Origin of the sequence: Candidatus Kaistella beijingensis, assembly GCF_020084865.1 — a bacterium.
GTDB lineage: Bacteria > Bacteroidota > Bacteroidia > Flavobacteriales > Weeksellaceae > Kaistella > Kaistella beijingensis.
Genome location: NZ_CP071953.1, coordinates 865,072 through 922,742, shown reverse-complemented (window position 1 = coordinate 922,742; position 57,671 = coordinate 865,072). Strand labels below are relative to the sequence as shown.

The following is a 57,671-nucleotide window of genomic DNA, read 5'->3' as shown; positions in this document are numbered from 1 at the left end:
ATAGAATTTATGGCGAACCAAAAAATATTATATGTTACCACAGAGATGTTTCCTTACCAAGAAGACAGCAATATGGCAACATTGGTGAGCAATATGGCGCTCAAAATGCACCAGCAAGGAAATGATGTGCGGGTTTTTATGCCAAGATTTGGGCAAATAAGCGAAAGAAAATTCCAGCTCCACGAGGTGATTAGACTTTCTGGAATGAACATTATTATTAATGATCTGGATCAGCCTTTAATAATCAAAGTAGCATCTTTGCCTGGTGAAAGACTTCAGGTTTATTTCATCGATAACGAAGAGTACTTCAAGAGAAAGCAGTATTACTTTGATGAGGATGGAAAACCTTTTGAGGATAATGATGAAAGAGCGATTTTCTTTGCTAGAGGGGTCATAGAAACCATTAAGAAATTAAACTGGGTTCCTGATGTGATTCACTTGAACGGATGGATGGCCTCATTCATTCCGATTTACCTTAAATCTTTCTACAAAAACGATTCGTACTTCAAAGATTCTAAATTGGTTCTTTCTGTTTATAACGAGGAAGAGGGCGATTTGCCTGCGACAACCGAAGAAAAAATGAAGTTCGACAATATCAATTCACTTAATGCGTTTAAAAAACCTAGCTTCCAAGGCTTTGTAATAGAAAGTATGGATCTGGTTGATATCGTTGTTAAAGGTGACGAATTCTTGGAGGAGCCGCTTGAAAATGCTTTCAATAAAACCAAGACCTCAAAAAGCGAGTATCTGGACGCAGATTCAATCAATCAATTGTATTAATCAATTTAAATTTTAATGATAAAAAATATAACGAAAGTATTTAATATTACTGCAGTTTTAGTATTAGGTAGTTTAGCGGTGTTAAGTTGTGAATCGGATGCTGATCAGTTGGGTTCACAGTTTTTTCAGAATGGTGCGCAAGGAAATGAAACTACATTCCCTGTTATTGCCTACAATGCTAATAATAACGACTCTATAAGAATTAGAACAGATAATTTACAGACCGATAGTGCCACTTTAGGCGCATTTGCGGAACCACAATTTGGTATGCAGAAATCTGCTTATGTAACTCAGGTTCGTCTTTCTTCTTATGCACCTGACTTTGGTACAAATCCCGTGTTGGATTCTGCGGTGATGTTGATTAAGCCTAGCTATAGTGCTGATTCAATAACTACCATTACAAAGGAAGATTATATTTATCCTGAAGGTGCAGTTGCTGCAAAAAGTGTAGTTAATAGATACCCAGTGAAAAAATATGGCAAAGCCAAAATCAACGGGAAAACGATTTTCAATATCAAAGTTCATGAAGTGAACGAATTCCTTTTCAGCCGTGCAGAGAAATTTTACTCCAATAAAAACGTTGCGACAAGCAACTTACTGGGTTCGAAAGTGTTTGATGGCAATATTTCTTCAGTAAAGCTTACAAAAGACTCCGATAATTCGGTGCTGTATGAATCAGATCCGTCCATCAGGATTCATTTGGACAGCCTATTCTTCCAGAATAATATCATGAAAAAGGCTTCTTCTGCCGAATTGGCTGATGCAGCAACTTTTATAAGATATTTCAAAGGGATGAAAATTTCTATTGAAGAAAATGACGGTTACATTTTTAAGTTTGCTCCAGGTGCACTAGCTTTGAGGCTTTACTACAAGAAAGATAAAACGGTTAGTGGAACCACAACTCGTGAAACTGCTACATTTGACCTTGATTTGGGGGCGAACAACGTGCATTTTAACCAAATTACTTTCGACCGTTCAGGTACGCCATCACAATTAGCACTTGCCAATGTGGACAAAATTAACGGGGATCCTAAAATTTTTGCGCAGGGAATGGGTGGACCAGGTATTGGTTTGAGAGTTCCTAAAGCAACTGTTGATTTAATCAAGAATATGTACAAAAATGAGAAGATAGGGATTACCACTGCCAAATTGCGTATTTATACCGACAAATCAACTTGGGACAATACTTACAAGAAACCAGGAAGCTTTGTGGTGAATGAAAGAATTATCAATACGGATAACTCCTACACCAATTTGTACACCTTCCTAACGGATATGAATACGTTGGCAAATTCCGGAAATTATTATCTCGTGAAACCTTATAACCTGAACAGCAATCCGGCTTATTATGATATCGGAATCACACAGACATTTAAAAATATCATAGAAGCTGATGCGGCGAACAATGACATTATATTAAATGTGGGCAGCTATTCTGTGGATGCTAAAGGAACGCTCATCGGATTACAGTATCCCGATTTTGGTGCCCAAAACTTTAACAATCGTTATTATACGCCAAATAGGGCAGTATTCGTGGGATCGGATCCAACTAATGAGCAGCAGCGAGCAAAATTAATTTTAACTTACGGAAAAAAATAAAGATTTAATAAAAACGAATATATATGTGTGGAATTGTCGGATATACAGGATTTCAAGACGCTTACGAAGTTGTAATCAATGGTCTTCGCAGGTTAGAATATAGAGGTTATGACAGTGCAGGAATTGTGCTGGAGCAGCCTTCACATTTCGATGTTGCCAAAACAAAGGGCAAAGTGGATGATTTGGTTAGAATCTCCAAAAATTTGCAAGGAAAATCCCATGTCGGTATGGGGCATACTAGATGGGCAACTCACGGTGTTCCAAGTGATAAAAATTCGCACCCACATATTTCAAATAATGGTAAAATTGCCTTGGTACATAACGGGATTATTGAGAATTACGATACCATCAAGATCATGCTTACTGAAAAGGGATTTACCTTCCATTCGGAAACAGATACTGAAGTTCTGGTCAATCTTATCCAGTTTTTTATGGACACTAATCCAGACATTGATTTTCCAACGGCTGTACGATACTCGCTAAATGAGGTTTATGGCGCTTATGCAATTACAGTACTGCATGATGATTATCCGGGTGTTTTGGTGGTTGCAAGGCTTGGTTCCCCTTTAGCTATTGGATTGGGTAACAATGAATATTTCATCGCTTCCGATGCATCACCTTTTGTTGAATTTACAAAGGAGGCAGTTTATCTGGAAGAAGGTCATATGGCAACCATCTCTCTTGAAAAAGGGGTTGACATCAGAAATATTAAGGATAACGAAAAAATAACTCCTCAAGTACAGGAACTTAAATTAAGTCTTGAGCAGATCGAAAAGGGCGGTTATGAGCACTTCATGCTCAAAGAAATTTTCGAACAGCCCAAATCAATTCACGATACATTAAGAGGAAGATTGCTGGTCGAAGAAGGCATTATTAAAATGGCCGGAATCTGGGATCACCTGGAAAGAATCAATCAGGCGCAAAAAATCACCATTATTGCTTGCGGAACTTCTTGGCACGCAGGTCTGATTGGTGAATATCTAATAGAAGAATTTGCAAGAATTCCGGTAGAAGTTGAATATGCCTCAGAATTCAGATACAGAAATCCCATTATTACTGAAAAAGACATCGTGATTGCAATTTCGCAATCAGGCGAAACTGCAGATACCATGGCTGCGATTAAAATGGCCAAAGAAAAAGGTGCTTTCATCTACGGAATTTGTAACGTAGTAGATTCATCAATTGCGAGAATTACCGACGCAGGTTCTTACACGCACGCAGGTCCGGAAATCGGAGTTGCTTCTACAAAAGCATTTACAGCACAGTTGACCATCCTTTCATTGATTGCCTTGAAATTAGGTAAACATAATGGTAATTTGAGCAATCAGGAATTCATGAGATTGATTTCAGAACTTGATGCCATTCCTAAAAAAGTAGAAGAGGTGTTGGAAAGTACCCACGAAATCACAAAAGAGATTGCAAAAAATTTCGTTGATTCCCAAAATTTCCTTTATTTGGGAAGAGGTTACAATTTCCCAGCTGCTTTGGAAGGAGCTCTTAAATTGAAAGAAATTTCCTATATCCATGCAGAAGGTTATCCAGCTGCTGAAATGAAGCATGGCCCTATTGCTTTGATTGACGAAAATATGCCTATTGTAATCATTGCTCCAAAACAAGGGCATTACGATAAGATTGTCAGCAATGTTCAGGAGATTAAAGCAAGAAAAGGAAAAGTAATTGCCGTAGTGAACAAAGGGGATACACAGGTTTCACAAATGGCAGATTACGTAATTGAATTTCCGGAAACGTCCGAATGTTTTTCCCCAATTATAGCATCGGTTCCCCTGCAGCTACTCGCATATTACATCGCTGTTTACAGAGGTGCAAATGTGGATCAGCCGAGAAACCTTGCAAAATCAGTTACCGTAGAATAAAATAAATGTTAAATCAGATAAAATAATCTAAACATTTTCACGTTTTGCAAAAAAAATCGTAATTGTTTTTTTAAAAAATTATATATTTACCGCTTAATTTCAAAAAATAGCATGAAAAGAATATTTCTTGTATTATTATCAGCATCTGTAGTAGCCTCATGTTCCAAGCGTGGAAGCTCTTCTGCGGGTAAACCAGGTATGAAGGGAGAGCTAGTTCCTAAAGGAAAAGCGAAATCATTTGTCGCCGAAAGACCTTATGGAATGGTTGCTATTCCTGCAGGCTCTTATGTAATGGGTATGGCTGATCAGGATTTCACCAATACACCAGAAAAAGCAAACCTGAAAACAGTAACTGTTTCTTCATTTTTTATGGACGAAACCGAAATTACCAATGCAGAATACAGGGTGTTTATTAATTATGTAAGAGATTCTATCGCTCGCACATTGCTTGCAGAAGCAGCTGGTGAAGGTGGTTCAACCGGAAATGGGACTGGAATTGGCGATTATGCTTATGCCTCAAAAAAAGCAGGCGATACCAAAACTGCTTACCAGGAGTTCATGGACTCACAAGGAGGTAGAGATGGTTACGATGAATCAAAAAAATTGGATTGGAATGTACCTTTAAGGTGGAAAACTTCCGATTATCCAGATGTGCAATATGCTGAAGTTTTGGAATCAATGTATATTCCGCCTGCCGAAAGAATTAATAACGAGAGAATTGTTGACAGCAGAAAACTAAAATATGCTTACAATTGGGAAGATATTGAGTCTGCAGTTAAAGATAAATCGAGAGGAACAAAATATTTGAAAAAGGAAAGTATTGCTGTTTATCCCGATACCACCGTTTGGATTAAGGATTTTAATTATGCTTATAACGAACCGCTTTATGATGGATATTTTTGGCACAGTGCTTATAAAAATTATCCAGTTGTAGGGGTAACCTGGGATCAGGCAAGAGCTTACTGTAATTTTAAATCAAAATTGAAGTCAGACTATAATGAATCTTTGAAGAAGAAGAAACAAAAACCAATGGCCTTCAGACTTCCGACAGAAGCAGAATGGGAATATGCAGCAAGAGGTGGTAGAGAAAATGCTACCTATCCTTGGGGAGGACCATATTTACAGGATGATCGAGGATGTTATTTAGCCAACTTCAAACCGAAAAGAGGTAACTATATCGAAGACGAGAAAAAAGGAACTTATACCTATACTGCGCCGGTGAAGCAGTTTCAAAAAAATGGATATGGACTTTACGATATGGCAGGAAATGTCGCTGAGTGGACAGAATCTCCGTACAACAACTCAACTTATCAGTTCGCATCAACTTTAAATCCATACTTGTCAAACCAAGCATACAGAGAGCCTAGAAAAACGGTACGTGGCGGTTCTTGGAAAGATGTTGGTTACCTATTAATGACAGGAGCAAGAGATTATGAAAGAAAAGACTCTGCAAGAAGTTATATTGGTTTCCGAACGGTACAAGATATTCCTGAAGGTACAGCTAAATTCAGAAAAAGAACCAACTAATTAAGGACAAACAAAAACAAATAATAATTTTTAACTATTAAAAAAATTCAAAAACATGTTCAAAACTAAAGAAGCAACGTACAATTTTATCTACTCAATTGGAGCAGCCATCGTAATCTTAGGAGCTCTTTTCAAGTTGACTCACTGGAGTTTGGGTCCAATTTCTGGTAATATGGTTTTAGCAATTGGATTGATTACAGAAGCAATTATCTTCACCATTTTTGCATTTGATGCACCAAAAACAGAAGAATCTTATGCATGGGAAAATGTATATCCAGAATTATTAGATAAAGATGCTAAACCAAATCCTAAACATTCTACTTTAGGTTTCCAATCAGCTGAAGTAAAAGAATTAGAAACTTCACTATCAGATAAGTTAGACAAAATGCTTGCAGACGCTAAATTGGATGTGGATTTATTCGAAAGATTAAGAACAGGAATTGACAAATTCTCTAGCTCAGTTGACCAAATTAACCAAACAGTTGATGTATCTTCTGCTACAAGCAAATACAACGATCAGTTGATGTTGGCTGCGAGTCATTTGGAAAGTATGAATGCTCTTTACGCTTTACAATTGGCACACGGAAAAGAACAAACCGAGTACAGTAAAAAATATGTGGAAGATATGCAGAAGTCTGCAGCTCACTCAGAAAAATTCAACGAGGAATTATCAGGATTAACTTCTAACTTAAATAATCTTAACAGAGTTTACGGCGGAATGCTTAGTGCAATGAAATCATAGTTTTCTAACCATTTATATTTAAAATTTAAAATTATTAACAAAATTTACTAGAAATGGCACAAGGAAAACAGACCCCTCGTCAGAAGATGATTAACCTGATGTATCTGGTCTTCATCGCGATGCTTGCAATGCAGATCGACCAGGAAATCATCAGATCATATAACGATACCAATCAAACTCTTACCGATACAAGAGGTTTGGTAGAACAAAAAAATGATAAAATTTTTGAAAAAACATTAGAAGCAAAAGCAGCTAATACTCCCGATACCTATGCGCAACCTCTCGAACAGTATAGAGGATTAAAAGCAAAAACAAACGACCTGGTTTCGTTTATTGAGGGAATTAAAGCAGATTTGAAAAAAGACGCCGGTTTTACAGAAGGTGTAGATGTTACGGATAACTTCGCAACTTTGAATAATACTGAACCTTCATCTAAAAAGTTTTTTGATGGTGCAGATGAAACCAAACCTTCAAAAACTTCTGCAGATCTTAAAGCAAAAATGGCAGATTTAAAGGATTTTATTAGTGCTACTTTCGGTTCGAACGCTGAAATGAGTAAGACACTGGTTCCTAGAGCTACAAAAAACTTAGCAACAGAATTTGAAAAAGGAAAAACCATCAAAAACAAAAATTGGCTTCAATACAAATTCTATGGTCAACCATTGATCGCTGCACTATCTAATCTAGAAGTTATACAGTCCGAAGCAAGAAATTTGCAATCTGATGCTTTAATGGCGATGCTTCAAGAAAAAGTTGATGCAGATATTAAGTTCGATTCATACAAAGCTATTGTCTCCGCTCCTTCAACCATTATACAAGGTGAAGCTGCTCCTGCAACTGTTGCTATTGGGAACTACTCAAGCAATGTTCCGGGATTATCCATGCCTGGATTGAGTGTTCAGAATGGTTTAGGTTCTACTAATTTAAACACAAGTGCTTTAGGAGACCATAAATTTAGTGGAACAATTTCGTTCACAGATGTTAATGGAAAATCAATATCTCTTCCGTACGACCACACGTACAAAGTTATCGCAGGAGCTCAAGAGTTGAAAGCTCAAAAGGGAGCAATTGTAACAGCAGACAAGATGAACGTACTTTACCGTGGTTTACCGAATCCAGTTTCAGGTTCAATACTTGGTGCAGATATGGCAGGGATTTCTCTGTCAGCTTCGGGAGCTTCAGTTAGCGGAAGCGGTGGAAAATGGATCGTTTCTCCAGGAGCTGGAAATGTAGTAAAACTTACAATTTCTGGTCGTGATCCCAAGGGAGGTACCATTTCACAATCTTTCGATTTCAGAGTTAAAAATGTTCCACCACCACAAGGTCAAGTTCAGGGTAAAAATGTTGTTTCAATGCCTGCAAGCTCAATACCTAATCAAAAAGTGGCTGTAGCAATGCCGGATTTCGATTTCCCGGTTAGCTTTACAGTTAACAGCTTTATGTTTAAAGTTCCAGGTAGGGCTGCAATGATGGTTACAGGAAATTCTATGGCTTCTGTAGCTGCTTTAACTAAAAACTTAAGGTCTGGTGATATTGCTGCCGTATTTAATATTTCCGCAACTGCAACAGGTCTAGGTGGACAAGCTCTGAAACAAATTCCGCCGGTGATAATAAACGTACAATAATTACGTTATTGATTTGATATTTTATCTGTCATTAGTATAAAAAAATTGCAATGAAAAAATTCATATTATTAATTATGGCTTTGAGCTTTTTTTCAGCACAAGCTCAAACCAAAAGGAAACCGAAAAGAAAAGCAAAAGCAAAAACAACTGCTGTAGCTCCAAAACCTGAAGCTCCTGTTGTTGAAGCTCCCGTGGTTGAAACTCCTGCACAAGGTGCGGCAGTAGATGACACCCCAATTACCTCTATGTCGATTTTGAATGCGAAATCACCAGAATCCTTTAGAAAATATAGAGAAATGGGAATGATGAAACAGGGCGATTCGATGGTTTCTACCAAAGTTACTCCGCTTAAATATGGTTTCATCGAAGATCATGATATCTTAAAAAGTACAGTGGTTTGGGAGATTATTGATATGAATGATAAAATTAATCAACCTTTTTATCATAACGAGGATGGTTTAGTTTCTCAAAATAAATCTTTATATCAAATTCTTTTCGATGCAATTAACGATGGAAGAATTAAGGAAGTTTATGATGATGAACTTTTTACTACAAGATTAAGTCCAGACGCAATTCAGGCAAGAATCAAGAATGAAGTAATGAGCGACGCCGGAATCGATCGGTTGAATGAAGCGGGAAAATTGACAGATGAAGAAAAGAAAGAATTTACCAACGTGTACGAAACCAAAACTGAAAACGTAAAGGTTTTGAAAATCAAAGGAATGTGGTATATCGATAGAAGAGACAGCCAAATGAAATACAGACTTTTGGGAATTGCAGCAATGGGGCAAGATCCTTCTACAATGGGACAATACGGACCAGATGGACAACCTTTGGCAGCTAAAGATGAATTAATCGATTTGTTCTGGGTGTATTATCCAGATGCTCGTGAAGTTCTTGCAAACTCTGTAGCTTTCAACAATAAAAACTTGTCCTCTGATATTACTTTTGATGATTTATTGAATGCAAGAAGATTTTCTACTGTCATCTACAAAACAGATAATGGTTTAGGAAACGGGGTAATAAAGGATTATATTCCTCGTGACGCAGATTCACAGTTGGAGGAAAGCGAAAGGCTGAAAGCGCAAATCCTGCAAATGGAAAACGATATGTGGAATTACTAAAATTTCATTTGAAAATTATAGAAAACCTGAGTACCTTTACTCAGGTTTTTTTTGATTAAATTATGCGATGAGAAATGTAGATTACATTATTGTTGGTGGCGGTTATGCGGGGTTTTTCTTTGCACACCAACTTATTATGAATAATAAATCATTTGTGATTTTTTCCGATGATAGAAAAAGTGCTTCTCAAGTTTCGGCAGGAATCATTAATCCAGTCGTTTTGAAGAAGTTCACTACTTTTTGGTTGGCAGAAGAGCAAATAGATCTATTAAAAAAAACATTGAGTGAAATTGAAAACTACACTGGTCAAAACTATTTAATCCAAGAAAATATCCATCGCATATTTCATGACGAAAAAGAGAAAGAACTTTGGTTAAAGAAAGCCGAACACCAGGACTTAAAGTTGTTTCTAAATAAGTATTTTAAAGATTTAGATACCGTAAAAAACAGGTTTCAAAGTGGTGTCGTCAATGAATCTGCACGTTTAAATGTAGCTGATTTTTTTAGCGACTTTAATGAATATTTGACAGAAAATAAGCTTCTTATTCAAGAAAGGTTCCATTATTCAAAACTTCAGGAACATTTATACAAAGATTTTCAGTTTAAAAACATTGTATTCTGTGAAGGAATGGGTGTGAAGGAAAATCCTTATTTTTCCGAAATTCCAGTTGTTCCCAATAAAGGGCATCATCTGAAAGTTAAACTTTCAAGACCACTTCCGTTTCAATTAACACTAAAGAAAAAGCACTTTTTATTTCCACTAAAAAATAATTCTTACTATTACGGCGGAACTTACGACCGTGACCAACTTCACCATAAGATTGACGATTCTGCAAAAGAGCAGCTCATTAACGGACTGTGCGAATTCTATCCCCACGATTTTGAAGTGGAAGAAATAGAATTTGGCTTTCGGCCAACCGTAAAAGATCGAAGACCAATTATAGGAAGACATCCAAAGCATGAAAATTTCTACGTTTTCAACGGTTTGGGCGCAAGAGGGATTTTGAATGGATGCTATTTTTCTCGCGAACTTTATGAGCATATTGAAAATGGAAAACCGCTGCATCCGGAAGTGGACTTGAAAAGGTTTCAGAAATACAAAAAGATTTCAAATAAAGTTATTATATTTGCGATGTCATCAAGACGAATCAAATGATTCACCAACCGAGATTTAACATTCCACGGTGGTTTACGATGGGCTTATTAAACTTAAAATAAGAAAATTATGTTATCCAAACTTTATCAAAAATTCTTTTGCACATTACCGTTAAATAACACTTCTGACAAAATTTTTAAGATTTTGTATCATCCTCATTTGGATTATTGCAGGATTGATTACAAAGAATTTACTGTTTGTGAAGTTGAAGATTTGAAAAACCTATTGGAAGTTGACAAAGTTGAAGTTCCAGCATTTCTGAGATTTACATTTACAACCAGGCAAAACAGCCATTACTTATCAGAGTTTCCCTACCAAAAGTTGAAACACAATCAACTTTATGCAGATATAATAATCAAAAGTTATCGCAGCGAATTCTTAACAGAAGCGGAAGAATCTAAATTTCTTTCCTATTATCATGTTGAGAGAATTATCATCAATAAGTATAATTGGTTTCTAAAAATAGGAATTCCACAAGACATTATCACATCAAAGAACAAAGAAAATTTTTATAACAAAATAAAAGATTCGGAAGTTCAAAAATCCATTTATTCCACACCTGCTTTAGCACAAATAAACAAACACATGAAACACGTATACACGCAAAGACAAGGCGACAAAGCCGAAATCATAAATTATATTGAAAGATTTGAAAATTACACGAATTTGGAGCTTGTGAATGCCTATAACAGCCAAAAAGCAATCTACGGGGTGCATCGTCAAGGATTATATTTATATGCCCTTGATATAGTGTTTAAAAAGCGGTTTAACAAGTCTCCAATAAGTAATGAGGAAAATATAATTTTCGGTTTAACTGGGCGAATTACATATGTAAATGAATTAAAAACCTTTGTAAGAATTGATGAAAATTAGAGAAATAGGCATAAAATTTTTCAATTTTGATTTTTATTAAAAGGCTTGAAATGAGTCTAAAGAATTTGTCTCAAAACAATTAACATGTAGAAACACAATTATCAGAGATTAAAAGTATTTTTAAGATTGTTAATGATTACTTATGGGAAAAAATGGGAATTGGTGGGGTAAGCGAACCTGTTTAAATAAATAATCCACTGAAAAACAGTGGATTACAGTCAATAATAGCAGAGAGGAAGGGATTCGAACCCTCGATACAGTTACCCGTATACCAACTTTCCAGGCTGGCTCCTTCAACCACTCGGACACCTCTCTAATTGAAGACTGCAAAAATAGTCTTTTTTGGTGAATAACAAAAGTGTTTTCTTGGAGTTATGTACGTTTATATATTTTTAACGACAATTATTTTAAATCAAGATTTTCAGGATTATATTCCCACCCTCAAAACCTCAAACAAAAGTTCTCATTCTGTTACTTCCCCGCAAAGACTTTTAGAAAAATTCTCTGAAAAACTTCCTTCGTAATTAGGATTTTCCAAAAGATGCATCGCTTTGGTTATCGCACTTTCAGCCGTGATATCATGTCCGCTAATTGCACCGATTGTGTTGAAAATATTGGAATTGGAGTATTTTCCAAAAGAGATTCCACCCGAAACACATTGCGAAACCACCACTATTTCAGTACCTCTTTCACGCAGAAACTTTAAAATTTGCTGTGTCTTTTCAGTATTAAAAATAGTTCCAGAACCAAAAACCTGCAAAATCAAAACCTTCATATTCGGAATTTCTGAAAAATGATCCAAATGCATTCCCGGGAAAATTCGCCAAAACAAAACATCCCGCGAAATATGGTCGTCTACCGTAAATTCAGCGTCAGTTTTCGGTCTTAACAACAAATCCTTTTCCACTTTCAGATGAACTCCCGATTGTCCTAAAACCGGATAATTTGGCGATCGATATGCATCAAAATATTCCGCGGAATACTTCAAAGTTCTATTCCCACGCAACAATTTATATTCAAAATAAACCGCAACTTCTTGAATGACCGCTTCATCATTTTCGTACAAACTTGCATAATAAAGACTTGTCAAAAGATTTTCCTTTGCATCCGTCCTCAAATCTCCAATCGGCAATTGCGAACCTGTAAGAATCACGGGTTTTCTCAAATTTTTTAACATGAAACTCAATGCAGATGCGGTGTAAGACATCGTATCAGTTCCGTGAAGAATCAGGAATCCGTCATATTTCTCATAATTTTTGCCGATGTAGTTGGCGATAATTTTCCACTCATTTGGACCCATATCCGAAGAATCGAGCGGCTTTTTGAAGGGATGAACCGAAACTTCACACTCAATCAATTTCATTTCCGGAATTTTCTTGAAGATATTCGAGAAATCAAAAGGAACCAAACTTCCTGATTCATAATCTTTTTCCATCCCGATTGTTCCGCCGGTGTAGATGAGGAGTACTTTTCGTTTCATTTGAAGATTTTCATTTTACTTTTTGGTCCAATGCAATTGCTTGATTAGGAATATTCGAGTTCTGGTTGGCAATTTCATGCCTTAAAATTAAACTTTTTAATAGAAACTTGAAAATCATAATTATTGGGCGATTTTTTTAAATTTCCCCACGCTTTTGCCACAGCAAAAAATTTAAAAAAGCGGGCTTTCCGCTGCAATTCCTCGTGCAGCCGCTTACTACCAACACTCAAAATTTTCCGACGCTTACTGTGGGATTTCCGCTGCAATCCCTATCGCGGGTTTCGTTATGAAACTGAAGTTATTGTCTTCTAAACACAAAAATTTTACACTTTTCGGCGCTCGCTTCGCTCGCGCCACCAAAAATCTTTAATTGTTCCTTTGTTTACTTCTCAAGTTTTTTTAAAAAAAAATTATGGAAAAACACACAGAACTTTTGTGACTTTTGCGGTTTTAGAGTTTGATTTTTGCAGCAGCTTAATTTCCCTTATTTTTGGGCCATGAAAAATCGCGAAACCTTCGAATACCTCAAACAGTTCCTAACCGACGAACGTTTGCGAAAAATTGAACATTTCGCGGCAGAAAGTTCCGATTTCGTTTTACCGGTGATGGAAGATGTGTATCAGTTCCGGAATGCGGCTGCAATTGTGCGTTCCGTTGAAGCATGCGGTTTCCACAAAATTGTGGCGATGGAAAGCGATAATGTTTTCAACCCAAATTTGCGCGTGACAAAAGGTGCAGAAAATTGGGTGGAAGTAGAAAAACTTCCCCATCATTTAGATTCTTTGAAGGAAATCAAAAACCGAGGCTACAAGATTCTAGCAGTTTCACCTGAAAACAACGCAACGATGCTTCCCGATTATCAAATGAATGAACCCGTCGCTTTGGTTTTCGGAACCGAACTGGAAGGAGTTACCGATGAAATTTTAGATTTTGCGGATGAAACTTTAGCCATTCCGATGTATGGATTTACAAAAAGTTTTAATGTTTCGGTTGCAGCTGCGATTTGTGTTTATGAACTCAAACAGAAACTTATCAAATCTAATATCGACTACAAACTTTCGGAAGAAAAATTGTGGAAAATGAAGGTTCGATGGGCGGTAAATTCCATCAGAAGCGGGGAAGAGATTTTGGAAAAATATCTGCGGGAACGGAAAAAATTTGACTAGAATTTGTAGTGCCGCGAATGCACGAATAAATACATTGGTGTATTCGTGGCAAAAAAATTAGCTAATTGTTTGAAAGTAATTCCAAGCCGCCACAAAAATTCCCGCAGTTTCCGTTCGCAATCGCTGGTTCCCAAGCGAGACTGCTTTAATTCCTTTATCCGCCAAAAGTTGGATTTCTTTATCCGAAAAATCTCCTTCAGGACCGATTAAAAATGTGATTTCGTTTGGATTTTTAGTTTTGTCATGCTGAGGTTCTCGAAGCATCATTACAGCATCATTTCCAAAACCTTTTTCTTGATTTAAAATTTTATTGGGAAAGTTTCGAAGCGTTTTTAAATCAATCCTTTCCAAATTTTCATTGCAATGTGCCACAAAACTCGTTTCAGGATCTAAAGTTTTAATGAAATCTGAAAACTTCGTCAAGTCATGAATAATGGGAAAATAAAAACGCAAACTCTGTTTAGAAGCTGCAACACTCTGTTTCCGAAGTTTTTCAATATTAAGATTTTTTCTTTCTGTTTTTTCGGTTTGAATTAAAGTGATTTCCGAAATGCCCATTTCTGTAGCTTTTTCTACAAAAAATTCAATTCGGTCGATGTTTTTTGTCGGAGCGATTGCAATATGAAGTTTGGTCGGAAAATCAGGAAGATTTTCTTGGATTTCCGAAACATCTAAAGAAACTTTTTTCCCTTCAAAAACGAGATTTCCTTTTGTCAGATTTCCCTTACCATCAGTGACGAAAATTTCTTCACCTTCACGCATACGAAGCACTTTCACGATGTGTTGCTGTTCTTCATCGTTGATTTCAACTTTCCCGTTTTCAATATTTCCAAAAAATAATTTCATGCAAAGAATTCAATATTCAACATTCAAAATTCAAAATCTTATCAAAAACCCCTGATCAATCCAGTTCATATCTCGCCGTTGCAGAAATCGATAATTCTGCAAATTCTCCCCGTTCATATTTCAGTTGTGCAACCATTGCAATCATTGCGGCGTTATCTGTCGTGTATTCAAATTTCGGGATGTAGATATTCCAACCTAATTTTTCTTCATTTTTCTTCATCGCCTCCCTCAAACCTGAATTGGCAGAAACTCCACCTGCAATGGCAACGTCTTTAATTTCAAAATCTTTGGCTGCTTTTTCTAACTTTTCCATTAAAATTTCAACAATGGATTTCTGAACGGAAGCACAAAGATTTTCAAGATTTTCTTTAATGAAATCAGGATTTTTTTTCAATTCCTTTTGAATGAAATAAAGCACCGAAGTTTTAATTCCACTGAAAGAATAATCGTAATTTTCTAATCGCGGTTTATTAAATTTAAATGAATTTTCGTCGCCGTTTTTTGCTAATCTGTCAACAATTGGACCTGCAGGATAATCGAGCTCGAAAATTTTTCCAATCTTGTCGAACGCTTCTCCTGCCGCATCATCAGTAGTTTTTCCGATGATTTCCATATCGAAATAATCCTTAACCAGGACAATCATCGTATGTCCGCCGGAAACGGTTAAACACAAAAAAGGGAATTTTGGGGGCATAATATTTGCATCCTCGATGAAGTGTGCTAAAATGTGTGCTTGCAGGTGGTTTACTTCAATTAAAGGGACATTCAGACTCATCGATAAAGATTTTGCGAAGGAAGTTCCCACAAGTAACGAACCCAAAAGTCCCGGACCACGCGTAAATCCAATGGCAGAAATATCTTTTTGTTGTATATTTGCTTTATTGACTGCTTTTTCTACAACAGGAATAATATTTTGCTGATGCGCTCTTGAAGCCAACTCTGGAACAACTCCACCATATTCGTTGTGGATTTCTTGATTGGCTGCAATGTTGGAGAGGATTTTGTTCCCGCGGATGACCGCTGCAGAAGTATCGTCGCACGAGGATTCGATCCCTAAAATTATTGACTCGTTCATAAATGGCAAATTTAAAGAATAATAACGATAACGAAAACAAAAAATCTGTTGCAGAAAACATCGGCGATTCCGTGCAGAAAGGCGTAGAGAATGTGCAGCAAACGGTGAAAGAAACCGTGAAGGATGCTGCAAATCTTGCTTCTGATGCCATTACACATCCCGTAGAAACTGCAGGTGAATTTGTAGAACAGGCTGCAAAAGACGTCACCAACTACAAATGGTGGGCAAAACTTCTATTGGTGGTTTTTTGGACAGGGTTGGTTCTTTTTCTTGCATTTGTAGTTATCATTAATCTTCCTGCGACCAAAAATTGGGCTGCACAAAAAGTCATCACTAAACTGAACGAGAACTTAAAATCACAGATGTCTTTTGATCGCGTAGATGTGAATTATTTCGGTGACGTATATATTCACAATGTATCTATTAAGGATTATAAAGGTTTAAAGTTTATTAAGGCACGACAGTTATACGCAGATTCAGATTGGTTTTCTATTATCAGTGATTCCCGAAATATGCAGTTTCAGTCCTTGGCGCTCAAAAATTTGGATTTAAAAGTGGTCACTTATAAAGGAGATTCCATTTCAAATTTTGTCCGTTTTATCGAGTTGTTTGAAGGTGGTCCTTCCGATCCAAAGAAGCCGCCGTTTGAATTGAAATCAAGAATTTTCATCAACGACTCCAAAGTTTCCATTATCAACCAAAACCATGAAGGTGACGAGGGAAAATGGTTAATGGCAAATAACGTAAATCTTATCGTTCCTGAGTTGAAAGTGAACGGTTCCAACGTTTTTGCACAAATCAACAATTTTAGATTTACCACCGAAAGATGGGGCAAAAAACACAATGTCGATACATTTTCGGGAGATCTGGCTTTAACAAAAGAATTTCTATCATTAAAAGATTTGACGTTTAATACCGACCATTCTTTACTTCAAGGCGATATCAAATTTAATCTCAACAATGGTTCTTGGGCGGAATTCGAAGACAAAGTTCGATGGGATCTAAAAATGTTGCAGGGAAGCCAAATTAGCGGGTACGACATCAGTTATTTTGTAACCAATTGGGATAATTACAAGCCAATCAATATTTCGGGAAAAATGACGGGGCCGCTGAATAAATTTTATTTGGACGATTTCCTCATTAGAAATCCAAACCTCAATATCAGAACCAATACGATGAAAGTTTCCAACATTTTGAAAGGAAATTTTCAGATTGAATCCAATACCATTTCCACCGATTTTACCTATAAAGATTTAAAGGCGATGATGCCGACTTTCATCTCCTCGAAAATGAAAAATTTTGCTGATGATTTTGGCAGAATGAAATTTAACGGTGCAGCAAGAGTAAATCCTGAACAGGTTTATGTACCGAATGCAAGATTGATTACAGGAATTGGTCAGGCAAAAATTTCGCAGTTTTATTTGGATGACTACAGTTCGAATCTACCAAAATATCGTGGTTATGCAGAAGTGAACGATTTGAATACTTCTGTGATTACCAAAAGCAAAGCGGTGGGTTTAATATCGGGTAAATTCAATTTACAGGGCGAAAGTTTTGATGTGAATACGATGCGTTTAAGAACCAAATCTCAAATCGCAAAAATTGAGATTATGGATAAAGTCATCAACAATCTTTATCTCGACGGATTTTTGGACCATAAAAAATACAACGGAATCATCAACGTAAATGATGAACAGGCGAAAGCCAATGTAAAAGGCCTCATCGATTTCAGTAAGCCGAGGATTCTTGCAGATGTAATTGCGGACGTAAAACATTTAAACATCAATTATTTCACGGGTGGAAAAGGAACTCAAATTGTTTCCGGTTTGGTGGATGGAAAAATTTCGATGACCAATATCAATGACCTGAATTTGGATGCTGATTTACGAAATGTAAACTTCACTAATGCAACCAACAAATACATCATTCCAAACGCAAAAGTGAAAGCTTTCTTTGAAAACGGAAACCGAATCGTTTCTGTGGACGCGCCAGGAGCGGTTAACGGAAAAATTGCAGGGAAATTTAATCTTGGTGATTTGGGCGGAATGATTCAGAACGGAATCGGGAAAATTTTAGTGGGACCACCTCCAAGAAAAGTGTATCGCGGACAAAGTTTTACGATGGATTTTGATGTGAAACAGGGATTGGTAAGCTATTTTGAGCCGAATCTGCATCTTCCGAAAGGTGCAACTGTAAACGGATCTTATGATGGTAATTCCAACAATTTGATTTTAAATATTGATGCAGAAACTTTGAAATATGTGATGACCAAAAAAGAGGAAATCACAGAAGCCGACAAAGCTTTGGCAAAAGCAAATCCTGCCTACAAAATCACCGAACGCGACAAAATCACCAAAGACAGCGCGATGGTGGATCAATTGATGGTTCGGATTAATACGGCGAATCTGCAAGAGCAAATCTTCGCAAAAGTTGATCGGGTAGAGTACAACAAAAATATTCTGAAAGATATTACTTTAAGAGGTCATAACGAAAACAACCGAATTCTGCATATTGCAGCAAATTTCAAACATGGGACTCCTGAAGAAGAAATAAAGCAGGAACTGAAAGAATATGCGGTAAATCTTAATCAAACCACCAATTCTGCGGGTGATTACGTATTCCGATTTGAGCCTACTTCCGTGAAATTTAACGATGTGGAATGGACGGTTGATACCAATCCGGAACTCAATCATTCGATAACCTATCTTAAAAAAACGGGCGATTTCTTTATTCAAAACCTGCGGCTTTATTCGGATGAGAGTGAACTTCTCGTGAAAGAATCTGTTTTTAAATCGGCAAAAGATTTCTCTGTTGAAGGCGAGGTGAAAAATCTTGCTCTTGCGAAAGTTTTAGCGTTAACTAAAACCGAAAACAGCATGGATATTAAAGGAACTGCAAACGGAACCTTCAATATCAAAATGGACAAAAATAATTTGGAACCACTCGTTGATTTAGATATTACCGATATTTTCATGAACGGAAAAGATATGGGAAATGTCGTGATCAATGTTCAGAAAAGCGCTGTACCAAATGTTTTTGATGTGGATGCAAAAGTAACTTCTTCCGGAATTATTGGTGATAACAATCTTCATTTAACGGGAACAATCAACAACAATACTTCTTCACCAACTTTGAATTTGGTTGCGGAAATGAAAGATTTCGACCTCGCTTTTGCACAAGAATTTGTGAAAGGTGTTTTCGGGAATCTGCGTGGAAAAGCGTCGGGTGATTTGAAAATTTCGGGACCGTTGAGCGACATCGATTACAGTGGAGACATTGCGATGAAACAGCTTGGTTTGAAATTGAATTTCACGGGAGTTGATTATTCTTTTGACGATACCGTCATTTCACTTTCCAAAGGTTTGGCGATTTTAAACGACATCGGTGTGAAAGATGGTAGAACCAATTCCAAAGGTTCCATTTCGGGTGCGATTCAGTTTGAGACGATTTCTTCAATGGGTGTCAACTTGGTAATGAGAGCAGATAACTTAATGTTGCTGAATACCACTCAAAAAGATTTCGACTTATTTTGGGGAAGAATCTACGGAAACGGAACTTTGTATGTAGATGGACCTGTTTCTGCACTTAATATTTCCACTCCGGAAATGAAGGCATTGAATAATTCAGTTTTCACTTTTAATTCGAATTCAACTTCCAATGTGGAAGAATTTAAAATGTTGAGATTCCTGAAAAGAGATGATGCAGGAATTATCACCGTGGAAGACAAGAAAAAATCGAGCGCAAATATGAACATCGATTTCACGCTTTCTGTGGATAAAGGAACCACCGTAAACGTTTTGGTAGGCGACGATATCGGAGATATTACCGTTCGTGGTAACGCAGATCGGTTGCGTTTTGTGATGAGCAGAAGCGGCGCAATTTCAATGAACGGAAATTATTTTGTGGACAACGGAACTTTCGTTTCTAAGGCGATTTTGAACAGAACTTTCCAAATTACGAAAGGCAGCTCGATTCGCTGGGATGGCGATGCGATGTCGCCCGATTTGGATATTAATGCAACTTATTTAAGGACAGTAACCAACGCCGGACAATATCTAAACATGGGAAGTCTGCAGCCAATTAATGTTCTACTTTCAACCAGAATTACGCAAACTTTAACCAATCCAAAAATTGAATTAGGTGTTTCTGCACAAGATGTTTCGAGTAGTTTACGGGAAACTTTAGATCAGAAAATGTCAAATGAAGACGAAAAAGTGATTCAGTTTGGTTCAGTTTTGGTGATGAACAGTTTTAATGTAGGTAATTCGGCATTTGATATTAACCTTGGAAATACGCTTGAAACTTCAGGATACAACATGCTTTTCAAACAGCTTGGTTCGGTTTTAAATACGATTAGTAATGAATTTCAGGTCGATTTAAATTATCTGAAAGGAGATACCGGTTCCAATTCTGGAGACCGTGCAAATGCAAGTGTAAGTTTTGCGCTTTCGCCAAGAGTGAAGGTGAAAACCGGACTTGGTGTACCGATTTCTAAAACAGAAAATACCGATGCAAATTATCTTTCGGGTGAAGGAATTATTGAATACGACTGGTCTAAAAAGAATGACGGGACTCGTTTGTTAAGAGCCTATTCAAAACCATCAAATATTGGAATTACCGGTGCGACCGGGGGAAATGTAGCAGCAAATCAAAGCTACGGAGTCGGTGTTGTGTACACTAAAAGTTTTAATACCATCTTTAAAAGAAAGAAAAAAGATAAAACTACGCAAACCGCTGATTCTGAAATTAAAAGAGATTCCATCAAAAAATAATCAATAAAATAACGATTTTAATGCAAAACATAAAGTTTGCGTTAAAAGTTGTTAATATTTAACTAAAATTTTTAATTTTAATATTTTTTCGTAAATTTGCAAAAATTTGTGAATATCAATATTAAAATTGTAAAATATATAAAATGAACTATCAACTTGATGAAATAGACAAAAAAATCCTAGATTTTTTAGTAGAAAATACAAGAATGCCTTTCACGGAAATCGCTAAACAGATGGACGTTTCCGCTGGTACAATCCACGTGAGAGTAAAGAAAATGGAAGATGCAGGAATTATTCTGGGTTCATCTCTAAATATCGATTATGGTAAACTGGATTACCATTTCACTGCTTTCATCGGAATTCTTTTGACTAAATCAAACAGAACCCAGGAAGTTTTGAAGGAGTTAACTACCATTCCAAACGTAATCGAAGCAAGCGTGATTTCTGGTAAATACAATATCTTCTGCAAAGTAAGAGCGAAAAATACCGAAGACGCAAAAAGAATCATCTACCAAATTGATGATATCCAGGATGTTATGAGAACGGAAAGTATGATTTCTATGGAAGAATTCCTTTCTGACAAAAACAGGTTGATCAACGCGGTTTCTATCTAAAAACCTACTTTTATCAACAATAATTAAAACTTTTGAATTTTGTTCAAAAGTTTTTTTACTTTTACCATTATGAATGAATTTGCCAACGAAAGTCCGAAAAAAGATCTAGGATTTATTCTCTCGCTTTGTGCGCTGTTGTTTTTTACTTTAATGGGAATCGGCATTGATGCGGATGAATTCGCCCAACATGCAGAACTCGAAATTCCGGTATGGTATTTCTATCTGATTTTTGCAGTTGATTTTCTAATGGTTTTAGGAATTGTGCTGATTTTTTTCTACCGAAAAATTGGAGTCTATTTATTTCCAATCGCTTTAATAATGCACTTTTTGTTTCATAATTATTACCTTTCAACATTTCTGTACACCGATGTAACCAATATGTTCCTGTACATTGGATTGGGTTTACTTGCCATCATTCCTAAATTTCAGTTTTTTAAGTAAGATGTTTTCCAAAGCTTGTGAATATGCGATTAAAGCCACTATTTATATCGCAAAACAAAGTCAGCACGACCAACGTGTGAATGTAAAAGAAGTTGCAGAAGCAGTAAATGCTCCAGTTGCATTCACAGCGAAAATTTTGCAGCAGCTTTGTCGGGCAAATATTTTAGAATCTGTTCGTGGAAAGCAGGGCGGATTTATATTTACCGAAAGTCACCAAAAGAAGGTGAAGATTTTTGACGTGGTTCATTTAATCGATGGAAACGGTATTTTCACCAATTGCGGATTGGGTTTACATCAATGTTCTTCCGAAAATCCTTGTCCCGTGCACGACGATTTTAAACTTGTGCGCGAAAACTTGGCGATGATGACGCAGAAATATTCATTTTTCGACCTTGCTCAAAGAACGGAACACGGCTTAGCTTGGCTGAAATAATTTTTTTTATTTTTAATTAAGATAAATTTGTCCGAATTAAAAATTAAACCTAACTTTGGGGTATAATTTTAAAACAAGTATTAAATGTTGACTCAAGAAAAAACAATCGGAGATTTTGTAGCAGAAGATTTTAGAACTGCAGAAGTTTTTAAAAAATACCATATCGATTTCTGTTGTAAAGGCGGCAGAACCATTGAAGAAGCCTGCGAAAAGAAAAACATCAATCCTGAAGATTTATATAAAGATTTGGAAACTGTGGCAAATCGTTCCACAAATTCCGACATAGATTTCAATTCTTGGCCTTTAGATTTATTGGCGGATTATGTGGAGAAAACGCATCACCGTTATGTGGAAGAAAAAACGCAGATGATTATTCCGTACTTGAATAAACTTTGCAAAGTTCACGGCGACAGACATCCTGAATTATTTGAAATCAACACTCTTTTCATCGAAAGCGCGCGAGATTTGGCAGCGCACATGAAGAAAGAAGAACTGATTCTTTTCCCGTTCATCAAAAGAATGGTTGAAGCTGAAAGAAAAGGGGAGAAGCTTGAAACTCCACGTTTCGGAACCGTTGAGAATCCTGTAGATTCCATGAAACACGAACATACGGTGGAAGGTGAACGCTTTGAAAAAATGGCGAAATTAACCAACAGTTATCAATTTCCTGCCGATGCTTGCGGAACTTACCAAGTCACTTATAAAATGTTGGAAGATTTTGAAAGTAATCTGCATAAACACATTCATTTAGAGAATAATATTCTTTTCCCGAAAGCAATCGCCTTGGAGAAAACCCTGAACTAAATTTTTCACTGTTTTTTTTCAGAATCCGTTTCAGAATTTTTGAGGCGGATTTTGTTTTTTGCCTATTTTTGGGGAAAATTTATAAATCATGAGCAAAGCCATATTCACGATTTTATTTCTCGTGATTTCCAACGTTTTCATGACACTCGCTTGGTACGGACATTTAAAATTCGAGGAGATGGGTTGGCTGAAAAAGGCAGGAATTTTTTCCATCATCTTTTTAAGTTGGGGACTGGCTTTATTTGAGTACATGTTCCAAGTTCCCGCAAACAGAATTGGTTTTGAGGGGAATGGCGGTCCTTTCAGTTTGTTTCAGCTGAAAGTGATCCAGGAAGTGATAACGTTGGTCGTTTTCATGATTTTTGCAGTGGTTGCGTTTAAGAATATCAAACTTAGTATGAATCATCTTTATGCCTGTATTTGTTTGGTTTTGGCGGTGTATTTTGTTTTTAAAAAATAATTGATGAAGAAATCTCAAGGCATTTTTACGTTATTGGTTTTGATTTTCGGGTGGAGTATTTGTAAAAATTATGAAAACCGAAACTACGATTGGGATTTACCGGGCTATGTCGGAAGTGTTTTGGCGGCTGAATTTCCCGGGAATTTCGATAAAGTTCATCAACTCACGTTCCAGTCAATAAAACAGGAAGCTCCAGAAAGTGAATTCACCAATATCATCAAAGGAAATAATGCGAGGCAATCCTATTATGAAAATGCGCAGTCATTCTCTGAACAGTTGCCGTATTATCGGGTTAAAGTTTTATTTGTTGCCGCAATTGATTTCTTCTACAAGTTGGGATTTTCTTTGCCAAAATCGGTTTTGATAACCAATTTACTAAGCTGTTTTCTTGCAGGAATTTTTGTTTTCTTAATTCTGGGACATATTTTTCCGCAGAGAGTTTGGTTGGTTTTTTCGCTTTCGCTCGTCATCTTTTTACTTCCACTCTTTTCAGATTTAGCCATCGCACCAAATCCCGATATGTTTGGTTTTATGGTTTTGCTGGCTTTTTTCTATGCTTATTTAAAGAAGTATCCGTTATTGTTGAGGTTTCTTTTGATGGTCTGTCTAGTTTTAATCAGAACAGATTATTTGATTTTCGGGTTAAGTTATCTCTTCTTTGAATTGTTAGTTAATTATTCAAAATCTAAGAAAGTTGATTTGAAAATTATTGGGTATTCATTGATATTGTTCGCGATGTATTTTTCCCTCATCAAATTTTACCATTATCCAGGTTGGAAAGATTTGTTTTACGATTCCTTCATCAGCAGAAGGAATTTTATTTCTAAACAGAACCCCGACTTTACTTGGAGAGACTACATCAATGTTGCTTTCGGAAACTTGCTGAACATGAAAAAAGTAATTCTGTCCTCATCAATTTTAATGATTGCTTCGCTTTATCTAGGAAAAAAGAAAGAAGAAAAGCTGTTTGCCATTCTCCTTTTTGTGAATATTTATATGAAGTTCTTTTTATTTCCTGCGGCGGGACAGTTCCGTTTTTTCTTTCCGTTCATTATTTTGCAACTGTTTTGGATGTTTATTTTGATGCAAAAAAATCTTAATAACAAATCCCTGAAAACAGTTTTTGGTTAATAATTATGGTCTTAAAATCTTTTCCATCACTTTTCCTTTTGCCAATTCATCCACCAATTTATCCAAATATCTAATTTTCTGCATTAAAGGATTTTCAATTTCCTCCACACGGCAACCACAGATGACGCCCGTAATTTTGGAAACATTAGGATGGAGTTGCGGAGCATTCTTAAAGAAATCCTCAAAATTGGTTTTGTCTGCAATGATTTTATGTAAAGTCGCTTCATCATATCCCGTTAACCAAACAATAACTTCGTGAAGTTCGGCAATGGTTCGTCCTTTTTTCTCCACTTTTGTCACGTAATGCGGATAAACTGAGGCGAAGGACATTTTGAAAATGCGGTTATAATTTTTCTCATTCATAAACCAAATTTAACAAAAAAAAAACACGCCTTAAAAAAAGCGTGTTTTAAAATTTAGGAGACCTAAAAAGTTTTTAAAAGCTTGTTAGGTCTTATTTTTTACGATTATCTTTCCAAAATCCTCATCACCGCCTCTTTTACAGCAGCAGCATCGATTTTATATTTCTTCATTAATTCGGCCGGAGTTGCAGATTCCCCGAAAGTGTCGTTCACCGCAACAAATTCCTGGATTGTAGGTCTTTTTCTGGCAAGCATACCTGCAACAGATTCGCCTAAACCTCCGATGTAATTGTGTTCTTCGGCAGTAACAATTCTTCCTGTTTTTTCCACAGATTTAAGAATAATTTCTTCGTCCAAAGGTTTAATGGTGTGAATATTAATTACTTCGCAAGAAATTCCTTCTTTTTCCAGTTCATCTGCAGCAACCAAAGATTCCCAAACCAAATGTCCGGTTGCAACGATGGTTACGTCTTTTCCTTCTTGAAGTAAAATTCCTTTCCCAATTTCGAACTTCATATCTTCCGGAATAAAAACCGGAACGACGGGACGACCAAATCTCAAATAAACAGGACCTTCAAAATCGGCAATCGCCAAAGTTGCGGCTTTTGTTTGGTTGTAGTCGCAAGTGTTGATAACCGTCATTCCCGGAAGCATTTTCATCATTCCGATGTCTTCCAAAACTTGGTGAGTTGCACCGTCTTCTCCCAAAGTCAAACCGGCGTGAGAAGCGCAAATCTTTACATTTTTATTTGAATACGCAATCGACTGACGAATTTGGTCATAAACTCTTGACGTAGAAAAATTGGCAAAAGTTCCCGTGAAAGGAATTTTTCCGTTAATCGTTAAACCGGCTGCAATTCCCATCATGTTGGCTTCTGCAATTCCGATTTGGAAAAAGCGTTCCGGTGCTTTTTCGATGAATTTTTCCATCTTCAAAGAACCGATTAAGTCGGCGCAAAGTGCGACCACGTTTGGATTTTTATCGGCAAGTTCCGCCAATCCTGCTCCGAAACCGCTTCTTGTATCTTTTTTTTCTGTGTATGTATATTTCATTTTTATTTTTTTGATGTTTGTGAATTAATTTAAACTTCACAAATTTTAGTAATCAGCCGGAGCTTCTAAATATAATTGTTTGAAGGCGGTATCAAGCTGCTCATCGTTAGGCGCTTTTCCGTGCCATGCGTGAGTTCCGGTCATGAAATCAACCCCGTAACCCATTTCGGTATGAAGAATAATTGCGACAGGTTTTCCGTTTCCGGTTTCTGCTTTTGCTCTTTCAAGGATTGAAATTACTGCTTCCAGATCGTTTCCGTTTTTTTCATTCAACACTTTCCATCCAAAAGCTTCCAGTTTCGCGTGTAAATCTCCTAAACTTAAGACATCATCGGTATCTCCGTCGATCTGTCTTCCGTTGTAATCGATGGTTGCGATTACATTATCTACTTTTTTAGCAGCGGCAAACATCAAAGCTTCCCAGATTTGTCCTTCCTGTAATTCCCCGTCACCGTGAAGCGAGTAAACTAACGATTGATCTCCGTCCAATTTTTTTCCTAAAGCAGCTCCAATCGCAACAGAAAGTCCTTGTCCAAGCGAGCCCGAAGCGATTCTAACTCCCGGCAAACCTTCATGAGTTGTTGGGTGACCTTGAAGTCTGGAATCTAATTTTCTGAAAGTGGCCAATTCCGCAACCGGGAAAAATCCGAATCTTGCCAAAGTAGAGTAGAAAACGGGTGAAATGTGACCGTTGGAAAGAAAGAAAAGATCCTCATTTCTACCTTCCATACTGAAAGGTAACTTGTAGTTCATCACTTTTCCATAAAGTGCAGCGAAAAATTCGGTACAGCCCAAACTTCCGCCTGGATGGCCGGAATTCACTGCGTGAACCATTCTTAAAATGTCTCTTCTAATCTGCGTTGCAAGAGATTTTAACTCCTCAATAGATTTACTCATTATGTTGATTTATTTGCCTGCGAATTTACAAAATTTCGGTGGGTTTTAGAAATGAAATAGCAACGGGTTTTCGTGAAAGAATTTGAAATAATTAGCGTTGAATTATTACTAAAATTTCAATCCCAAATCTTCCAAATCCTTTTCCAAATCAGTTTCAGGTGTAATGTGAACCGTAATGAAACCTAAAGATTTCGCCACTTCAATGTTTTTAGCATTGTCATCAATAAATACAGATTCGTCAGCTTTAATGTGGTACCGCTCCAACAAAACTTCCCAAATTTTCGGGTTTGGTTTAATCAGTTTCTCCGTGCCTGAAACCACGATTTTCCCATCCAATATTTTGAAGAAATCGTAATTTTCCAAAGCATAGGGAAAAGTTTCTGCAGACCAGTTCGTCAATCCGAAAAGCTCATAATTTGAATGTTCCAGTTTTCGCAAAACCTCCACATTTTTAGGAATATCGGAGCGAAGCATTGTGGTCCAATTGTCGTAATAAGCACGCAATTCCTTTTCCCATTGAGGAAATTTTGCGACCTGTATTTCAGTTCCTTCCGCTAAAGTTCTACCCCGGTCTTGCTCGGCATTCCATTCGTCGGTTGCGATGTTTTTCAGGAAAAACTCCATCTTTTCATCATCATTAAAATAGTCTTTGAAGAAATACCGCGGATTCCAGTCCATCAAGACGCCACCAAAATCGAAAATGATATTTTTTATCTGTGAATTTTGCTGCATTTTTTATTGAGTTATTTTTTGCCGAACAGAATACTGGTCAGTGTGAACAGTAAAAGAATATGGAGGTAAAATGAATATTGCACGAGCTCGACATAATCCATCTTAAAACTGCTGAGTGAAATGAGAATCAGGATCTGTGCGCCGTAAGGAATTAAACCCTGTACATAACAGGAAAATATATCAAGCACTGAAGCACTTTGCTGTGGTTCCAGTCCGTATTTATCATTAATTTCTTTGGCTACTTTGCCCGAAATAATAATCGAAATGGTGTTGTTGGCAACGCAAAGATTGGCAACCGAAACCAAACCGCCAATTCCCAAAAGTGCTGTTTTTTTGGAATTGATGATTTTGCTGATGTTTTTAATAACGAAAGAAATTCCGCCGGCTTTTTCTACCATTGCTGCCAAACCTCCTGTGAGAAGTGAAAGAAGAAAAATCTCCGTCATGCTGGTAAATCCTTCATAGGTTTTTTTGGCAAAACCGATAAAATCGAAACTGCCATAACCAAATCCCAGTAATCCGGCGAAAATTAGTCCGGCGAATAATACAACGAAAACATTTAAACCAACTAATGATAGCGCAATAACCAGCAGATAAGGTAAAATTAAAACCAAATTGAATTCTTTGTTTCCGCTAATGACTGCTGTACCTTCCTGGTTGAATCCCAATACAATTAAAATTAAAATCGTTACCAACGCAGCGGGAAATGCTAACTTGGAATTGAAACGAAACTTATCTTTCATCTGGCAGCCTAAACTTTGGGTCGCAGCAATGGTAGTGTCCGAAATAATCGAAAGATTATCTCCAAACATCGCTCCGGAAAGCAACGATGCGCCTATTAATCCCAGCGGAGACTCACTTTTTTCAGCCAATGCAATCACAATCGGACCCAGCGTAACGATAGATCCCACCGATGTTCCGGAGGCGAAGGAAAGAAATGATGAGATCACGAAAACCCCCACGGGAAAATAGGCTGGAGAAATATAATTTAATCCCAGATTTACGATGGATTCTACACTACCTGTCGCTTTGGTTACCGTTGCGAAAGCACCTGCCAAAAGGTAAATAATACACATCGTGAGGATTTTTCCGTCGCCGCAACCTTTCAAGAAAGTATCAATTTTTTCGTTGATTTTTCCTTTTAGAAGGATAAAAGCAGCGGTAATTCCGATCAAAGCAGCGATAGGAGAGGGTAGCGCGTAAAAATCATCATTGTAAATTCCGAATCCCAAAAATACCAGCACAAAAATTAGCAAAGGAGATATGGAAATAAGTGGGTGGTTGAGTTTTAACATTTTGCAAAATTAATATGCAAAAGGCGAAAAAACGTAATGATTTTCAGAAAATTTAGCAAAAATGTGCTGCAGACCATTGCTCAAAATAATTTCTTCCGCCCCGATTACCGAGTTGTATCTTGCGATTTGCTCAAAAGTTTTTTCGGTGAGTTTGATGTTTGGAGCTTTACATTCGACCAAAATTTTCGGGAAGGTTTTTTCCGTGACCAATAAATCAATTCTCTTTGTTGTTTCGTTCAGTTCTATTTTTTTTTCTAGAATTAATGACGACAAATTCTTCCCCTTTTTATGGTGGAAATAATGAACCCAATGTTGTCGCACCCATTCTTCGGGAGTGAGTTGGAGCCACGTTTTTCGCACCAAATCATAAATAAAAAACCTATCTTTGTCTGTCTTGATCTTAAAATCAAAGTTATCCTCAAAGTTCAGTTTTGGAAGTTGCATTTATGAAAGAGTTAGATTTAATCCTCAAAAATATTAAAAATAAGGAGTTATTGCCGATTTATTTTTTCCACGGTGAAGAACCCTATTTCATGGATGTGGCGGTGAAATCCTTTGAAAATGATGTATTGGAGGAAAGCGAAAAAGATTTTGGGCAAACAGTGGTTTATGGAAAAGACACGAACTTGGAGGAAATCATTTCATTGGCTCGACAGTTTCCAATGTTTGGTGAGTTAAATTTAATTATAATTAAAGAAGCTCAGGATTTAGTTTTTAGCGTCACGAAGAAACAGGAAGAAGCAGGAAAAGAAAATCCAGGAGTAAAAGCACTTTTGAATTATATTCAGAATCCAACTCCCACAACAGTTTTGGTTTTTGCTCATAAGTACAAAAAAATTGATACCAGACAAAGCTTAGCAAAAAGTTTGTCTAAAAATAAAATGCTTTTTCTTAGCGAAAAAATGAAGGATTGGGATGTCCCGAAATGGATTGATAATGAAATCAGAAATCTCGGCATCAAAGCAAAACCTAATATTCCTACGTTGCTTTCAGAATATTTGGGAACCGACCTTTCAAGGATTTCCAACGAGTTGAACAAGCTCAAAATTATTTTGAAGGAGGGTGAAGTTCTTGACGAAAAAATTATTGAAACCAATATCGGAATCAGCAAGGATTTTAATGTGTTTGAACTGATCAAAGCACTGGGAAAAAAGGATGAGGCAAAAGCATTCAAAATCGCTCATTTTATCGGAAAAACTCCGAAGCAGAATCCGTTTGTGATGATGATTGGGAATCTTTATAACTTCTTTTCGAACTTGGTTATTTACCATACGATGAATGGTCAAAATGCGCAAACCATCGCTTCAACAATGGGAATAAATCCTTATTTCATCAAAGATTTTGCGGAAGCGGCGCGATATTACAATTTGAAACATTGCACCCGAATTATCTCGATTTTACGTGAAATCGATTTGAAAAACAAAGGTTTAGGCGCCATCAACATGGATGAAAGCGAACTGTTGAAGGAAATGGTATACAAAATTTTGAATGTGGATCAATTTAAGGTGAAGCTTTGATTATTTAAGTTTTGTAATTTTTCAAACAATTTTAATCAAACACCCATCTTCCAACATCCAACATCACAATTGACAAAATTCATCGCAAAATAATTCCACAACCGAAAATAATTCACGATTTTTGAAATCTCTTAAACTTAATCTCAACCTTAATCTTTTTTAATGGAACAAAATATTTTAGACTGCGTCATTATTGGTTCCGGACCTTCCGGATTTACAGCGGCTATTTATGCAGCAAGAGCAGATTTAAAGCCAGAGCTTTACACAGGTCTTGAACCTGGAGGACAATTAACTACAACAACCGAAGTGGATAATTTCCCTGGTTATCCCGACGGAATTACAGGCCCTCAAATGATGCTGGATTTGCAAAAGCAAGCCGAAAGATTCGAAACCAAAGTTCATTACGAAATGATTACCAAAGCCGAATTTTCTACTGAAGTTGGTGGAATTCATAAACTTTGGGCAGGAAATAAAGAAATTTTGGCAAAGTCTGTAATCATTTCAACCGGTGCGACTGCAAAATATTTAGGTTTGGATGACGAGAAAAAATATGCTGGAGGTGGGGTTTCTGCGTGTGCAACTTGCGACGGGTTTTTCTACAAAGGAAAAGATGTGGTTGTAGTTGGAGCCGGAGACACTGCTGCCGAAGAAGCAACTTATTTGGCAAAACTTTGTAATAAAGTAACAATGTTGGTTAGAAAAGACCATTTCAGAGCTTCTAAAGCCATGATTCATAGAGTGAACAATACACCGAATATCGAAGTGAAATTCAACCACGAACTTATCGGGATTGAAGGGGAGAATTCTTTAGTAGAAAGAGCGGTTGTCATCAATAATCAAACCCAGGAAACTGCTAAAATAGACGTTCATGGAATTTTCATCGCAATCGGACACAAACCCAATACGGACATCTTCAAAGGTCAAATTAATTTGGATGAAAACGGCTATATCAAAACTGTTCCTGGCTCAACCAAAACCAATTTACCGGGTGTTTTTGCAGCGGGTGATGTTCAGGACCATATTTATCGACAAGCAATTACCGCAGCAGGAAGCGGTTGTATGTCGGCAATGGATGCAGAAAAATATTTGGCAGAATTAGAGTAAAAGTTGGTGAGTTTGAGGGTAAGAGCGTTTGAGTGATTTCTGTGTAATTTCTGTGCGCTTTTCTATTCTAACCATTGTACTCTCAAACTCTCAAACCCTCAAACTATGACAAAACAATTATTATACATATTCCTGGGTGGCGGTTTTGGGAGCGTTTTGCGTTTTCTGGTTTCTAATTTTACCCAAAAATTATGGAACGTTAATTCATTTCCCATGGGAACATTCATTGTAAATATGGTCGGTTGTTTTCTGATCGGAATTTTTAGTACATATTTTCTGAAGATTGACAATTACTTAAAATTTCTTTTAATCACAGGATTTTGTGGAGGGTTTACAACATTCTCAACCTTTTCTGCGGAGAATATTTCACTTTGGCAGAACGGAAACTATGGTATCTTAATTTCTTACATTTTATTGAGTGTTGTTCTAGGTTTTTTCTTGGTTTATTTGGGCATAAACATCTCGAAAAATTAATTTTTTCCTTTTGACTATGAACGATTTGACAGTTTTTCTTAAAAATAATTTGGTCAATTTATAAAAGCGTTTTATATTTGCACCACTGAAAATGAGAAATCATTTTTCTGGAGAAATGGCAGAGTGGTCGATTGCGGCAGTCTTGAAAACTGTTGACTGTAACAGGTCCCGGGGTTCGAATCCCTGTTTCTCCGCCAAAATAAAAGTCTTGAACATTGTTTAAGACTTTTTTTGTTGAAATATTTAATGAATTATTTTTGCTTCATGAAACTTGTTCACACTAAAGAAATTGTTGTTTCGGATGAACATCTGGATGAACTTAACCACGTAAACAATGTGCAGTTTGTGCATTGGGTGGAAGAAATGGCAAAAGAACATTGGGAATTGTTGAAGCATCAAACCAATTATTCAGAAGACTTTTGGGTAATGCATGACCATCATATTCAATACAAAAAGCAGGTCTTTAAAGGTGAAAAACTCTCCATGAAAACCTATCCGGAAAAACCGGAAGGATTAAAACAGCCTAGAAAAGTAGAGTTTTACAGAGATGGTGAACTCGTAGTTGATTCCAGAACGCTCTGGATTATGTTCGATAAGCATACCGGAAAAATCAAACGGATTGAAAAGGATTGGCTTGAATTTTAGTTCTAAATCAATTTGTTAAAAAAAACTTCTCAAATTTTTTGCTGCTTCAGCGATCGTTTCTTCCTTCTTAGAAAAACAAAATCTCACGGAATTAGTAGTTGTTGAATTTTTGTAAAACGCAGAAACTGGAATGGTAGCGACTTTTCCTTTTTCAGTCATCCAAACTGAAAAATCTTTGTCATTTAAGTCTGAAATATCTTCGTAACCTAAAATCTGAAAATATCCTGCTTCCGCTTTTTGCTGTAAAGTGAAAGGTAAATCGTTGAATTGCTCAATGAAAAAATCACGTTTTTGCTGCATCAATGTTCTGTTTTCTTCCACATCAAAAATTTCTAAATATTTTGCTAATGCATATTGTGCAGGTGAATTTACGCTGAAACTCAAATACTGATGGATTCTTCGGTATGCAGCAGAGAGTTCTTCCGAAGCCACAACGTAGCCGACTTTCCAACCGGTGACATGAAACATTTTTCCAAAAGAGAAAACGCTGAAACATTGTTCCCGAAGTTTCGGATGGTGAAATGCAGAATAAAATTGATGGTTATCATAAGTCAGAACATCATAAACTTCATCGGAAATCACAATAACATCGGTGTCTTTTACCAAATCTGAAAGTCTGTTGAAATCTTCTTCCTTCCAAACTTTTCCTGACGGATTGTGTGGCGAGTTGATGATGATTGCCTTCGTTTTGTGATTCATCGCTTTTGCTAAAGCTTCGAAATCAATTTCAAAATTTTCTTTCAAAGCCACAAAAACAGGAATTCCACCATTAATTTCAATGGCGGGAACATAAGAATCATAACACGGTTCCAAAACAATTACTTCTTCTCCAAACTTTAAAATTGCAGCAAGAGCAGTGTAAATTCCGTAACTCGCACCGGGAGAAATCGTGATGGTGTCTTTAGTTAAAGAAATTGGGTTTTTTCTGTTCGAGTTGAAGGTCATTAAATTCTCAATCAATAAAGGACTTCCTGTCGTTGGTGCATATTGATTGAAGTTTTTTACGGTGGCTTCAAACAAAAGTTTTTTCAAACGTTCATTAATTGCATAATCGGGAAAACCTTGTGAAAGATTAACGGCATTGTGTTTTAAGGCTAAAACAGTCATCTCCGAAAAAATCGTCAAATCAGAACCGGAATGTTTTCTTTTAATCATATTCAAATTTAATGATAATTGTTTAGAAATAGTTTCTGATAAATATTTGCTACATTTAACCTTCCAAAAAAATATTTATATGAGAAAGTTTCTGATTCCGCTAGTTTCGGCGGTTTTGTTGACAAGTTGTGCAACCAATCTTTCATACACGGGCTCAACTTTTAAAAACTCCTACAATTCAATCACCGCAAATGAATTGAAAACACATCTCCATGTTGTTGCTTCTGATGAAATGCAGGGAAGAGATACGGGAAGCGAAGGTCAGAAAAAAGCGGGTAAATATTTGATTGGTGAATATGAAAAAATGGGTGTTTCTCATCCTGAATCAATGAGTTCCTATTATCAAACCGTTCCTAAGGAAGCTTTGCAGGGCAGAAGAGGAAATCTTCCAGAATCAGAAAATATTTTAGCGTTTATTGAGGGAACAGAAAAACCGGAAGAAGTCATCGTGATTTCTGCCCACTATGACCATGTTGGAATGAAAGATGGCGTAATTTACAACGGAGCCGATGATGACGGAAGCGGAACTGTGGCTCTTCTGGAAATTGCCGAGGCTTTTCAGCAAGCAAGAAAAGCGGGGAAAAGTCCTAAACGTTCAGTTTTGTTCTTACATGTAACCGGCGAAGAACACGGACTTCTTGGTTCAAAATATTATTCCGAAAATCCTATTTTTCCTTTATCGAATACAGTCGCGAACTTGAACATCGATATGATTGGAAGATGCGACAAAGACAACTGCGGAAAAGATTATGTGTACGTGATCGGTTCGGAAATGCTCTCATCTGAATTGAAAAAAATCAATGAGAATGCCAATTCAACCAACACGAAATTGTTTCTCAACTATAAATATGACGACCCGAAGGATCCCCAAAGATTGTATTACCGTTCCGACCACTACAATTTTGCAAAACATGGAATTCCGGTGGCCTTTTTCTTTGACGGAATCCATGAAGATTATCACCAACCAACCGATGATCCTGAAAAAATTGATTACAGCGCGTTACAGAAACGAGCACAACTTGTTTTCGCAACCGCTTGGGAATTGGCGAACAGGAAGGATAGGATTGTGGTGGATAAGAAATAGTGGGTGCGTTTGTGAGTGGGTGCGTAATTGAGTAAATTTTGAAATCAAATTTTCAGAAAACCAATTAATTAAATTTCAACATCAAACTCCCAACTCTAAACTCAGCCACTCAATTACTCACCAACACAACCACTCAAAGCAAGGCTCCATAGTTCAACGGATAGAATAGAAGTTTCCTAAACTTTAGATCCAAGTTCGATTCTTGGTGGAGTCACCAATAAGAGAATCCGTTCTTTAGAAACGGATTCAATAGATAAAACATCTCATTTTTTAGTTAGACAACAACAAAAAAGAGAAGCCGACAATGCTTCTCTTAAATTTTTATATTAAGGATAATAGTTCTGTAAACAGACGTAGAAGAGAAAATTGTTTTCACCTCAATTTTATTTCATGTTAAATGTAACACTTTTTTCATTACAAAATATGAACCAAATGTTAAAATTCACAAGTTACTAACATTTTATTGTGGAAAATGCTGATAATCAACGCTCTAATTTTTTGGTATTAAGTCTCCATAGGTCTAATTCTTTAAATGGTGAAAAACTTGAATTAGCTGCATAACATTACCTATTTTGTCTTATATCATTTTTATTTTTTTAATTATGACAGTTTTTCATTCAAATATTTGGCGGTATGCGACTTCTTCTCTTTTACCAAATCTTCAGGAGTTCCCGCAAAAACTACTTCGCCACCATTTTTCCCTGCTTCAGGACCGATATCAATAATGTAATCTGCAGATTTTATGATATCGGGTTGATGCTCAATCACAATTACAGAATGTCCTAATTCAATTAAAGCCTGCAAAGATTTCAGCAATTTGTTGATGTCGTGAAAATGAAGTCCTGTTGAAGGTTCATCAAAGATAAATAACGTTTTATCCGTTGTAACTCCTTTAACTAAAAACGATGCCAATTTCACACGTTGCGCTTCACCGCCGGAAAGCGTAGAAGAACTTTGACCAAGTTGAAGATAACCTAAACCTACTTCCTGCAAAGGTTTTAGCTTGGTGACAATTTTCTCCTCGTGATTTTCATGGAAGAAGTCCAACGCTTCATCTACGGTCATGTGAAGAATATCTGAAATATTTTTTTCATCGAATTTCACTTCCAAAATATCGTTTTTAAAACGGGTTCCTTTACAGGTTTCACATTCCAATTCTATATCTGCCATAAACTGCATGGAAACGGTGATGACACCTTCACCTTTGCATTCGTCGCATCTTCCGCCATCAACGTTGAAGGAAAAGTGTTTTGGTTTCAAACCCTGAACTTTCGCCGATTTTTGCTTGGAATACAAATCCCGAATATCGTCATACGCTTTCAAATACGTCACGGGATTCGAGCGGGACGATTTTCCGATGGGATTTTGGTCGATGAGTTCAATGTTTTTCACCAACTTTTTTGGAAATTCAACCGAATCGTAATCTGCTTTTTTTCCACCCATTCCCAACTGGATTTGAATGTCGTTCGTCAAAATTTCCTTCATCAAAGTCGATTTTCCGGAACCGGAAACTCCTGAAATCACGACCAAACTTTCAAGCGGAATGTCAACATCAATATTCTTCAAATTATTTTGTCGCGCTCCTTTTATTTTAATCCAATCTTTAGGTTTTCTACGCGTTTCGGGAACTTTTATTTCTAATCTTCCGGTTAAATATTTTGAGGTTAAAGTATCCGCATTTTTCAATTCCTTGAAATCTCCTGCAAAAACCAATTCGCCGCCCAAAAATCCTGCTTCCGGACCGATGTCGATAATGTAATCTGCTGCTTTCATCACGTCTTCATCATGCTCTACAACGATTACGGTATTTCCTAAATCGCGAAGATTTTTTAACACTTCAATTAAATTTTCGGTGTCTCTTGAATGAAGTCCAATCGAAGGTTCATCCAAAATATAAATCGAGCCAACCAACGAACTTCCGAGTGAAGTCGATAAATTAATTCTTTGACTTTCACCGCCGGAAAGGGTATTTGAAGTTCGGTTTAAGGTCAAATATCCCAAACCCACCTTATCTAAAAACTCCAAGCGAGTGGTGATTTCATACAACAAACGTTTTGCAATTTCTGCATCGTGTTTGTTGAGTTTTAAGGATTTAACTAAAGGTAAAAGTTCATCCAACGGAATCTCAATCATCGACTGAATATTGTGTCCATCGATTTTTACCCAAGAAGTTTCTTCACGCAAACGCAAACCTTCACAAGTCGGACAAAGCGTTTTCCCGCGATATCTCGAAAGCATCACGCGATACTGAATCTTGTAAAGATTTTCTTCCAACATTTTGAAAAAAGCATTAATGGAAGGAAAATTCCGTGAGTTGTCGCCTTTCCACAAATAATTTTTCTGTTCTTTCGTGAGCTGAAAATAAGGTTTGTGAATCGGGAATTCGCTTCCAGCTTTTTTGATGAAAGCTTTTTTCCATTCGCTCATACTTTCGCCTTTCCACGAAGCGACTGCATCTTCATACACGGAAAGATTTTTGTTCGGAATCACCAAATCTTCATCAATTCCGATGACTTTTCCGTAACCTTCGCATTCTGGACAAGCTCCGTAAGGATTATTAAAGCTGAAAAAATGAACATTCGGTTCTAAAAATTCAATTCCATCCAATTCAAATTTATTGGAGAATTCTTTGATTTTCCCCGTCTCAATATTTTTTAAAGAACAGTAACCGTGACCTTCGTAAAACGCCATCTGAATGGAATCGGCGAGACGTTGAAGAAAACTTTCGTCTTCCTCGTAACTGAATCTGTCAATGACCAACTGAATTTCCATATCCTTTTCAGGAACGAAACCGAAACTTTCCAAATCCTCGATTCCTGCAACATTTCCGTTCACTTCAAGCCTTGTAAAACCTGAAAGTTTCAAGGTTTTCAATTGCTCGGAAAATTTAGAAATTTCGAAATTTAAAGGCGCTCTCAAAAGAAAAGTTTGTCCTTCATTTTTTTGAATAAAATCAATCACATCAGAAACAGAATCTTTTTTCACTTCATCACCTGAAATCGGTGAATAGGTTCTTCCAACCCTTGCAAAAAGCAGTTTCAAATAATCATAAATTTCGGTAGAAGTTCCAACCGTAGAACGGGGATTTGAAGAAATCACTTTCTGCTGAATCGCGATAGAGGGAGCTAAACCTTTGATGTCGTCGATTTTTGGTTTCTCTAATTTACCTAAAAACTGTCGCGCATAAGAACTCAAACTTTCCACATATCTTCTTTGTCCTTCTGCATAAATCGTGTCAAAAGCAAGCGACGATTTTCCACTGCCGGAAACGCCTGTAATGACGATCAGTTTGTTTTTCGGAATGAGTACGTCGATGTTTTTCAGGTTGTTAAGATGTGCATTCTTAACGAAAATCTGTTTTTTTATATCTATTTCTGTAGTTGTAGCCATGGTAAAATTCAACCTGCAAATTTACGCAAAAAAGAGGGTTTAAATTGGAAGTCTGATGTTAAAAAAATGCAAATAAATCTTTGTCAGTTTAAAATCATATTGTAATATTGCAATATAAAAATATTACTCATTACTCATTACTCATAAAATATGGGCGTAACAAAAACAGAACATTTCACACAGGAACAAAACGACATTGCGATTTTGTTGAAAGCATTGGCTCATCCTGCAAGAATTGCAATTATAGAATATTTGTTATCCGTAGATTCATGTATTTGCAACGATATTGTGGATGAAATAAAATTGGCGCAACCGACAGTTTCGCAGCATTTAAAGGAACTGAAAAATGCGGGAATTATACAAGGCGAGATTGACGGAAAATCAATTTGCTATTGCATCAATCCTGAAAGTTTCAAAAAAATGGAGCACTTTATCGACCAAATTTTTCACAAAATCCATCAACAAAATAATTGCTGTTGAAAAAGCTGCAAGCAGGATGATGGAAGCAGGAAGATAAAATATTAAACAAAAGAAATCAAACAAAATGAACAACTCAGAAATCAAAGAAATGGTAAAGCAAAAATATTCTGAAATTGCTTTACAGGACAAAGAAACCAACGCTTCATCTTGTTGTGGAGCAGGTGGTTGCAGCACCGAAGTGTACAACATTATGAGTGAAGAATATGATGAACTCAATGGTTATAATCCCGATGCAGATTTGGGTTTAGGTTGCGGTTTGCCGACAAACTTTGCCAAAATTAAAAAAGGCGACACCGTGGTAGATTTAGGAAGTGGAGCGGGAAACGACTGTTTTGTCGCACGTGCAGAAACAGGCGAAACCGGAAAAGTAATCGGAATCGATTTCACAGAAGCCATGATTGAAAAAGCGAGAACCAACGCAGAAAAATTAGGCTTTAATAATGTGGAATTTCGACAGGGAGATATTGAAAAAATCCCGATGACTGCGAACGTTGCAGATGTTGTGGTAAGCAATTGCGTGATGAACTTGGTTCCCGACAAACCCAAAGCTTTCAGTGAAGTTTACCGAATTTTGAAACCAAGCGGACATTTTTCGATTTCGGATATTGTTTTGGTGGGCGAACTTCCCGAAAAGATAAAGTCGGCGGCGGAAATGTATGCAGGTTGTGTTGCAAGTGCGATTCAGAAAGAAGATTATTTGAAAATCATCGAAAATTCCGGCTTTAAAAATATTTCTTTACAAAAGGAAAAAGCGATTATTGTTCCCGATGATATTTTGAAAAATTATTTGAACGAACAAGAAATCGATGAGTACAAAAACTCTAATTCCAAGATTTTCAGCATCACGGTTTACGCAGAAAAAGGTGAGAATTGTTGTGATCCAAATTCAGGCTGTTGCTAACTTTTTAAATTAAAGTGATCATGCAGACCAAACTAAAATTCTTGGACCGCTATCTCACGCTTTGGATTTTTTTAGCGATGATTTTAGGGGTACTGATGGGAAATTTTTTTCCAAAAATTCCCAAGTTAATCAATGATTTATCAATTGGCTCTACAAACATCCCAATTGCACTGGGACTTATTCTCATGATGTTTCCACCTTTGGCAAAAGTGGATTATTCATTACTACCGAAAATTTTTCAGGACAAAAAAGCCATAAGGATTTCACTCCTGTTGAATTGGATTATTGGTCCTATTTTGATGTTTATTTTGGCGATTATCTTCCTGAGAGATGAACCGCATTACATGGTGGGTTTAATCTTGATTGGATTAGCTCGATGTATTGCAATGGTCATCGTTTGGAATGATTTGGCAGGAGGAAACCGAGAATACGGAGCGCTTTTGGTGGCGTTGAACAGTGTTTTTCAGATTTTCACGTACAGTTTTTATGCTTGGATTTTCATTAATTTTTTGCCAAAATATTTTGGATTTGGAAATTTTGATATCTCCATTCCGATGAGCGATGTGGCAGAAAGTATTTTGATTTACTTAGGAATTCCATTTGTTGCAGGTTTTTTCACGAGATATTTCTTACTTAAAAAGAAAGGTAAAAATTGGTATAATTCTCAATTTGTTCCACGAATTTCACCTTTTACTTTATATGCCCTTTTGTTTACCATCGTAGTGATGTTCAGCTTAAAAGGCGACAAAATTTTGCAATTGCCATTTGATGTTTTACGGATTGCAATTCCATTGACCATCTATTTTTTAGTCATGTTTTTCGTGAGTTTCTTTGTGAGCAAATACTTGAAAATACCTTATGACAAAAATGCGTCAATTGCATTTACAGCTACAGGAAACAATTTCGAATTGGCAATTGCGGTGGCAATCTCAGTTTTCGGAATTCACTCCGGAGAAGCATTTGCAGGTGTAATTGGTCCATTAATCGAAGTTCCCGTTTTGATTCTGTTGGTTAAAGCAAGTAAAAAATTAATCTATAAAATTTAAAGAGTATGAAAAAAAATGTTCTAGTCCTTTGTACCGGAAATTCCTGTAGAAGCCAAATCATGCACGGTTTTTTAGAAAAATTCGCAGGTGAAAAAGCCAAGATTTACAGCGCGGGAATTGAAACCCACGGATTAAATCCAAATGCGGTAAAAACAATGAAAGAAGTAGGAATCGATATTTCTCATCATACTTCCAATAATATTTTGGAGTATAAAGATGTTGAATTCGACTTTATTATCACCGTTTGCGACCACGCAAATGAAAACTGCCCCTATTTCCCTGCAAACGCACTTAGGTTGCACCACAATTTTAAAGATCCCGCAAAAGCAAAAGGAACAGAGGAGGAATTAAGGAAAGAATTTGCAGAAGCTCGGGATGAAATTCAAAAATATGCCCAAAATTTTGTTGAAAAATATCTTTAATTAATTTTGCCACTATACTAAATTTTTGCAATATTTGTAATGCAAATTAAAATCAATCAATGTTATGACAAAGTTATTCAAACAGCTTGTTACGCATTTGATGAGAAAAAGATAGTAAAGAGTTAATATGCAGTTCCGCGGAGCTGCATTTTTTTATGGGTTAAATTATTTGTAATATTTTTAGGGTATGAAAAAGATTCTAATTCTTTCTTTGTTTTTTGCGTTGAATTTCAGCGCACAACAAATCCCCATTTTAACTGATGAAATCGCTGCAAAATTGGCGGAAAAACCCGTGAAATGCATCAATCAGGAATATCCGAATAAAACGGCGCACGTTATTAATGCCGAAAAAGATGCCGTTTTAACTCCGCTTCAACTTCATCCTAGTTTTTATGGCTGTTTCGATTGGCATTCCTCTGTTCATGGACATTGGATGTTGATTCGGCTTTTAAAAACAAAAACAAATCTTGCCAATCACAAAGAAATTGAAAGAATTTTGGATGGTTCTTTTCAACCCGAAAAGATAATAGAAGAAGCCAAATATTTCACCAAATATGAAGTCGCCTCATCTTTCGAGAGAACTTACGGCTGGGCGTGGTTATTGAAATTGGATGAAGAGCTCGCAACTTGGAACCATCCCAAAGCAAAAGTTTGGCATCAGAATCTGAAACCTTTAACAAATGAAATTCTTCGTCTTTGGAAAATTTATCTCCCAAAACAAACCTATCCAAATCGAACAGGCGTTCACCCGAATTCTGCATTTGCATTGAGTTTCGCCTTGGATTGGGCAAGAGCGACCAACGATAAAATTTTTGAACATCAGTTGGTTGAAAAAGCAAAATATTTCTACTTAAACGACAAAAAAACTCCCGCTTATTTGGAACCCGATGGAAGCGACTTCTTTTCTCCAAGTTTGCAAATCGCCGATTTGATGCGAAGAATTCTTCCACAAAAAGAGTTTGTAAAATGGCTGAACAATTTTTACGAAAAACGAAGTTTAGAAAATATCGAGAAAATTCCCGTAATCAGCGATATTAACGATTATCAAACGGTTCATTTGGTTGGACTTTCTTTTACTAGAGCGTGGTGTATGAAAGGAATTTCCAAAGCACTTCCCGAAAATCACAAGTTGAAAAAACAGTTTGCAGAAAGCTCGGATAAATTTTTGGCGAATGCTTTGCCACTTTTATTTCATGGAAATTATGGTGGCGACCATTGGTTGGCAAGTTTTGCGGTATACGCGTTGAGTGAGTAAAATTTTTTTACCGCAAAAGAAACAAAAGATTTTATTCTTCGAGTTGGGAACAAAAGTCTGCTAAATTAAAGTAAACCGATATTGGAAACAAAAAGAACTCCGTAGGAGTTCTAAATTTGTAGTTTAATGATGAAAAATAGAAAGGAAGCTCTGTAGGCGCGACAAGTTTTTCTTCAAATTAATTTTTCGGCAAATATTTAGAATAATCAGGTTCGTCATTCTCCTCTTTTTCCTCCGCTTGAACATTTTCTGTTGAAGTCTGATTTTCTGTTGGATATTGCGTTTTCTGCTGATTGAGCATCATTTGTCGTTCAAATTCTTCCCGTGCTTTTCTCTTTTTATTGCGGTCGATGAAATACCAAATCACAATTCCAATCAAAAATATGGGCCAAAAAGGAAGCAGGAAAAGCAAACCGTCTCCCAAAACTTTAAACCCTTTCATAAATGCATTGGAAGATTTATCACTGAATGTATCGGTTTTTTCACCATTTGTTTCAGTTTTAGTTATGGGATTATCGGCAAAATTTTCATTTTGAAGTAAAGTAATTTCCACGTCACACATTTGTCCCGAAACATAATCTTTTCCTTCAGTTTCGGTGTTTTTCATTTTAATCTCGCCAAGATTTGAAGCAGAATTTACCAATTGGTCAAAGGAAGAAATTGGAACTTTCACAGTGAAATATTCTTTAGAAATCCCTTCTGTTTGTGAAAAATTTTCGGTAATTAAATCGGCATTGCTTTCCCTGATTTTCTGTTTTAACAAAGCTTTTGAATCTGATAGATTTTCCACCTGAATTTCAAGTTTTCCTGTTTTGACCATAGGATTTTTTTCAACAATTGGCGGTGCAACTTGCGGTTGAGTTTGAGGCTCAGATTGATTTTGAGGTTGAGGTTTCGGATGCGAATTTTGATTGGCTGATTTTGTTTGTTTCAAAATTTTGTCTGCAGTTTTTGTCAAGACAACTAACGGACTTTCTCCTTTATTCAGGGCATCGTTCGCAGAATCTAAAGTTTTTACGACATCAGTTCCCGTTTTTACTTTGTTGGTTATTTTTTCAATTTCTTTATTAATCGAATCAATTTTCCAACCACCTGATTTAATCGTGGAATCAATCGCTTTTTTCTGTTTTTCAATTTCAGGAATAATGACTTTTTTGGTGATTCCGTCGTCACTATTTATCGTCTTTGAAATGGAATCCAATGTTTTTATACCGTCATTTGCTTTGGTGAAAAGGGAATCGGCTCTTTTAATATTGTCCGTTGTTTGTTGGATGGAGTTTTTATCGCATGAAACTAAAGCCGTCGCAATAAAAACGGAAAGAAAAATTTTCTTCATTTTCTGATTTAAAATTAAAACGAAAATAAGGAATCAAAATGTATTCCTTTAAAAATCGAAATTGAGTCGATTTGTTAATAATGTATTAAAAATCAAAACTTTGCAAATCATTTTACAACAACTTTACAAAAAAAGAATCTTCAAAAGTGAAGATTCTAATATTGCTCTCATTACTAATTGCTCATTACTCATGCTTAAATTCCGAAATAAAATGCAGTTTCACATTCGGAAATTTCTCCTGCGTCATGTGAATCGTAAACGAAGAATCTGCCAGAAAAACCAATTGTCCATATTTATCTCTCGCCATAAATCGCTGTTTCAAACGTGCAAATTCTTTGAATTCTTCCGATTTTTCATCCGCTTCAATCCAGCACGCTTTGTGAATGGAAAGTGGTTCGTAAGTACATTTCGCGCCATATTCATGCTCCAAACGATACTGAATTACTTCAAACTGAAGCGCACCAACTGTTCCGATAATTTTTCGGTTGTTCATTTCCAAAGTGAAAAGTTGCGCCACACCTTCGTCCATTAATTGGTCGATTCCTTTCGCCAATTGTTTTGCCTTTAAAGGGTCGTCGTTATTAATATATCTAAAATGTTCGGGCGAGAAACTCGGAATTCCTTTGAAGGAAAGTTTTTCACCGCCTGTCAAAGTATCTCCAATTCTGAAATTTCCCGTGTCGTGAAGTCCGACAATATCTCCAGGAAAACTTTCATCCACCACTTCTTTCTTATCAGCGAAGAAAGCGTTTGGGGAAGAAAATTTCATTTTTTTACCGTCACGAACCAACAAATAATTTTCATTTCTCTTAAAAGTTCCCGATACGATTTTCACAAAAGCCAATCTGTCGCGGTGTTTCGGATCCATATTCGCATGGATTTTAAAGACGAATCCTGTGAAATTTTTCTCATCAGGTTTTACCAAACGAGTGTCGCTTTCTTTTGGTTGCGGCATCGGTGCAATTTCGATGAAGGCATCTAAAAGCTCACGAACCCCGAAATTATTCAATGCAGACCCAAAGAAAACCGGCTGCAAATCACCGTTCATATAATCTTCACGATTGAATTCGGGATAAACGGATTGAATCAGCTCAAGTTCTTCTCGCAAAGTTTCCGCTGCTTTTTTTCCAATGGCATCATCAATTCTTGTGTCATTGATGTCATCGAATTTTACAGATTCACCAACTTTCTGTTTTTTCTCCTCTAAAAACAGTTGAATATTATTTTCCCAGATATTATAAATTCCCTGAAATTCGCTTCCCATCCCAATCGGTAAAGAAAGAGGAACGACTGTTAAACCTAATTTTTGCTCCACTTCGTCCAACAAATCGAACGCATCTTTTCCTTCACGGTCCAATTTATTGATGAACACAATCATCGGAATGTTCCGCATTCTACAAACCTGAACGAGTTTTTCAGTTTGTTCTTCAACACCTTTTGCAACATCCACCACAACGATTACAGAATCCACCGCCGTTAAAGTTCGGTACGTATCTTCCGCAAAATCTTTGTGACCGGGTGTATCTAAGATATTGATTTTACGACCTTTATATTCAAATGCCAAAACCGAAGTCGCCACGGAAATTCCACGCTGTCTTTCAATTTCCATGAAATCGGATGTTGCGCCCTTTTTAATTTTGTTCGATTTTACAGCACCTGCTTCCTGAATCGCACCTCCAAAAAGCAGCAGTTTTTCCGTTAAAGTTGTTTTCCCTGCATCGGGATGCGCGATAATTCCGAAGGTTTTTCGTTTTTCTATTTCTTTGATTAAATCAGACATATTGAATTTTATGGGTGCAAAAATCGTATTTTTTTGCGAGATTTGAAAACTTTCCTTGTCGCCACCAATGCACGAATTGAATCAAATGATGATAGGAAAAGTATTCATGTATTTGTAGCAACTTTATTTTTTCGTCTATATTTGTTGAAATTAAATTTTAATGAACCAAAACTCCAAAAAAAAATACACTTTCGGGTGGAAAGGCGCATTCGCATTATTCGTTGGAATGATTGTCGGAACTGCGATTGTAGCCGTTGCCAATATTTTTTCGATGTTGGTTTTTAATGAAAATTTTCAGTACAAAGATTTTTATTTAATCATCGCGAATGCGGCAGGATTTTTAGGGGCAATTTTTGCTTTCGATTATTTTGTAGCCCGACCTGAAACGGGAAGAAAACTGAATTTTAATTTTTCGCCAACCAATTTTGTTACCTATCTTCTCATTTTTCCGATGATGCTTGGAATGATGTTCATTGGTGAATTTATTACTTCACAAATTCCTGTTACGGGACCGTTCTTTGGGAAATTTTATGAATTTTTTTCTGATTTGATGGAGCAGATGACCAAAGACGGCGCAACCATGATTCTTCTCGCCGTCATAATGGCTCCTGTTTTCGAGGAAATTGTTTTTCGTGGAATTATTCAGAAAGGGTTGATTAACAAAGGTGTTGCACCAATGAAAGCGATACTTTTTTCCTCGTTAATTTTCGGTTTGGTTCATGGAAATCCTTGGCAATTGGTGGGTGCAGTTTTGTTGGGCTGTGTTTTGGGACTGGTTTATTACAAAACAAAATCTTTGCTTTTGCCAATTCTGTTGCACGCATTCAATAATCTTTGCTCCGCAATTTTAATTTTTTACGGAAAAACGGAAAGTTTTGCAGAGACTTTCAAAGTTTCAGAATATGTAGTTTTAGGAATTGGTATCGTACTGTTCAGCATTTTCTACTATTTATTTATGAAAAAATACCGCGTTCATTACTCTGAAAATTAATTACTCATTGCTCATTACCGATTACTCATGAAAAAAGAAATCCTCGTCGCCACTCACAACCAACACAAAAAAGAAGAAATTCAGCAAATTTTAGGAGAACATTTTAATGTCACATCACTGACAGATTATGATATTCACGATGAAATTGTCGAGGACGGAAAAACCTTTCATGAAAACGCCTTAATCAAAGCTAAATACTGTTTTGAGAAAACCGGAAAACCAAGTCTTGGAGATGATTCGGGATTGGTTGTGGAAGCACTTGACGGACGGCCGGGAATTTATTCCGCACGTTACGCAGGAAATCACGATTTTGCAAAAAATATTGCCAAAGTTTTGGACGAATTAAAAGGTGAAGAAAACCGAAAAGCCTATTTCGTGACCGTAATGTGTCTTGTTGATGAAACCGGTGAAAATTATTTCGAGGGCAGAGTTTATGGGAATTTAATCAAAGAATCTCGTGGTGAAAAAGGTTTCGGTTACGACCCGATTTTTATTCCAGAAAACCATGAAATTACTTTCGCTGAAATGAAACCGGAAGAAAAAAACGTAATCAGCCATCGAAAAAATGCGATTGAGAAATTCTTGAAATTTTTAGAGCACTAATTTCCATCGAAAAATCGTATTTTTGCACTTCCATATTATATAAAAAATGTTAGAAAAGATTGATGAATTATTGGTTGAAGCTGCAAATTTCAATTCTTCCAATAAAGATGAAATTGAACAGTTCCGTATCAAATTCAGCGGTAAAAAAGGGATTTTAAACGATATTTTCGCCCAATTCAAAGACGTTCCAAACGAACAGAAAAAAGAATTCGGTCAAAAAATCAATACCTTGAAACAAGCCGTTGAAACCAAACTTGAGGAACTGAAAAATGCGACTGCTTCTAACATCATCTTAGAAAAAGAAGATCTGTCAAGACCAGGATTTTCGTCAGAATTGGGAACTCGTCATCCAATCAATTTGGTGAAAAACAGAATCATCGAAATCTTCAAATCCATCGGGTTTGCAGTTGCAGACGGTCCGGAAATCGAAGACGATTGGCATAATTTCACCGCCTTAAATCTCCCTGAATATCATCCGGCGAGAGATATGCAGGACACTTTTTTTATCGAAACAAATCCTGACATTTTGTTAAGGACGCACACTTCTTCGGTTCAAATCCGTTATATGGAAGAAAATCAGCCGCCTATTAGAATTCTTTCTCCGGGTAGGGTTTTCCGAAACGAGGCGATTTCTTCCCGTTCTCACTGTATTTTCCACCAGATTGAAGGACTTTATATCGATGAGAAAGTGAGTTTTGCAGATTTAAAACAAACCATTCAGTTTTTCACCACCGAACTTTTCGGGAAGTCGAAAATCAGAATGCGACCTTCTTATTTCCCTTTCACGGAACCAAGTGCGGAAGTTGATGTGTATTGGGGATTGAATTCAGAAACTGATTATAGAATTACCAAAGGAACGGGTTGGTTGGAAATTATGGGTTGCGGAATGGTGGATCCTGCTGTTTTGCAAAACGTCAATATCGATGCGGACAAATATTCTGGCTACGCGTTTGGGATGGGAATCGAAAGAATTGTGATGTTGCTGTATCAAATGAGCGATATCAGAATGTTTTTTGAAAACGATAAGAGAATGTTGGAACAGTTTAGAACATTGTGATTTTGATGTGAATTTGCTTCACAGTGAATTTGAAATTTTCTATAAAAACTTATTCGCTATTAAAAATTGACCATTCACCGACGAAGTCGAATTGACTGCGAAGCAAATTGACCTTAGTTTAACCAACTCTTCGCCCAATTGTAATCAATATAATACGTCAGTTTCAGCGAAATGTTATTCACCATCGGTTCGTCAAATAATCGGTTGAAATTATCTTTAAACCCAAGTCGAGAGGTTTCCAAATAATTTCCAACGGCATTTCTATAAAGCAAAGTCAGCTGACTTCCCGGAGCAAACCACCACGAGTAACGCAAATCGACGTTCCAGGAATTGAAGGTTCCGTTTTTGTTTTTGGTGAAAAGATTGGTGTCGGTGTAAGTTCCGTCTTGATTTAAAGTGTAGAAATTTTTATAGGTAACATCTGAATAATAATGGCGGAAAGACAGATTCACCGCCATTTTATTGTTGATGGTGTATTGTGAAGTGAGCTCGTTGCTGATCGTGAAACGGTTTCGGTTTCCGATGAAAATTTCACTTCCCTCTTTTCCTGCAAATCCTTTGTCGTTATTCAGATAGTCTCCCCCAAAACCATAATAAAGTCTCAATTTGTCTGAAAATTTGTAACTGGGATTAAACTCGTAACGCAGCCAATATCTTCCTTTTTCGTTATAGGTGTAATAATCCACATAAGTGTTGATGCGTAATTTTTTTCGGTTGTCGGTATTGATGAAAATCCAGCCGTCAATCATTTCGGGAATTTTTAAAAATCGTCCTGCAGTTCGAGGTTCGTAAATGTCGTTTTCTCCAAATGGAGTGGTTAAAATCCCGCCTCCAAATGTGAAAAATTCTTTATTGGTCAAAACAATTTCCTGATGGATATTGAAGTTGGTAAACAAATCGTGGTCTAATCTTCTGCTTGTGGAAACATTCAAATTATAATTCAAATTGTTCAGATTTCCTTTTGGTTTTAAATATCGATAAGAATAGTTTCCGTTTAAAGTATAGAAATTGGTTTTGTCCAGATATCCCAAATCGTTGATGTCGTAATTTTTAGTTCTATAAAATCCATTAAAATCATATCGATGAACGCCGGAAATTTTGCCGAAACCTGCTTTTGCCGCATTTCCAAATTTTGTCCCATCGTTCATCACAAAACTTCCTTTAACCGTTCCGTAATAATTGTAGCTGTTATCTTTATTTTTAATGTCCCAAAGAAAACCCGTCACATTCGAATCCCTGAAATTCCCATCACGCGTCACATTCGTATTCACGAGCGTTACCGAAGAATTTCCCTGAAATCTTTGGTCCAAAACCATCACATTGTAATTCGCCCATGGTTCGGTAACTTCTTTTCGAATTTCGCCGGTATTGAGATTCCGAATTTCAGCAGTTGTTTTTTCCGTAACCGCATTGAAAAAGCCGATTCCCAAACCTTTGTTGGTTCTTCCTGAAATTTTTAAGGCATTAAATAATTTTACTTTATCAGGATTTTTTACGAATTCTTCATCATTGTAAAGTTCCGCTTCTTTTGACGGATTTCCACCAATTCTTCTTGAATAAAATAGTTCTCCTTTACTAAAAAGCTCGGTTCCTTCAGTGAAAAACGGACGTTGTTCCTGAAACTGAACTTCAAAAGGAGAAAGATTCAAAACCGATTTGTCAAAAGAGGTCTGCCCAAAATCAGGAATCAGCGTAAGGTCTAAAGTAAAGGCGTCGTTAATTCCGTATTTTAAGTCCATTCCACCATTTACATTCACTTCTGTTTTTCCTTCAAAATTATTTAAATAAGTCGAAAAATAGGGGAGAAACGAAAGCCGAATTGGTGGATTGATATTTTCAATTCCCTGCAAAACTCCGTCGTAAAGCATGTAAGAACCTGTTTTGTTATTGACGAAATTCCAGTCGTACATCGCGCTTGTTCGGTGAACCAGCCTTAAGAAATTAATTCCCCATTCCTGAACATTTTTCTTCGGGAAACGAAGTTCGGAATAAGGAATCTTCATTTCAACCACCCAACCAAAATCCGTGATTTTTGCCGCAGAATACCACACTCCGTTCCAACTTCCGTCTTCTCCCATTGAAGTGGTGAGTTTTGCATCGAATTGAACACCGCTCGGTAAAACGAGAAATTCCAAACTTTGTTGATGGTCGTTATAACCATTAATCGTAACTCCGAAAATATCATCGGTTTCAATATTGTCTCTTTCGGTAAGTTCTTTGGCGATTTTTGAAGGTTCATTATCGTATAAAGTCGCCCCAAAATAAACTCCGGTATCATCGTACAAAACCTTCACTTCCGAGCGGAAATTTTCGGGAATTTTTGCTCCGTTGTTGGGTCTTCTTTCAATAAAATCAGAAGCTGAAGGAACATTTTTCCACGCTTCTTCATCTAAAATTCCGTCAATTTTGGGAGCTTCAGATACTTTTATAGCGGTGACTGTTTTTCTTGAAATTTCGGTATTTTCAACTTGTTGACTAAAAGTAAAGTTCAAAAGAAAAAGAGCAGTTAAACCTGTAATTCGGGTTTTCATTAATGGGTTTTGATTTTTGTTATTGATAAGACAAGCCATTAAGGTATTTTGTTACATCCTTTGAAAACTAAATTTTTTAGCTGTTGTACTGTACAATATTTTTTATTCAAAAACCACTTTTTTCTTTGCGGATTTCTTAATTAATTTGTCGCCGTAAATTAATGAAAAGTATTATCGATACTAATAATTTAAAAATTAAAGTGATTGCTGTATCGATAAAAAAAATGAGAAAATCTGATAAAATGAAAAAAGAAATCTTAACGATTTGGTGTTTCCTAACGTTGCTCAATTTAAATGCTCAGGAAAAAGAGAGAGGAATCAACGAAGTTATTGTTCAAGGCAAATTTTTAAACCTTCCGCTTAACAAAGTAAACGAAAACATTACAGTCGTCACCAGAAAAGAAATCGAGAATTCCCCAGCAAAAAGTGTGGAGGAAATTTTAGCCCAATTTACAGGACTTGATATCAGAAAAAGAGGAGGAAACGGTGTTCAGGCGGATATTTCGATGCGTGGAAGCAGTTTTGAGCAGGTTTTGATTTTGGTGAACGGAATTAGAATGAACGATTCACAAACTGGTCACAATTCGATGAGTGTTCCTTTCGATTTGGCTTCTGTGGAAAGAATTGAAATCGTGAAAGGTCCTGCTTCAAGGCGTTTCGGGCAAAATGCGTATGCGGGAGTTGTGAATATTGTTACCAAACCTGTTTCCGAAAAAGCTGTAATTATTTCTGCGGAAGGAGGTGATTATAAAACATTTTCTTTAGGCTTGGGAGCAAATTTCGGAAATGAAAAATTCTCTCATTTTTTTCAGGCGAATTCTGAAACTTCTTCCGGTTATCGTCACAATACGGATTACAAAATCAATAATGTTTTTTATCAAAATCAGTACAAGTTAGAGAACGGAAATTTTCGTTTTCAGGCGGGAATTCAAGAAAAGAAGTTCGGCGCAAACGGTTTTTATGCAAGTCCATCGGCAACAGAACAGTATGAAGAAACTCAGGCATCCGTCGTGAGTTTGGCTTTGGATAAGAAGTTTGAAAACTTTAACTTCAATTCAAACATTTATTGGAGGAGAGGACAGGATAGGTATCTTTTCAACCGACAAAAACCGGAAATTTATCGAAACATGCACATTGGAAATAACATCGGTGGAGAAATCAACGGAAGTTACCATTCTTCTTTGGGAACAACCGGATTAGGCTTAGAATTGCGAAAAGAATTTTTGGCGAGCAACAACCTCGGTCATCGCGAAAGGTTTATAACACAGGTTTTCTTGGAGCATCATTTTTCTTTGCTTGAAAATAAATTGAACATTTCACCCGGAATTTCATGGTCGAATTTCGCTAACGAGGGAAATTTTTTCTATCCCGGAATTGATGTTGGTTTCGAGTTTAGTGAAAACCATAAAATCTACGGAAATCTTGCTAAAGTCAACCGCATTCCAACTTTCACGGATTTGTATTACGTGAGCAAAACAGAAAGCGGAAATCCTGATTTGAGGCCGGAAAACGCAGTTTCAGCAGAGATCGGTTACCGCTTTCAGCAGAATAATTTTTTGGGAAAAGTGAGCGGATTTATGCGGAATTCTGAAAACTCCATCGATTGGGTGAAGAAATCTCCAACCGATATCTGGAAAGCTGAAAACATCGGAAACATCAATACAAAAGGAATCGAGGTTGAATTCGGGCAAAGTTTTAATTCATTCCTAAAATCCTATTCAGTGGGTTACACTTTTTTAGAAAGCAAAGCAAAAGAACCTAAAGATTTGATATCGAGATATGTGATGGAAAATTTGAAACATCAATTCGTCGCAAAATTAGAAAACCGATTTCTGAAAAATTTTACTAATCAATTGATTTACAGATATAATGAAAGAGTTTCTACCGGAAGTTATCAAATCTTGGACGAAAAACTGAATTACGATTTCAAAAACATTCAGCTTTACATTTTAATCAACAACATCACGAATTCGGACTATACAGAAACTTTTGGAGTTCCGATGCCAAAACGTTGGTTTCATGTAGGTTTTAGTTATAAAATAGGACTGTAATTGGCGGTTTTCAAATATTACCATTTCGTAATATTGAAAAATTCCTTAATTTTGAAGGATGAAAAAATGGTTCTTCATTCTTCTCCTTTCTTTTTTATTTTCCAATGTTTCAGCGCAAAACGAGCACATTTCAAGTTTTAATGCTTTAACGGTTACCTATAAATTTCATCCCAAATTTTTCCTTTACGGTGAAGGTCAACTTCGTGGAATTGAAGATTATTCCTATCCCGATTATTATGAAATCAAAGGTGGAATCGGTTATAATCTGACCAAAAACCACAAACCTTTCATCGGAATCGGGAGATATGTAACTTACAAAAGCCACAGTTTGGATAAAGAAGAATTCCGAGTTTGGCTGCAAGATGTGATTGATTTGAAATCAGGAAAATTCAAGTTTGAAAACCGTTTTCGTGCAGAAAAGAGTTGGTTTTATGATCCACAGAAAGATTTGCATTCCGACCGTTATCGTTTTCGCTATCGTTTGAATATTTCAGTTCCGCTCAATTCAGAATCCGTAAAACCAGGAACTGTTTTCGCCAACGTTTATGACGAAATTTTCTTCGTTACGGAGAAGCCGAGTTTTGCTAGAAACCGTGTTTATGGTGGAATTGGTTATCAAATTGATGAAAATTTTGGGATTGCTTCAGGTTATCTTTGGCAAAGGGAATTTGCAAAATCGGGCAACAAAAATTTACATTTTTTATACTTGGCGCTCAACCTTACCATTGATGATTCAGATGATAAAAACTACAACTTTCCGGGTGCTGATTAATGTTGATAACTTTTCCTGATTTTGGTTTTTTAAAGTTGAAGTTTGTTTCCTTAATTTGCGTCAAATCCTTATATTTGTCAAAATTAAATTTGCGGATGAAATGTCCGCATTAGATTTGACTTAAATAAAAATATACATTATCCAATGAAGTTTATAGTTGCAAGTGGCGAATTACAGAAAGCTTTGAACACGGTGAGCGGTGTAATTTCCAGTTCTCAGTCACGACCGATTCTTGAAAATTATCTTTTTGAGCTTGAAGAAAATAACCTTAAAATAACTGCTTCCGACGGTGAAACTACTTTAATCACCTCATTGGAAGTGAAATCCGACGATAACGGAAAATTTGCTGTTCCTGCAAAAATCTTCCAGGACTTTGTGAAAACTTACGGGGAGCAACCGTTGACTTTATCTGTAAAAGATGCAGCCGATGGAAACGGAAGTTTGCTAGAAATTTTAGACGAGAAGGATAATTTCGCAGTCGCTCTCGACAATGCAGAAGATTATCCTGAGCTTCCCGAATTTGACGCTGCACAAAGCGTGAAAATTTCTGCCGGAGTTTTGTCGGAAGCATTGAATAACACTTTGTTTGCAACCAGCAATGATTCTTTGAGACCTGTAATGACAGGAGTTTTGTTCCAATTTAAAGAGGATGAAGCCAATTTCGTTTCTACGGATTCTCACCGATTGGTGGTTTACAAAAGAACCGATTTAATCAATGCGGAACCGATTGAATTCATCATGCCGAAAAAACCTTTGGCAATTTTCAAAAATATTTTGGCGAGTTCCAACGACGAAGTGACGATTGAGTTCAACGAAAATATGGCGAAATTCACTTTCGGAAACAATATTTGGATTTGTAGATTAATCGATGGAAAATACCCGAATTATTCTGCGGTAATTCCAAAAGAGAACCCGAACGTTTTGACTATCAACCGAAACCTTTTGTTGAATTCCATCAGAAGAGCTTCGATTATGTCGAACAAATCGACGAATCAGGTTCGTTTCAAACTGTCGGGAAATATTCTTCACCTTCACGCAGAAGACACCGAATACGCTAACAAAGCAGACATGCAGATTCCTTGCGATTACAACGGGGAAGACATCAACATCGGTTTTAGTTCCAAATTTTTGACGGAAATGTTATCCGTTCTTTCCGCAGACGATATCACGATGAAAATGTCTCAACCGAACCGACCAGGAATCATCGAGCCGGTTGACGGGTTGGAGGACGAGGAAAATATCCTGATGCTTTCGATGCCGGTGATTGGAATGTAGTTTGTAAGGACAAATCGTGAAACCTAACGAAGTGGTTCGGCGAAGTCAATGGTCCAAAAATATATCAAAAAAGTCCGATTGAGTCGGGCTTTTTTGTTTTAGGAATGTAAATGATAAATTGTTATTAAAAAAAGCTAACAGGCAGTTTATAACGCCTGTTAGCAAATCTTTATTTCTTGATGGTGAATTTTTTGCGAGCAAGACCTTTATCTGAAAATATTTCTATAAAGTAGATGCCATTCTGGAGATTAGAGGTATTTACTTTATTGTTTAGAAATGTTGCAGAAACTTTTCTACCCGAAGCGTCGAGGACGTTTATATTGTTTATTCTGTTTTTGGTGATGATAATGAGCTCGTCTTTTGCAGGAATGGGGAAGAGTTTGAGGTCTTGCTCTGAAACATCGCTTTCATTGGCTGCGAGTGAGACGGTGCCTTGGATTGGGGTAGTGAAGTTAAGGGTTACGGTATCTTCAATTCGGTTATGGTTGCATATTGTATTATTTGTGGAAATATACATGTTGACCTTTAAGGTATAAGAAGCACCATTGGGAACATCTATATAAAAATCATTATTGTAATAGGTGACATCACCTGAACCTCCAAAAGGACTCAGGTAATAACAAGGATTTAAAGTAATCACATTTTGATTGAGAGCAGTTTCATAAGATAGGTAACTGCTTTCAGAAGTTGGAAAGTAGGCCTTAACATGTACTTTGATTTGATTAGTTCCGTTTTGTGTAACACTTAAACCTTCTATATATTGTGAAAATAAAATATTTGAAACCAGTAGAGTGATGATCGATATAATTGTTTTCATGACATGAAATTTTGAAAATTATTGTTTGATTAAAGTTTTGGTATCGGCAATTTGACCATTGACAATTAGTGCAACTGTATAATAACCTAAAGGATAATTACTTAGATTAATTGCAGTTTGGGTAGTATTTAAATCTAAAATGTAGTTGTTGGAAGTGGTTCCGTTGTAACCAATTATCTGCAAATAAGCCGAGTTAGCATTGTTTAAAATGTAGTTTACAGTTACATTACTGTTTGCAGGGTTTGGCGCCATTGTTTGGATGCTGCTTGGATTTAACTGGACTGCAACTTCTTCATAATCTTTGAAACCATCAGTTATTGAAATAACTTCTAATGATTCCTAGAAAGTAATTTTTCTTCATCGTTTTATATTGTAATTGTTTCGGTTAAAGTTAGTTATTTTTTGAATATGTTTAAAAAATTTCTGTTTTTTTTGATTTTATTCAATTAAAGTAGGAAATGAACGGTATTGTTGTTATTTGGACTCGTTGAATTGGGTGACAAAAGATTACAAAAAATGTTGGATTATGATAGAGATTAAAAAACGGATGGGTAAAGAAGAATATCTAAGTTTTCGATTATTATATTCTTATGGGACTATCTTTAGGTGCCTAAGAGATTTGAATGTAAGCGATAAAATCACGATATTTGCAAACTAAAATTCTAAATAAAAAGTTTGATTTTTTGCGATAATAATTTCAAATCTCAAACTGCGAATCTCAAATTTAATTGAATGAAAATCTCAAACAACTGGCTGAAAGACTATATCAAAACCGGTTTGAAAACCGAAAAAATCGGCGAATATTTAACCGATATCGGTCTTGAAGTAGAAGGAATCGAAAAATATGAATCCGTAAAAGGATCGCTTGAAGGAATTGTCGTGGGAAAAGTCTTGACTTGCGAACAGCATCCAAATGCCGATAAACTCAAGAAAACCACTGTTGATGTTGGAAACGGAAAAATTTTGAACATCGTTTGCGGAGCACCCAATGTTGCTGCGGGACAAATTGTTCCTGTCGCAGTTGTGGGAACAAAAATCCACACTAAAGACGGAAACTCTTTTGACATTAAAGAAGCCAAAATTCGTGGCGAAGTTTCGCAGGGAATGATTTGCGCGGAAGACGAAATGGGTTTAAGCGACGACCACGCAGGAATTATGATTTTGGATGAAACGTACAAAATTGGTGACGAATTCTCCAAATATTTTGAACTTTCCAACGACGAAGTTTACGAAATCGGTTTAACGCCGAACAGAACGGATGCGATGTCGCATTACGGTGTTGCAAGAGATTTGAATGCGTTTTTGGTTTCCAATCAAATCAAGTCGGAGTTTGAAAAAGCGGTTTCAAAACCTTTAACTATTGAAGGAACAACCGATTTTCAATTGGAAGTTGAGGATTCGGAATTATGCCCGAGATACATCGGTGCAGTGATTGAAAATGTGAAAGTTGCGGAATCTCCCGATTGGTTGAAAAACCGTTTGAAATCGATTGGTTTGAGCCCGATTAACAATATTGTGGATATCACGAATTTTATTCTTCACGGTTTTGGACAACCGCTTCACGCTTTTGATGCCGATAAAATCAAAGGTAAAAAAGTGAAAGTCGGCGTAAATCAAGAAGGAACCAAATTCACAACTTTAGACGGAACTGAAAGAGCCTTGAACGGTTCTGAAATCATGATTAAAGACGGCGAAAACAACCCGATGTGTATTGCGGGAGTTTTCGGTGGACAAAATTCGGGCGTTTCAAACGATACGAAAACGATTTTCCTGGAAAGTGCTTACTTCAATCCAATCGCTGTGAGAAAAGGGGCGAAATTCCACGGTTTGAATACCGACGCTTCTTTCCGTTTTGAAAGAGGAGTGGACCCAAATAATGTGCGAACTGCGATTACTCACGCGATTTCCATGATGGAGGAAATTTCGGGCGGAAAATTAGTTGGACCACTTTTGGAGCATTATCCGAAGAAAATTGAAGACCATTACGTGATTCTAAGATTCTCGAAAGTAGAGCAGATTTTGGGAACGAAAATTCACAAAGAAAAAATTAAGGAGATTTTGAAATCTTTAGATATAAATGTACTTAATGAAATTCAAAACGGTTTGGAAATCTCTGTTCCTGCG

General features: G+C 36.6%; 50 protein-coding genes, 3 tRNA genes and 1 riboswitch (1 of these 54 running past the window's edge). Of the genes, 36 read left to right on the top strand and 17 right to left on the bottom strand.

Features of this window, described 5'->3' with window-relative positions; genetic code table 11:
• Positions 1-9 precede the first annotated feature (9 nt).
• The 9 genes from J4771_RS04265 to J4771_RS04225 all read left to right on the top strand — a co-directional run bounded on the left by J4771_RS04265 (position 10) and on the right by J4771_RS04225 (position 11,300).
• Positions 10-780 (top strand): glycogen/starch synthase, encoded by a 771-nt coding sequence (locus J4771_RS04265; protein WP_224136767.1) that lies wholly within the window; start codon positions 10-12, stop codon positions 778-780.
• Positions 781-795: 15 nt separating this feature from the next.
• Positions 796-2,379: a DUF4270 family protein gene (locus J4771_RS04260; protein ID WP_224136765.1), complete on the top strand. Its 1,584-nt coding sequence runs from the start codon at positions 796-798 to the stop codon at positions 2,377-2,379.
• Between the two features lie 23 nt (positions 2,380-2,402).
• Positions 2,403-4,253, top strand: a complete 1,851-nt coding sequence (glmS, locus tag J4771_RS04255; protein ID WP_224136763.1) for a glutamine--fructose-6-phosphate transaminase (isomerizing) — start codon at positions 2,403-2,405, stop codon at positions 4,251-4,253.
• Between the two features lie 111 nt (positions 4,254-4,364).
• A complete protein-coding gene (gene porK / locus J4771_RS04250; RefSeq protein ID WP_224136760.1) occupies positions 4,365-5,780 on the top strand; it encodes a T9SS ring complex lipoprotein PorK/GldK in 1,416 nt (471 codons plus the stop codon).
• A 55-nt stretch (positions 5,781-5,835) separates the two neighbouring features.
• Complete coding sequence (gene porL, locus J4771_RS04245) at positions 5,836-6,522, top strand: type IX secretion system motor protein PorL/GldL (protein WP_224136758.1); 687 nt, start codon at positions 5,836-5,838, stop codon at positions 6,520-6,522.
• 53 nt (positions 6,523-6,575) lie between these two features.
• Positions 6,576-8,147: a type IX secretion system motor protein PorM/GldM gene (gene porM, locus J4771_RS04240; protein ID WP_224136756.1), complete on the top strand. Its 1,572-nt coding sequence runs from the start codon at positions 6,576-6,578 to the stop codon at positions 8,145-8,147.
• Positions 8,148-8,392: 245 nt separating this feature from the next.
• Entirely contained in the window at positions 8,393-9,271 is an 879-nt protein-coding gene (porN, locus tag J4771_RS04235; RefSeq protein ID WP_224137767.1) for a type IX secretion system ring subunit PorN/GldN, read from the top strand.
• A gap of 67 nt (positions 9,272-9,338) precedes the next feature.
• Positions 9,339-10,427 carry an NAD(P)/FAD-dependent oxidoreductase gene (locus J4771_RS04230; RefSeq protein ID WP_224136755.1) on the top strand — a complete coding sequence of 363 codons (1,089 nt, stop codon included), beginning with the start codon at positions 9,339-9,341 and terminating at the stop codon, positions 10,425-10,427.
• A riboswitch (SAM-I-IV-variant riboswitch) is annotated at positions 10,402-10,506 on the top strand. Its footprint overlaps the gene before it by 26 nt.
• Positions 10,497-11,300 carry a hypothetical protein gene (locus J4771_RS04225; RefSeq protein ID WP_224136754.1) on the top strand — a complete coding sequence of 268 codons (804 nt, stop codon included), beginning with the start codon at positions 10,497-10,499 and terminating at the stop codon, positions 11,298-11,300. It overlaps the preceding riboswitch by 10 nt.
• A gap of 228 nt (positions 11,301-11,528) precedes the next feature.
• Here the strand turns inward: J4771_RS04225 and J4771_RS04220 are convergent.
• Together J4771_RS04220 and J4771_RS04215 are read right to left on the bottom strand one after the other, a co-directional pair.
• Positions 11,529-11,615, bottom strand: a tRNA-Ser gene (locus tag J4771_RS04220).
• Positions 11,616-11,763: 148 nt separating this feature from the next.
• Positions 11,764-12,780, bottom strand: coding sequence for an asparaginase (locus J4771_RS04215; protein ID WP_224136753.1), 1,017 nt, complete (start codon positions 12,778-12,780; stop codon positions 11,764-11,766).
• 497 nt (positions 12,781-13,277) lie between these two features.
• On the opposite strand from J4771_RS04215, the gene J4771_RS04210 reads away from it, so the two are divergent.
• Complete coding sequence (locus tag J4771_RS04210) at positions 13,278-13,946, top strand: TrmH family RNA methyltransferase (RefSeq protein ID WP_224136752.1); 669 nt, start codon at positions 13,278-13,280, stop codon at positions 13,944-13,946.
• 57 nt (positions 13,947-14,003) lie between these two features.
• On the opposite strand, the gene J4771_RS04205 is transcribed toward J4771_RS04210, so the two are convergent.
• Entirely contained in the window at positions 14,004-14,792 is a 789-nt protein-coding gene (locus J4771_RS04205) for an RsmE family RNA methyltransferase (RefSeq protein ID WP_224136751.1), read from the bottom strand.
• 55 nt (positions 14,793-14,847) lie between these two features.
• On the bottom strand, positions 14,848-15,867 hold the full coding sequence (tsaD, locus tag J4771_RS04200; protein ID WP_224136750.1) for a tRNA (adenosine(37)-N6)-threonylcarbamoyltransferase complex transferase subunit TsaD: 1,020 nt from the start codon (positions 15,865-15,867) through the stop codon (positions 14,848-14,850).
• 2 nt (positions 15,868-15,869) lie between these two features.
• Between tsaD and J4771_RS04195 the strand changes: the two genes are divergently transcribed.
• From J4771_RS04195 to J4771_RS04165, 7 genes are all read left to right on the top strand, one after another.
• Complete coding sequence (locus J4771_RS04195; protein ID WP_224136749.1) at positions 15,870-20,639, top strand: translocation/assembly module TamB domain-containing protein; 4,770 nt, start codon at positions 15,870-15,872, stop codon at positions 20,637-20,639.
• A 143-nt stretch (positions 20,640-20,782) separates the two neighbouring features.
• Positions 20,783-21,253, top strand: coding sequence for an Lrp/AsnC family transcriptional regulator (locus J4771_RS04190; RefSeq protein WP_224136748.1), 471 nt, complete (start codon positions 20,783-20,785; stop codon positions 21,251-21,253).
• Between the two features lie 39 nt (positions 21,254-21,292).
• On the top strand, positions 21,293-21,694 hold the full coding sequence (locus tag J4771_RS04185) for a hypothetical protein (RefSeq protein ID WP_224136747.1): 402 nt from the start codon (positions 21,293-21,295) through the stop codon (positions 21,692-21,694).
• Position 21,695: 1 nt separating this feature from the next.
• Complete coding sequence (locus J4771_RS04180) at positions 21,696-22,127, top strand: RrF2 family transcriptional regulator (protein ID WP_224136745.1); 432 nt, start codon at positions 21,696-21,698, stop codon at positions 22,125-22,127.
• An 84-nt stretch (positions 22,128-22,211) separates the two neighbouring features.
• Positions 22,212-22,931, top strand: coding sequence for an iron-sulfur cluster repair di-iron protein (ric, locus tag J4771_RS04175; protein WP_224136743.1), 720 nt, complete (start codon positions 22,212-22,214; stop codon positions 22,929-22,931).
• Positions 22,932-23,019: 88 nt separating this feature from the next.
• Entirely contained in the window at positions 23,020-23,391 is a 372-nt protein-coding gene (locus J4771_RS04170) for a DMT family protein (RefSeq protein ID WP_224136741.1), read from the top strand.
• 3 nt (positions 23,392-23,394) lie between these two features.
• A complete protein-coding gene (locus J4771_RS04165) occupies positions 23,395-24,522 on the top strand; it encodes a hypothetical protein (protein ID WP_224136731.1) in 1,128 nt (375 codons plus the stop codon).
• 3 nt (positions 24,523-24,525) lie between these two features.
• Here J4771_RS04165 and J4771_RS04160 read toward each other — a convergent pair whose 3' ends face one another.
• The 6 genes from J4771_RS04160 to J4771_RS04135 form a co-directional block, all read right to left on the bottom strand.
• Entirely contained in the window at positions 24,526-24,885 is a 360-nt protein-coding gene (locus J4771_RS04160) for a DUF2200 domain-containing protein (protein ID WP_224136729.1), read from the bottom strand.
• 104 nt (positions 24,886-24,989) lie between these two features.
• On the bottom strand, positions 24,990-25,937 hold the full coding sequence (locus J4771_RS04155) for a transketolase family protein (RefSeq protein ID WP_224136727.1): 948 nt from the start codon (positions 25,935-25,937) through the stop codon (positions 24,990-24,992).
• 45 nt (positions 25,938-25,982) lie between these two features.
• Positions 25,983-26,834, bottom strand: coding sequence for a transketolase (locus J4771_RS04150; protein ID WP_224136725.1), 852 nt, complete (start codon positions 26,832-26,834; stop codon positions 25,983-25,985).
• A 108-nt stretch (positions 26,835-26,942) separates the two neighbouring features.
• The gene (locus tag J4771_RS04145) at positions 26,943-27,566 is read right to left on the bottom strand and encodes an HAD family hydrolase (protein ID WP_224136723.1); all 624 of its coding nucleotides are present in this window, start codon (positions 27,564-27,566) and stop codon (positions 26,943-26,945) included.
• Between the two features lie 11 nt (positions 27,567-27,577).
• Entirely contained in the window at positions 27,578-28,861 is a 1,284-nt protein-coding gene (locus tag J4771_RS04140) for a Na+/H+ antiporter NhaC family protein (RefSeq protein WP_224136721.1), read from the bottom strand.
• A 9-nt stretch (positions 28,862-28,870) separates the two neighbouring features.
• Positions 28,871-29,305, bottom strand: coding sequence for a type I restriction enzyme HsdR N-terminal domain-containing protein (locus J4771_RS04135; RefSeq protein ID WP_224136719.1), 435 nt, complete (start codon positions 29,303-29,305; stop codon positions 28,871-28,873).
• A 2-nt stretch (positions 29,306-29,307) separates the two neighbouring features.
• Between J4771_RS04135 and holA the strand changes: the two genes are divergently transcribed.
• The 5 genes from holA to J4771_RS04110 all read left to right on the top strand — a co-directional run bounded on the left by holA (position 29,308) and on the right by J4771_RS04110 (position 32,601).
• The gene (gene holA, locus J4771_RS04130) at positions 29,308-30,378 is read left to right on the top strand and encodes a DNA polymerase III subunit delta (RefSeq protein WP_224136717.1); all 1,071 of its coding nucleotides are present in this window, start codon (positions 29,308-29,310) and stop codon (positions 30,376-30,378) included.
• Positions 30,379-30,540: 162 nt separating this feature from the next.
• On the top strand, positions 30,541-31,482 hold the full coding sequence (gene trxB / locus J4771_RS04125) for a thioredoxin-disulfide reductase (RefSeq protein WP_224136714.1): 942 nt from the start codon (positions 30,541-30,543) through the stop codon (positions 31,480-31,482).
• 105 nt (positions 31,483-31,587) lie between these two features.
• Positions 31,588-31,956, top strand: a complete 369-nt coding sequence (gene crcB / locus J4771_RS04120) for a fluoride efflux transporter CrcB (protein ID WP_224136712.1) — start codon at positions 31,588-31,590, stop codon at positions 31,954-31,956.
• 109 nt (positions 31,957-32,065) lie between these two features.
• Positions 32,066-32,153: transfer RNA gene (locus J4771_RS04115), tRNA-Ser, on the top strand.
• 49 nt (positions 32,154-32,202) lie between these two features.
• On the top strand, positions 32,203-32,601 hold the full coding sequence (locus tag J4771_RS04110; protein WP_224136710.1) for an acyl-CoA thioesterase: 399 nt from the start codon (positions 32,203-32,205) through the stop codon (positions 32,599-32,601).
• Positions 32,602-32,616: 15 nt separating this feature from the next.
• Here the strand turns inward: J4771_RS04110 and J4771_RS04105 are convergent, their stop codons facing one another.
• On the bottom strand, positions 32,617-33,756 hold the full coding sequence (locus tag J4771_RS04105; RefSeq protein ID WP_224136708.1) for a methionine aminotransferase: 1,140 nt from the start codon (positions 33,754-33,756) through the stop codon (positions 32,617-32,619).
• Positions 33,757-33,835: 79 nt separating this feature from the next.
• On the opposite strand from J4771_RS04105, the gene J4771_RS04100 reads away from it, so the two are divergent.
• Positions 33,836-34,840, top strand: a complete 1,005-nt coding sequence (locus tag J4771_RS04100; RefSeq protein ID WP_224136706.1) for a M28 family metallopeptidase — start codon at positions 33,836-33,838, stop codon at positions 34,838-34,840.
• A 142-nt stretch (positions 34,841-34,982) separates the two neighbouring features.
• Positions 34,983-35,057, top strand: a tRNA-Arg gene (locus J4771_RS04095).
• 383 nt (positions 35,058-35,440) lie between these two features.
• Here J4771_RS04095 and uvrA read toward each other — a convergent pair.
• A complete protein-coding gene (uvrA, locus tag J4771_RS04090; RefSeq protein WP_224136704.1) occupies positions 35,441-38,230 on the bottom strand; it encodes an excinuclease ABC subunit UvrA in 2,790 nt (929 codons plus the stop codon).
• A 150-nt stretch (positions 38,231-38,380) separates the two neighbouring features.
• Between uvrA and J4771_RS04085 the strand changes: the two genes are divergently transcribed.
• The 5 genes from J4771_RS04085 to J4771_RS04065 all read left to right on the top strand — a co-directional run bounded on the left by J4771_RS04085 (position 38,381) and on the right by J4771_RS04065 (position 42,334).
• Entirely contained in the window at positions 38,381-38,710 is a 330-nt protein-coding gene (locus J4771_RS04085; protein ID WP_224136700.1) for an ArsR/SmtB family transcription factor, read from the top strand.
• Positions 38,711-38,774: 64 nt separating this feature from the next.
• On the top strand, positions 38,775-39,611 hold the full coding sequence (locus J4771_RS04080; RefSeq protein ID WP_224136698.1) for an arsenite methyltransferase: 837 nt from the start codon (positions 38,775-38,777) through the stop codon (positions 39,609-39,611).
• Between the two features lie 20 nt (positions 39,612-39,631).
• Positions 39,632-40,657 carry an ACR3 family arsenite efflux transporter gene (gene arsB, locus J4771_RS04075; RefSeq protein WP_224136696.1) on the top strand — a complete coding sequence of 342 codons (1,026 nt, stop codon included), beginning with the start codon at positions 39,632-39,634 and terminating at the stop codon, positions 40,655-40,657.
• A 5-nt stretch (positions 40,658-40,662) separates the two neighbouring features.
• Entirely contained in the window at positions 40,663-41,079 is a 417-nt protein-coding gene (locus tag J4771_RS04070; protein ID WP_224136694.1) for an arsenate reductase ArsC, read from the top strand.
• Between the two features lie 187 nt (positions 41,080-41,266).
• Positions 41,267-42,334 (top strand): DUF2891 domain-containing protein, encoded by a 1,068-nt coding sequence (locus J4771_RS04065; protein ID WP_224136692.1) that lies wholly within the window; start codon positions 41,267-41,269, stop codon positions 42,332-42,334.
• A 178-nt stretch (positions 42,335-42,512) separates the two neighbouring features.
• On the opposite strand, the gene J4771_RS04060 is transcribed toward J4771_RS04065, so the two are convergent.
• Together J4771_RS04060 and J4771_RS04055 are read right to left on the bottom strand one after the other, a co-directional pair.
• On the bottom strand, positions 42,513-43,670 hold the full coding sequence (locus tag J4771_RS04060) for a DUF4349 domain-containing protein (protein ID WP_224136690.1): 1,158 nt from the start codon (positions 43,668-43,670) through the stop codon (positions 42,513-42,515).
• A gap of 184 nt (positions 43,671-43,854) precedes the next feature.
• On the bottom strand, positions 43,855-45,450 hold the full coding sequence (locus J4771_RS04055; protein ID WP_224136688.1) for a peptide chain release factor 3: 1,596 nt from the start codon (positions 45,448-45,450) through the stop codon (positions 43,855-43,857).
• 160 nt (positions 45,451-45,610) lie between these two features.
• Here J4771_RS04055 and J4771_RS04050 point away from each other — a divergent pair, with 160 nt between their 5' ends.
• From J4771_RS04050 to pheS, 3 genes are read left to right on the top strand one after another with little or no spacing between them, the layout of a single operon-like run.
• Positions 45,611-46,441 (top strand): CPBP family intramembrane glutamic endopeptidase, encoded by an 831-nt coding sequence (locus tag J4771_RS04050; protein ID WP_224136686.1) that lies wholly within the window; start codon positions 45,611-45,613, stop codon positions 46,439-46,441.
• Positions 46,442-46,468: 27 nt separating this feature from the next.
• Complete coding sequence (gene rdgB / locus J4771_RS04045; RefSeq protein WP_224136683.1) at positions 46,469-47,044, top strand: RdgB/HAM1 family non-canonical purine NTP pyrophosphatase; 576 nt, start codon at positions 46,469-46,471, stop codon at positions 47,042-47,044.
• 46 nt (positions 47,045-47,090) lie between these two features.
• On the top strand, positions 47,091-48,101 hold the full coding sequence (pheS, locus tag J4771_RS04040) for a phenylalanine--tRNA ligase subunit alpha (RefSeq protein WP_224136681.1): 1,011 nt from the start codon (positions 47,091-47,093) through the stop codon (positions 48,099-48,101).
• A 113-nt stretch (positions 48,102-48,214) separates the two neighbouring features.
• Here the strand turns inward: pheS and J4771_RS04035 are convergent, their stop codons facing one another.
• Positions 48,215-50,632, bottom strand: coding sequence for a DUF5916 domain-containing protein (locus J4771_RS04035; RefSeq protein WP_224136679.1), 2,418 nt, complete (start codon positions 50,630-50,632; stop codon positions 48,215-48,217).
• A 242-nt stretch (positions 50,633-50,874) separates the two neighbouring features.
• On the opposite strand from J4771_RS04035, the gene J4771_RS04030 reads away from it, so the two are divergent.
• From J4771_RS04030 to dnaN, 3 genes are all read left to right on the top strand, one after another.
• Positions 50,875-52,683, top strand: coding sequence for a TonB-dependent receptor (locus J4771_RS04030; RefSeq protein WP_224136677.1), 1,809 nt, complete (start codon positions 50,875-50,877; stop codon positions 52,681-52,683).
• Between the two features lie 58 nt (positions 52,684-52,741).
• A complete protein-coding gene (locus J4771_RS04025) occupies positions 52,742-53,455 on the top strand; it encodes a DUF2490 domain-containing protein (RefSeq protein WP_224136675.1) in 714 nt (237 codons plus the stop codon).
• A 144-nt stretch (positions 53,456-53,599) separates the two neighbouring features.
• Positions 53,600-54,730 (top strand): DNA polymerase III subunit beta, encoded by a 1,131-nt coding sequence (dnaN, locus tag J4771_RS04020; RefSeq protein WP_224136673.1) that lies wholly within the window; start codon positions 53,600-53,602, stop codon positions 54,728-54,730.
• Between the two features lie 169 nt (positions 54,731-54,899).
• Here the strand turns inward: dnaN and J4771_RS04015 are convergent, their stop codons facing one another.
• Positions 54,900-55,547, bottom strand: a complete 648-nt coding sequence (locus tag J4771_RS04015; RefSeq protein ID WP_224136672.1) for a T9SS type A sorting domain-containing protein — start codon at positions 55,545-55,547, stop codon at positions 54,900-54,902.
• A gap of 18 nt (positions 55,548-55,565) precedes the next feature.
• On the bottom strand, positions 55,566-55,799 hold the full coding sequence (locus J4771_RS04010; RefSeq protein WP_224136670.1) for a T9SS type A sorting domain-containing protein: 234 nt from the start codon (positions 55,797-55,799) through the stop codon (positions 55,566-55,568).
• A 480-nt stretch (positions 55,800-56,279) separates the two neighbouring features.
• Here J4771_RS04010 and pheT point away from each other — a divergent pair, with 480 nt between their 5' ends.
• On the top strand, positions 56,280-57,671 hold the 5' portion of the coding sequence (pheT, locus tag J4771_RS04005; RefSeq protein ID WP_224136668.1) for a phenylalanine--tRNA ligase subunit beta. Its footprint extends 1,011 nt past the window's final position; the window shows 1,392 of its 2,403 coding nt (coding positions 1-1,392); the start codon lies at positions 56,280-56,282; its stop codon lies beyond the right edge, outside the window.

Bases quoted from the DNA above. Each gene is read 5' to 3' on its own strand.
- J4771_RS04265 (WP_224136767.1), top strand. From the start codon at position 10: ATGGCGAACCAAAAAATATTATATGTTACCACAGAGATGTTTCCTTAC.
- J4771_RS04260 (WP_224136765.1), top strand. From the start codon at position 796: ATGATAAAAAATATAACGAAAGTATTTAATATTACTGCAGTTTTAGTA.
- glmS (WP_224136763.1), top strand. From the start codon at position 2,403: ATGTGTGGAATTGTCGGATATACAGGATTTCAAGACGCTTACGAAGTT.
- porK (WP_224136760.1), top strand. From the start codon at position 4,365: ATGAAAAGAATATTTCTTGTATTATTATCAGCATCTGTAGTAGCCTCA.
- porL (WP_224136758.1), top strand. From the start codon at position 5,836: ATGTTCAAAACTAAAGAAGCAACGTACAATTTTATCTACTCAATTGGA.
- porM (WP_224136756.1), top strand. From the start codon at position 6,576: ATGGCACAAGGAAAACAGACCCCTCGTCAGAAGATGATTAACCTGATG.
- porN (WP_224137767.1), top strand. From the start codon at position 8,393: ATGTCGATTTTGAATGCGAAATCACCAGAATCCTTTAGAAAATATAGA.
- J4771_RS04230 (WP_224136755.1), top strand. From the start codon at position 9,339: ATGAGAAATGTAGATTACATTATTGTTGGTGGCGGTTATGCGGGGTTT.
- J4771_RS04225 (WP_224136754.1), top strand. From the start codon at position 10,497: ATGTTATCCAAACTTTATCAAAAATTCTTTTGCACATTACCGTTAAAT.
- J4771_RS04215 (WP_224136753.1), bottom strand. From the start codon at position 12,780: ATGAAACGAAAAGTACTCCTCATCTACACCGGCGGAACAATCGGGATG.
- J4771_RS04210 (WP_224136752.1), top strand. From the start codon at position 13,278: ATGAAAAATCGCGAAACCTTCGAATACCTCAAACAGTTCCTAACCGAC.
- J4771_RS04205 (WP_224136751.1), bottom strand. From the start codon at position 14,792: ATGAAATTATTTTTTGGAAATATTGAAAACGGGAAAGTTGAAATCAAC.
- tsaD (WP_224136750.1), bottom strand. From the start codon at position 15,867: ATGAACGAGTCAATAATTTTAGGGATCGAATCCTCGTGCGACGATACT.
- J4771_RS04195 (WP_224136749.1), top strand. From the start codon at position 15,870: ATGGCAAATTTAAAGAATAATAACGATAACGAAAACAAAAAATCTGTT.
- J4771_RS04190 (WP_224136748.1), top strand. From the start codon at position 20,783: ATGAACTATCAACTTGATGAAATAGACAAAAAAATCCTAGATTTTTTA.
- J4771_RS04180 (WP_224136745.1), top strand. From the start codon at position 21,696: ATGTTTTCCAAAGCTTGTGAATATGCGATTAAAGCCACTATTTATATC.
- ric (WP_224136743.1), top strand. From the start codon at position 22,212: ATGTTGACTCAAGAAAAAACAATCGGAGATTTTGTAGCAGAAGATTTT.
- J4771_RS04170 (WP_224136741.1), top strand. From the start codon at position 23,020: ATGAGCAAAGCCATATTCACGATTTTATTTCTCGTGATTTCCAACGTT.
- J4771_RS04165 (WP_224136731.1), top strand. From the start codon at position 23,395: ATGAAGAAATCTCAAGGCATTTTTACGTTATTGGTTTTGATTTTCGGG.
- J4771_RS04160 (WP_224136729.1), bottom strand. From the start codon at position 24,885: ATGAATGAGAAAAATTATAACCGCATTTTCAAAATGTCCTTCGCCTCA.
- J4771_RS04155 (WP_224136727.1), bottom strand. From the start codon at position 25,937: ATGAAATATACATACACAGAAAAAAAAGATACAAGAAGCGGTTTCGGA.
- J4771_RS04150 (WP_224136725.1), bottom strand. From the start codon at position 26,834: ATGAGTAAATCTATTGAGGAGTTAAAATCTCTTGCAACGCAGATTAGA.
- J4771_RS04145 (WP_224136723.1), bottom strand. From the start codon at position 27,566: ATGCAGCAAAATTCACAGATAAAAAATATCATTTTCGATTTTGGTGGC.
- J4771_RS04140 (WP_224136721.1), bottom strand. From the start codon at position 28,861: ATGTTAAAACTCAACCACCCACTTATTTCCATATCTCCTTTGCTAATT.
- J4771_RS04135 (WP_224136719.1), bottom strand. From the start codon at position 29,305: ATGCAACTTCCAAAACTGAACTTTGAGGATAACTTTGATTTTAAGATC.
- holA (WP_224136717.1), top strand. From the start codon at position 29,308: ATGAAAGAGTTAGATTTAATCCTCAAAAATATTAAAAATAAGGAGTTA.
- trxB (WP_224136714.1), top strand. From the start codon at position 30,541: ATGGAACAAAATATTTTAGACTGCGTCATTATTGGTTCCGGACCTTCC.
- crcB (WP_224136712.1), top strand. From the start codon at position 31,588: ATGACAAAACAATTATTATACATATTCCTGGGTGGCGGTTTTGGGAGC.
- J4771_RS04110 (WP_224136710.1), top strand. From the start codon at position 32,203: ATGAATTATTTTTGCTTCATGAAACTTGTTCACACTAAAGAAATTGTT.
- J4771_RS04105 (WP_224136708.1), bottom strand. From the start codon at position 33,756: ATGATTAAAAGAAAACATTCCGGTTCTGATTTGACGATTTTTTCGGAG.
- J4771_RS04100 (WP_224136706.1), top strand. From the start codon at position 33,836: ATGAGAAAGTTTCTGATTCCGCTAGTTTCGGCGGTTTTGTTGACAAGT.
- uvrA (WP_224136704.1), bottom strand. From the start codon at position 38,230: ATGGCTACAACTACAGAAATAGATATAAAAAAACAGATTTTCGTTAAG.
- J4771_RS04085 (WP_224136700.1), top strand. From the start codon at position 38,381: ATGGGCGTAACAAAAACAGAACATTTCACACAGGAACAAAACGACATT.
- J4771_RS04080 (WP_224136698.1), top strand. From the start codon at position 38,775: ATGAACAACTCAGAAATCAAAGAAATGGTAAAGCAAAAATATTCTGAA.
- arsB (WP_224136696.1), top strand. From the start codon at position 39,632: ATGCAGACCAAACTAAAATTCTTGGACCGCTATCTCACGCTTTGGATT.
- J4771_RS04070 (WP_224136694.1), top strand. From the start codon at position 40,663: ATGAAAAAAAATGTTCTAGTCCTTTGTACCGGAAATTCCTGTAGAAGC.
- J4771_RS04065 (WP_224136692.1), top strand. From the start codon at position 41,267: ATGAAAAAGATTCTAATTCTTTCTTTGTTTTTTGCGTTGAATTTCAGC.
- J4771_RS04060 (WP_224136690.1), bottom strand. From the start codon at position 43,670: ATGAAGAAAATTTTTCTTTCCGTTTTTATTGCGACGGCTTTAGTTTCA.
- J4771_RS04055 (WP_224136688.1), bottom strand. From the start codon at position 45,450: ATGTCTGATTTAATCAAAGAAATAGAAAAACGAAAAACCTTCGGAATT.
- J4771_RS04050 (WP_224136686.1), top strand. From the start codon at position 45,611: ATGAACCAAAACTCCAAAAAAAAATACACTTTCGGGTGGAAAGGCGCA.
- rdgB (WP_224136683.1), top strand. From the start codon at position 46,469: ATGAAAAAAGAAATCCTCGTCGCCACTCACAACCAACACAAAAAAGAA.
- pheS (WP_224136681.1), top strand. From the start codon at position 47,091: ATGTTAGAAAAGATTGATGAATTATTGGTTGAAGCTGCAAATTTCAAT.
- J4771_RS04035 (WP_224136679.1), bottom strand. From the start codon at position 50,632: ATGAAAACCCGAATTACAGGTTTAACTGCTCTTTTTCTTTTGAACTTT.
- J4771_RS04030 (WP_224136677.1), top strand. From the start codon at position 50,875: ATGAAAAAAGAAATCTTAACGATTTGGTGTTTCCTAACGTTGCTCAAT.
- J4771_RS04025 (WP_224136675.1), top strand. From the start codon at position 52,742: ATGAAAAAATGGTTCTTCATTCTTCTCCTTTCTTTTTTATTTTCCAAT.
- dnaN (WP_224136673.1), top strand. From the start codon at position 53,600: ATGAAGTTTATAGTTGCAAGTGGCGAATTACAGAAAGCTTTGAACACG.
- J4771_RS04015 (WP_224136672.1), bottom strand. From the start codon at position 55,547: ATGAAAACAATTATATCGATCATCACTCTACTGGTTTCAAATATTTTA.
- J4771_RS04010 (WP_224136670.1), bottom strand. From the start codon at position 55,799: ATGGCGCCAAACCCTGCAAACAGTAATGTAACTGTAAACTACATTTTA.